The sequence below is a fragment of the Cognataquiflexum rubidum genome (assembly GCF_022538115.1).
GTDB classification, from domain to species: Bacteria; Bacteroidota; Bacteroidia; order Cytophagales; family Cyclobacteriaceae; genus Cognataquiflexum; species Cognataquiflexum rubidum.
Genome location: NZ_JAKZAL010000003.1, coordinates 1 through 57,671 on the forward strand (window position 1 = coordinate 1; position 57,671 = coordinate 57,671).

A 57,671-nucleotide genomic window follows, 5' to 3' on the forward strand; every position below is an offset into this window, starting at 1 on the left:
ATCTTTAACAAATAACGATTGTCACTAGCTGTCACTTTATATTTATTTGGCCACTGGTATCATTGCGGATATACATAATATATAATCAAGCAGACAAAGAAAAAATTGAAAATCTTATAAAAGAATTAAACAAAGAAACTATTGAGAAAAGTGAAATCTTAACTAACCTTCAAAGAACGTTGGAGGAATTAGATACCGCTATGGATAATCCTAACAATACTGTTGATATTACTCCATTTACAAAAAAAATTAGAGACCTTAATAAAGGTGTGAAAATTAATTATTCTCAATTTTCAATGGAGTATCACGGTATGGGAACAAGAAGCTGGTCTTCTTTACTTATTTTGAAAGCTTTTATTTTGCAGAGTATGAATTTATCTAATCAAAATCAAGTCGCTTATTTTCCTGTAATTGCAATTGAAGAGCCTGAATCACATTTACACCCAAACGCGCAAAAGAAACTGTATTCACAGATTGATTCTATCGTAGGTCAAAAAATAGTTGCAACTCATTCAAGTTACATTGCAGGTAGTGCAAATCTGAAAGAAGTAAGAAGTGTCTGTAGGGATTTATTAAATAATACTATAGGAAAATTAATTGAATCAGATTTCGAAAAAGAAGATATAAGAAAAATTTATCGTCAGGTAATTAATACTAGAGGTGAATTATTTTTTTCTAGGTTAGTTATCATGTTTGAGGGTGAAACAGAGGAACAAGCTTTGCCAATAACTATTCAACGCCATTTTAGTAAAAGTCCCATAGAGCTCGGCGTGGATTTTATTGGAGTTGGAGGCTCTGGAAATTACCTTCCTTTTATAAGATTTTTTGAAGCTTTTAACATTCCTTATTTAATATTTAGTGACAATGAAGCTGAAGCTAATGCGACAGTGACAAATCAAATATCAAAATCAAAATTAAATGATATAAATAGGGTTGTTTTCCTTAATCCTAATAATGACTTTGAAAAGGAGCTTTGTGAAAATGGATATATTGAAGAAGTGAAGAGGGCTTATCACCATTTGATTTTATCAGAATGTGAAAATGATAGGCATAAAGAAGCAAAGCAAAGAGAACTAGATCGAATTCCTGATTCCAATTATTATGACCTTATATCAAATATTAAAACTCAATTTGCTCCTTTAATTGGATATGAGTTATATAAATCTGAAAAGCCCTTACCATCAAAAATTATTGAACTTTTTGATAAGGTGAGTTTAATTTTAAATCCTACTTCGAATGACACAGATTAATTTATCACCAAACCAACAAAATATTGTTGGTTTAAATGAAGGGGCTTTCCTGGTCTTAGCAAGTGCAGGAAGCGGAAAAACTAGAGTATTAACTGAAAGAATAAAGCGACTATCTGAAACAATAGATGGAAATATATTAGCTATAACATTTACTAACAAAGCGGCTAACGAAATAAGAGAACGCTTAGGTTCAAGTGAAAAAATAAAGAAAAATGTTTTTGTAGGCACATTTCATAGTTTCTGCCAATCTATACTCGAACTCAGGTTTAAACTTTTGGGATACAATAGAATGCCTCACATATTTGAGGATGATTCAGATAGGATCGAACTGATAAAACAGGCCATAAAATCGGTTCCATACTTTGAAACAATTTATAATGATCTTGAACCAAAGAAGAAAAATGAATATACATTTAACGCTTTACAGTTCATCGCAACAGTTAAAAGAGAAGTATTAACACCAGAAGAATTGGCTGAAAATTCAGAAAATGATGAATATAAATATTTGTTTGAAACCTATCAAGATATATTGAAATCTAATAATGCGATTGATTTTGATGATATTATTAGATTAGTTTATGAACTATTTACCAACAATGAATCAGTTGCAAACCTTTACCGTAAGGCATACACTTTTGTTTGTATTGATGAATGCCAAGATCTAAATAAATTACAGTACTACTTCTTAAAATCTTTCTGCGGAACCGTTATTAGAAATGTAATGATGGTAGGCGATCCTAACCAATCCATATTCGGTTTTAATGGTTCTGCATCATCCTATATGCAAGAAGATTTTGTTGCGGATTTTAATGCTCAAGAAATTACCCTAAATGAAAACTATCGCTGCTCAAAATCGGTAATTGAAGCATCAAACATTTTAATGGGTTTAAAAGTAGAGCCCTTAAACTATGTTATCAATGGAATATTTGAGATATATCCTGCTCAATCTGAATTTGACGAAACGGAATTTGTCCTAAACAAAGTAAGCGAACTAATTAACCTTAAATATCACCAGGATATCGAAGGGGAGATTATCTATGATAAAATATCAATACTTGCCCGAAATAAGTTTGTATTTAAACAAATAGAACAATCATTAATCAACAGCGACATTCCATTTTTCTATAAGTCTGGCAACACAGGCATTAAGTTCAGTTCACCTTCAATGAAAATTTTTGATTTGTTTTTAAGAGTAAAAATAAATCCCCTAGATAAACTTCATCAAAAGCGGCTTGAAGATCTTTTGAAGGTAAATGATATTTATAATTCAAGTGAAATTAATACATCGAAATTCCCCTTTGCTTCTCATATAATGGAGATTGTAAATGAGGCAACGATAGACAGCTTCCATTTAATAATTGAAGCTTTAAGGTCTTTATTCGAAACTACAGATTTAGAGGATGATGAAAAGAAAATGACTATAGATGAGTTAAATGAATTCTCAAATCAACTTATTCAATATAAAAAACAAAATATTAAGCCCACTTTAGAAGGTTTTAAATCAGCAATTGCTCTTGGATTGACCAACAACTTAAGTAGTAAAGAAAAAGGAATTTGTTTAAGTACCGTTCATACAATGAAAGGCCAAGAAAGTGACATAGTTTTTTTGATCGGAATGGATGATGGTACATTTCCTGATTTTAGAGCTGTGAATAAAGGAGATGAAGAATTGCAACAAGAAAAAAATAACATCTATGTTGCATTTACAAGGGCTAGGCGATTTCTCTATGTTTCCTATCCTAAAAAACGATTAATGCCTTGGGGAGACTATAAGTCAAGAACAATTTCTAGATTCTTAAAGCCATTTTTATAAATGAAATTCACTGAAGGAAAATTGGAAAGCTAAATGAGCGAACGCCAAAACATAGAATGGAAACAAAGTTGGCACGATGACTACCTAAAATGGGTATGTGGTTTTGCCAATGCCATTGGCGGCACCATTTATATTGGCAAAGATGATAAAGGCAATGTGGTTGATCTGCCGGATTATCAAAAGTTATTGGAAGATATCCCCAATAAAATCCGCAATACGATGGGCATTATCTGTGACATCAATTTGCAGGAAGAAACCGGAAAGAAATTCATTGAAATAAAGGTAAACCCCTATTCGGTGCCCGTTTCGCTTCGGGGCAGATACTATTATCGCACTGGTAGTACCAAAATGGAATTGACAGGTGTAGAACTCAACGAATTTTTGCTCAAAAAAGCCGGAAAAACTTGGGATGATGTTGTAGAGGAAGGAGCCTCAATAAAAGACATTGATGAAGATAGTATTGCTAAATTCATATCTGATAGTCAAGAAAAGAGTAGAATACCAATCACTAAGGGGCTTTCGGTGCTTCAAATCCTGGAGAAGCTTCAACTTACCGAAGGGAAAAAATTGAAAAGGGCTGCTATTTTACTGTTTGGTAAGCATCCGGGAAAGTTTTATCCCAATGTAGAAGTAAGAATTGGACGTTTTGGCGAAGACGCTACAGATTTGCGGTTTCAAGAAGTAATTGAAGGCAATCTGATTCAGATGTTGGATGAGGTTCAAACACAGCTTCATCATAAATTTTTAATCCGCCCGGTAGACTTTGTTGGGATGCAGCGGGTAGAAAAAGACGCATACCCCTTGGCCGCACTGCGGGAAATGCTGCTCAATGCCCTAGTGCACAGAACTTATATGGGGGCTCATATTCAATTACGGGTATTTGACGATAGGCTGTCTATTTGGAATGAAGGGTTGCTTCCTCATGGCTTGAGTCTGGAAGATTTAAAAAAGGAACACAACTCACGTCCACGTAATCCGAAAATAGCCAAAGCCTGTTTTATGGCCGGTTATATCGAAACTTGGGGTCGAGGTACATTGAAAATTATAAATGCTTGTAAAGAAGCAGGTTTGCCTGAGCCTGAGATCAGGGAGATGAATGGCGGTATCGAAATCACACTGTTCAGTCGTTTGGTAGAAGAAGCTCAAAAGGGAACCCAAAGGGATGTCTCTACCACGCAAGTCACCACGCAAGTCACCACGCAAGTCACCACGCAAGTCACCACGCAAGTCACCACGCAAGTCAGGAATTTGCTTGAGGTGTTTGAAGGTACCCATAACCGTCAGGAACTACAGGAGAAACTTGGTTTGGCTAACAGAGAGCATTTCCGAAAAGCTTATTTACAACCTGCCATTGACCTGGAATTTGTTGCATTAACCATACCCGAAAAGCCCAAAAGCAGCAAACAGCGATACATATTAACAGAAAGAGGGAAAAACGTTTTGAGCCAATGAAATTCACTGAAGGAAAGTTGGAAAGTGCATTTACCGAGTTGTTGGGGATGGAAGGATATCCCCATCATTTGGGCATTACCCTTTCCCGGCCACCTGAGGAGGTCTTGATTGAGGATGATTTGATAAGCTTTCTTTTGGAGCAATACAGCACTCAAGGCATCACGGTGAACGAAACCAAATCCATTGTTCTCCAACTCAAATCCCTTTCCTCCTCCGACCTGTATGAAAGCAACAAAACATTTTTGAGGATGCTTTCGGATGGCTTTATCCTGAAAAGAGAAGACCGCAGCCAAAAGGACATTTATATCCAACTGATTGATTACAGCGGCTTGGATAGCCAACGCCAAGCGGATGCAATTGACCTGATATCCATAGCCGGTGACTTTTTCGAAAAGAATGTAAGCTATGATGATACCACAGCCACGTATCATAAAGACAACAACATCTATAAGTTTGTCACCCAATTTGAAATCTTCGGATCGGAAAAACGCATCCCGGACGGCATTGTGTATGTGAACGGACTACCTCTGGTAGTCATCGAATTTAAAAGTGCTATCCGTGAAGAGGCTACCGTGTACGATGCTTTTAAGCAATTGACAGTCCGATACCGCAGAGACATTCCTGAGCTGTTTAAATACAATGCTTTTTGTGTTCTCAGTGACGGGGCAAATAACAAAGCTGGTTCTTTCTTTGCTCCTTATGAGTTTTTCTATGCCTGGCGTAGGGTTGCCGGATTGGCCAAAGAGGTGGACGGCATCGACAGTATGTACACGTTGGTTCAGGGCATGTTTGATAAGAAGCGTTTTCGGGATATCCTCCGCAACTTTATTTACATCCCTGACAGCTCCAAGAAAAACGAGAAAATTGTCTGTCGCTACCCGCAGTATTATGCAGCTAGGGCATTGTATGACCATATAAAATTGGCGCAAAAACCCCATGGTAACGGAAAGGGAGGGACTTATTTTGGGGCCACTGGTTGCGGAAAGAGTTTCACCATGCTCTATCTCACGCGGTTGCTGATGAAGAGTGAATATTTTGAGAGTCCGACCATTGTGCTGATTACCGACCGCACCGACCTGGATGATCAGCTTGCGGGGCAGTTTACCAATGCCAAGAAATTTATCGGGGACAATACCATCATCAGTGTGGAAAGCAGGGCCAATCTCCGGGAGTTATTGGAAGGGAGGCAAAGCGGTGGCGTTTTTTTAACTACCATCCACAAGTTTACAGAAGATACCTTATTGCTGACAGATCGGACCAATGTAATCTGCATCTCCGATGAAGCGCACCGCAGTCAGGTGAATTTGGACCAAAAAGTAAAAGTAACTGAGAAGGGAGTTACCAAGACTTTTGGTTTCGCCAAGTATTTACACGATTCCTTGCCCAATGCCACTTTTGTAGGTTTCACTGGGACACCCATTGATGCAACCCTTGATGTTTTTGGCAAGGTGGTGGATGCCTACACGATGACAGAATCGGTGAAAGATGAAATCACGGTAAGGATTGTATATGAAGGTCGTGCGGCCAAGGTATTGCTGAACAATTCCAAACTCAAAGAGATTGAGGCTTATTACGCCAAGTGTGCCGAAGTCGGGAGCAATGAAAATCAGATAGAGCAAAGCAAAAAAGAAATGGCGCAGATGTATGCCATCATCGGTGATCCTGCCCGTTTGCAAGCTGTTGCTGAGGATTTTGTAACCCACTATGAAAACAGGGTTTCCGAAGGTTCGACTGTCAAGGGAAAAGCCATGTTTGTCTGCAGCACCCGTGAAATCGCCTATGAGTTGTATAAAAATATCATAGCCTTACGGCCTGAGTGGAATGAGGTATTGGCAGCAGCAGAGGGAGAAGTTCTTAGCGATAAGGACCTGAGGGAACTGAAACCCATCGAGCGCATAAAAATGATCATGACCCGGGGCAAAGATGATGAGGAAGATTTGTACAATTTACTCGGTACCTCCGATCACCGAAAGGAACTGGACAGGCAATTCAAAAATGAAAAGTCCAACTTCAAGATCGCTATCGTAGTGGATATGTGGCTGACAGGATTTGATGTGCCGTTTTTGGATAGCATTTATATTGATAAACCGATTCAGAGGCATAACCTGATTCAGACCATTTCAAGGGTAAACCGCAAGTTTGAAGGAAAAAACAAAGGCTTGGTGGTGGATTACATCGGCATCAAAAAGCAAATGAATCTGGCTTTGAAGCAATACAGTGAAGGCGACAAAGACAACTTTGAGGACATTGCCGAATCCATTATTATCGTCAGAAATCATTTAGACCTTTTGGCTAAACTGCTACACACTTTTGACAGCTCCAAGTATTTCAATGGAACCACCATTCAGCAATTGCATACTTTGAATTTGGCAGCTGAATTTGTGCAAAAGACAAAGGATTTTGAGACACGGTTTATGGGTTTGGTGAAGCGGTTGAAGGCTGCCTATGATATCTGTGCAGGAAGTGAACAATTGAAACAGGCAGAAAGAGACTATACCCATTTCTATCTGGCGGTGAGGTCTATCGTCTTCAAACTGACCAAAGGCAATGCTCCCGATACCGCCCAAATGAATGCCAAGGTGAGGGAAATGATCAAAGATGCCCTCCAAAGTGATGGGGTGGAAGAAATATTCAAACTCGGGGATGAGGAAGAAACCGAGCAGGATATTTTTGATGAAGATTACCTGGCTAAGATTGACAAAATCAAGTTGCCTAATACTAAAATCAAATTGCTACAGCAGCTCCTTGCCAAAGTGATCAAGGAAATGAAAAAGGTAAACCGGGTCAAAGGCATTGACTTCAGCAAAAAAATGCAGGACCTGGTGGACCGATACAATCTCAGGGATGAAGCAGATATTTTGAGAAGTGAGGTTTATGAGGAAATGGCAGAAGCGCTTACCAATATGATTTGGGAAGTTCACAGGGAATTTTCTGCCGGAGATGCTTTGGGAATTGACTTTGAGGAAAAGGCATTTTACGATATCCTGAAGGAATTGTGTGTGAAATATGACTTCAACTATCCTGAGGAAAAACTGATAGAATTGGCTAAGGCAGTGAAAGACCTTGTGGATGGGCAGGCCAAGTTCCCGGATTGGAATAAACGGGACGATATCAAGTCAGCCTTGAAGGTTGGGTTGATTTTGTTGCTGGATGAATTTGGCTATCCCCCTGTAGAGAGAGATGAAGTGTATGTGGAGATTTTTGAGCAGGCGGAGAATTTTAAAAAGAATCAGGGGAGGTAAAGGATGGGAATAACAGAGAATATTCAGATTTTTTCATTCGAAATAGGAGGATGCTCCAACCATTTCGGTAATTAAGATTCTTCTATTTAAAAAATCCGTGACCGAAATAAAACCAACGGCCGGTTTCTTATCCCCGAGCGGCGGTGCATGGGAATTTGATTGAGTATGAAAATCGGGGGAGCACCTTGCACGGGGTAAATAATTTTTCAGTCCGCCGCGGCGGACTGTCGGTCTAAGGGGGAGACATAGGAGGTTCTCCCTCCCATTTCGGTAATGAGGATTTTTCACTTTAGAAAATTCGTGACCGATCCCGATAATAATCGGGACCTAAGAACCCGCCATTTTATCCCGGAGCGGCGGTGCATGGGAATTTATAGAATTTCAGAAGCAGAGTAGCAACATGCCCGGGGCTAGGACTATTTTACTAAACGCCGGGAGTGATTTTTAATTCCACCCCTGTGGGAAGGTTTCAAAAACAATATCATCATATTAATAATCTGATTCCGTTCCAACAAGCAGAAATGGAAAAGAGTTTTTATTTGATGGTGTAAGAAACTTCCTTAAGTGATTCGGACATTTGAACCATCCAAAAAAATTACATAAAGCTAAAGCAGGACTAAGGATGAGCAGGATTTAGATGATGCCTACAGTTGTTGCAGGATCTTCCTCCTTATTTCAATCGGTTTGCCTTGCCTATCATCCTGAAGAAAACACTTGTAATTGAGTTTAAAGCTTAAACTCCCCAATGGACTCAAGGTAATGCCTTTAGAGGATAAGGAACGTTTTGCCATGTAAGTTTCCATTTATCAAATCAAATAAAACTATTATTTTTTTAAAATTTTATGGGGTCATTCTCAGTAAATGACGACTCTTATTATTGAGTAATCCAAGATAACAGAATAAGCTTTGTTCCTCGTATTGTGCGGGGTTCCAAAAAATAATTGAAATGATTTTTAAAAGAAAACAAGATTAGATTTTGATGAAAAAACCATACTTGATTATCATTTTCCTAATGATAAACATTTCATTAGGCTACTGCAAGGAGACTATTTCCATTGCCTATAATACCCGGTTGGAGCAAATAGCATTTGTGGTGGATAACCTCAAAAGTGAGCTTTTTTATCAGGGGAAAAAGATGGAGGTCAGTGACATCAATAATAGTTCGGGTTCAGCTGATCTTGTTGTATTGGTCCAAAGTGATATTCGGACCCAATATGAAGGTAAGGTCCAAGGGGTTGATTTTGAGGGTCTGAATTCGGAAGGCTATCGGTTTAAAAGGCAAGAAGGAACGCTTTTCATCCTTGCAGCTGAACAAAGCGGAGCGGCATACGCACTGCTGGAATTAAAGGAACACTTTCAGTTAAACGGGGAGTTAATTGGTATCACAGATAAAGTTGTCAATCCTGCATTTGAATATCGGATAGTCAAATTCAATCTTCCCTGGTCTCCTTATAGAACCAGTCTGGCGACAGAAGTACATACGCATACCAGTAGGGATATAGCCTTTTGGGAAAAATTTCTGGACATGATGGTTGAAAACCGTTTAAATGTCCTTTCTCTATGGAATAACCATCCTTTTCCATTTATGATCACTTCAACAAATTACCCTAAAGCCACTCCCTTCAACCAAGATGAAATGGCCGAATGGAAGACTTTTTGGAAGACACTTTTTAGGATGGCCAAATTAAGGGGAATACAGACTTTTGTAATCAACTGGAATATTGTGGTATCACCCGAATTTGCAGAAGCTTATGGAGTCAAAGAGTACAATGATCTTTCGGATGTTGTAAAAAACTACACGAAAGAATCTGTGACCCAATTGATCAATGAATATGAGGACCTGACAGGCATCGGAGTCACATTGGCGGATTGGATGGGGAATTTTGGTGAGGAGGAGATGACCCCACAAAAGAGGGAAGACTGGATTGAAGAGACTTTTGTCGCAGGTATGAAAGCTGCTAAAAGGCCTGTCAAATTCATCCACCGATCTGTCCTGGCAGGAGATCCGATTGCCATGAGAGAATTGATAGACAGGGCGGATCTTAAAGAACCGGCTTTGGTGGAAATCAAATTCAATTGGTCCCATGGTCATTCCACCCCCAAGCTAGCCATTACCCATGATTATCATTCAGGAGAACTCGATGAAAGGTTTTGGAACCCTTTACCCAAGAATTACAAAATCCAATGGATGGTAAGAAATGAAGACTTTTTCATTCTAAGGTGGGGGCAGCCTGACTTTATCCGTGCCCATATCAAAGAGAATTCCAAAGAATTTGTAAACGGTTACTTCATTGGTTCTGAGGGATACATTCCTGCAATGGATTATTCGCACAAACCATCTTCTATCAAAACCTGGCAGTATGCTTTTGAAAAACAATGGATGTTTTATAAAACCTGGGGCAGGCTGCTTTTTCAGCCGGATACTCCTGACAGTTATTTTATCAACCAATTTGAATTAAGGTATGGGAAGGGTATGGGACTTCCTCTGTTAGAAGCTTATAAACTGGCAAGTAACATGCCCTTAAGATTGGCATCTTTTTACAGGTCAACCTGGGATTATACACTTTACTCGGAAGGTTTCATCGAAGCAGAACCCTCTTCTCGAACCAAATGGTTTGACAGGTCATCTCCTTTCATATCCATCGATGAACTGATCAACCATGAAACTTTGGATCCTGACATGATCTCCATAGTTGATTATGCTTTGAAATTAAAGAACAATGAAAAAATTGAAAGCCACCAAATAACCCCACTCGCATTGGCCGAAACTTCCGAAAAGGAAAGCAGGAAAGCTTTGGAATTGGTAGTGCCGCTATATGCCCATACAAATGAGTATTCCGGCGCCCTTATATCTGAATTAGACGATATCTCCACCTGGAGTTACTTGGGGATCTATTTTGCGGACAAATTGAGGGCCGGAGTTGCACTGCAGCAATTCAGAAATACCGGAGATCTTGAAAAGAAAAAACTGGCTATTGATCTTTTGGAAAAATGTCTTGGGCATTGGGATCAGGTCATAAAATTCACCAAAGACCGGTATAATCCTACCCCCCATGTCAGTACCCAGAGGTATGGAGAAAACTTCCAAGAATTTTCATGGGAACTCCTTAGGCCTCAGGTCGAGAGAGATATTCAGATTGCAGTGGACTCAAAATCAAATCAATGAAAAATAATGAAATAAGAATCCCGGACGTCTCGGAAGGATCTAAGGAATTTGGTCTGAGCAGAAGAAATTTCATTCAGCTGGGCAGCGTAGTAGCAGGAGGAATGATATTAAGCCCTTCTTTTGCGGCTGCCAATATTTATAACAAATCAAATAAACCGGTTGATCCCCAATGGTACCATAAACCTGTCAGGATCATGCATACAGTTTTACGGGAGATTGATGCGAGGAATTATAATGCTGCCAAAGTAGTGGAATACCTCAAAAAAGGGAGTTACAATACACTTTGCGTAAATGCAGGAGGGATTGTAGATTTTTTCCAAAACCCATTGTCTGCGGGTAATATCAACAAAGAAATGGGGGATAGGGATGTTTTGAGAGAGATTTCTGAAGCCTGTCACAAAGAAGGAATTAAAGTTATCGCAAGAATTGACTTTAGGGGTGTTGAAGAACATATTTACCAAAAATTCCCCGACTGGTTCATCAAGGATATCAATGGAGAACCTGTCAAATTAACCTACACAAAACCCCAGCTTTACGCTTCCTGCTATCTTGGAAAACACAGAAATGACTATGCCAATGACTATGTCAGCTATGTACTCAAAAACTACAAGGTAGATGGTATCTGGCATAACTCACCGGGGTTCAACGGGATTTGCTATTGTAAACCATGCCGGGAGTCATTCCATAAATTTTCAGGTAAATCTCTTCCCGGCAGACAGGCTCCTCCTGAAGAAATCAGTGAATACATGGTTTGGAAAAGGATTGAGGCTGACGGTTATATGAAAAGGATCAAAAATACTGTCAAATCATTCGGAGATGACAAAGTGTATACTGCAGAGATTTTCAGTATTTATGATGTTGGGCAGAACTTAGACTGGGGTTTGGGATTTGATAATGCCAGGGATCATTTCGATATCCTGGTAAGTGTGGCTTTTTTGACCGGTCATGGGGCGGATAAGTATTATTTTGATCTCAACTACGGGACCACAATCATCAAATTTTTGAAATCCATGGTGCCGGATAGAGAGGCAGTGGTGATGTACGGAGGCAATGGAACTTCTCACCGATTGGTGGCTGATCCATCTATAGACCTGAAAATTTGGCTTTGGCAGATTCTATCGGTAGGTGGACGTTTTTGGAACTGTTATTTTACCAATGTTCCAACCTTGAGCCATGACAATAGAAATGCTTATAACGAAACTGAGGCCTACAATTTTGTAAAGGAAAATGAAGTATTGTTGGAGCAGCATATTCCTCATTCCAATATCGGGATTTATTATTCCAATTCCACAAGGGAATCTTACCGAAAAAAAGCTGAGGATGAAGACGCCTACGGCAATGAAATCAGAGGGATTGAAACAGTTTTGATGGAAAATCACATACCCCATGATTTTCTCATTGATGACCATTTTTCGGAAGAAAAATTCCAAAAATACAAACTGATCATCCTTCCCAATGTCAAATGCATCTCCAAGAAGGAGGTCACTCTATTTAAAAAATTTGTGGAAAATGGAGGTAATCTGATCGCAACATATGCTTCCAGTTTATTCGATGAAAAAGGAAATGAACTTGAAAACTATGGGCTGAGTGAAGTTCTTGGTGTCAATTATGCAGGAAAAAGGGTCAATACAAAGAGTGACAATTACCAATTCATTCTGGATAAAGGACATCCTTTGGTATCTGCGGATAGTAGTGAAACAGAATTGTTGTTTAATGCAGCCCATACCACACTCTGTAAGCCGATGCCCAATACCAAAGTGGTATGTACGTGGGTTCCTACCATTCAAAACCAGCCACCGGACAAATCATGGGTTGAGGATTTTTCTACAGAATATCCAACGATCACTGAAAATGAGTATGGGGAGGGAAAAGTGATTTATTTCGCCAACCAGCCCGATTTAATAAGCCATGTGATTGGTCACGCTGATCCAAGAAATCTTCTTGCTAGGGCGATCCAATATCTAGTTGGGAACCAAATACCCTTAGATACCAATGCCCCACCGAGTGTCAATTTAGGCTTGACTACTTCTCTGATCCATCCGGGGCAATACATACTTTCTCTTGTCAATACTACTTCAGGACCGATCCGTCCCATCAGGGCACTGATTCCTGTCCATGATATATGGATCAAGGTCAATTTACCAGGAGAGAAATTATTGGACCATAAGGTACTGAGGTGTCAGGGAGATTGTGTGGTAAACAAATTCGGAGAAGGTTTAGAAATCAAAATCAGCAAACTACAGGACTATTTTTCACTCCATTTTACAATGGGGTAATTTAAAAACAACCCAATTAAATAAGTATTTATTCAAACAAAATTTTACAATGGCTAAGTGGTTGAAAAGAGGAAGAACAGATTCCGAAATACTAAAGGAGCAAACCCATCTCAGTGAAACTGTCAGTGAAATAATCAGAAATGTGGAAGCACAAGGAGACCTAGCTGTCAGAACCTATTCAGAGAAATTTGATTCCTGGAAGCCGGAATCTTTCAGGCTTTCTCCTGATCAAATAGGTAAAATCTTTGACGAGGTAGAGAAAACAGTAATAGAGGATATCAAATTTGCGCAGGAACAGATTCGCAATTTTGCCATTCTGCAGAGGGCATCCATAAGAGACATTGAGGTTGAAACATTACCTGGAGTGATCCTCGGCCACAAAAATATTCCTGTAAACAGTGTGGGTTGTTACATTCCGGGTGGCAGGTATCCAATGGTGGCATCAGCCCATATGAGTATCCTTACAGCCAAAGTCGCCGGTGTCAAGCGTGTGATTGGTTTCACTCCACCAATCAACGGTGAAATCCCAAAAGCAACAGTTGTGGCCATGCATCTGGCAGGAGCTGATGAGATTTACATTCTTGGAGGAGTGCAGGCCATGGCTGCCATGGCTATTGGGACTAAAACCATAGACCCTGTAGATATGATAGTTGGGCCTGGAAATGCCTATGTGGCAGAATCGAAGCGCCAATTGTTTGGAAGGGTAGGGATTGACCTATTGGCAGGGCCTACTGAGGTCTTGTTAATTGCTGATGAAACTGCAGATGCGGAAATGGTAGCCTGCGATATATTGGGACAGGCGGAACATGGTCCTTCTTCCCCGGGAGCTTTGATCACGACCTCTGAAAAACTTGCCAAAGAGACTATTCTTGAAATAGAGAAGCAACTGTTGGTTCTCCCTACTGCTGATATTGCCAGGGTAGCCTGGGAGCAAAATGGGCAGATCATTATAGTAAGCGACTTGGAAGAAGCAGTAATTGAAGCGGATAAATTAGCTTATGAACACGTGGAAGTGCTGACTCAGGATCCTGATTTTTTTCTGGAAAGATTAACAAACTATGGAGCTCTTTTTTTAGGGAAGGAAACAAATGTAGCATACGGTGATAAGGTGATTGGAACCAACCACACCTTACCGACCAATAAAGCAGCAAAATATACCGGCGGGTTATGGGTCGGAAAATTTTTAAAGAATTGTACTTATCAAAAGTGTACCCCTGAAGCAAGTTTGAAAATCGGTGAGTATGCCATGAGGTTATGTGAATTGGAAGGATTTATGGGCCATAAAGAACAGGCCGCTTTGAGGGTAAGGAGGTATGGCAATGTTGGGACACTGTGATAAGAAATTATTTCCTAAGGATGGGTGATTCCGTTTTTTTGGAATAAGGATTACCTCCAAGCTTTTAGTTTTGAGCAAAAATGTATGTTAAACTTTTGTTGGAAATTTCATTATGGATATTGTCATTATTTTATTCTCTCTGTCTTTTTTGATTTTTGTAGCATATAGAGGGTATAGTGTTATTTTATTTGCACCGATTGCTGCCCTTTTAGCAGTTTTTTTAACGGCGCCCGAATTGGTCATGCCTTTCTTTTCAGGTGTTTTTATGGAACGAATGGTTGATTTTATTAAACTGTATTTTGCAGTTTTCCTTTTAGGGGCAATATTCGGTAAAGTCATAGCCATATCAGGATTTGCTAAATCTATCACAGCATTTACCTTAAAAGTATTTGGCAAAAACAATGCAATTCTGGCCATTGTGATGGTTTGTGCGGTCCTTACTTATGGAGGAGTCTCCCTTTTTGTGGTAGCTTTTGCGGTTTACCCCTTTGGTGCTGAGATTTTTAGGTCTGCTGATATCCCTAAGAGATTACTTCCCGCTACCATAGCGCTTGGGGCATTTACCTTCACCATGGATGCCTTTCCGGGTTCTCCACAGATTCAGAATATTATACCAACCTCATTTTTTCAAACAGATTCTTGGGCAGCTCCTTGGCTTGGATTGAGTGGAGGATTATTTATTTTCTTCTCAGGTTTGGTTTATCTGCATTGGAGAAAAAACAAAGCTGTAAAAATTGGGGAAGGTTATGGCGATGACCATATCAATGAACCTGACGATGAAATTCAAGAAACATTACCCAAGCCATTAGTGGCTATTTTACCCTTGGTAATTGTTGGCGTTTTGAATAAAGCGCTGACAGACCTTATCCCAAAGTATTATGGAAGCGTTTTTGATTTTTCAAAATTTGGGATTGGGAATATAGAAAATTTAGAGATCTCCAAATTGACCGCAATCTGGGCAGTTCAGATCAGTCTTGTTTTGGGAATTCTATCTGTGGTCATATTTGCATTTGGCCAGATCAGGAAAAATTTTATTCCGGATTTAAATCTTTCAATCAATGGAGCATTACTCGCCACATTAAACACAGCTTCTGAATATGGATTTGGAGCCGTCATCGCTGCCCTTCCTGGCTTTCAATCGGTTAGTGATCTGATTTCTAAAACCTTTAATAACATATTGATTAATGAGGCAGTAACAGTAACGGTCCTTTCGGGAATTACAGGGTCTGCTTCCGGTGGAATGAGCATTGCATTGGCAGCCATGCATGAAACATATATTTCTGAAGCCCTCAAATTGGGAATTCCAAATGAGGTTCTTCACCGTGTGGCATCTATGGCGAGCGGGGGTATGGATACCCTTCCGCATAACGGGGCAATAATTACATTACTTGTTGTCACAGGCCTTACCCATAAACAAGCGTATGGCGACATTTTCGTGATGACCGGAATCAAGACCGCAGGGGTCTTTTTCATCATTATGTTATACATGGTATTCGGAATTGTCTGATATCAAATAATCGATAAAGTGCCTAGTTCTTACCCATAAAAACGAACCAATGAATCGAGGAAGACGGAATTTTATTTCAAAGGCAATGTGCGGAACACTTATCGCAGGGGCGGCGCCCATTTATTCGGGCCATGAACTTATGGCTGGGGAGAACTTGGTTGATCTCAATCATAAGTATCAGATTCTGGATGAGATTCTTGCAAAACCAGTATTCAGAAGGGAATTATTCCCTGATCCGGTTATTATTGAAAGTATCGGCCTATTAAAATATGGACAAAGCTTTCTTTGTTTAGTCAGAGAAAAAAATGGGGCTACCGGTATTTCAGTTGGCCATTCAGATCTAAAAAATCTATATCCCATTTTTTTGAATAAAGTGCAACCTTTTTTTATCGGAAAAGATGCCCGACTCCTTGATGACATTATAGAGAGGGTATATATCTATAATCTTAATTTCCGACACAATGGTATTTCAATCGGGATACCCATAGCCACCATTGAATTTGCTATTCTTGACATGATGGGTAAAATCTCGGGCAAATCACTTGGAAACCTGATCGGTGATATCCATAATCCCGAAGTTGGGGTTTATATCGCCACAGAATTCAGAGAAAAACCATTAGATGAACATCTTGCTTTGATTCAGGAAACTGTTTCTCAATATGATGTGGATGCTTTGAAGATTAAAGTAGGTTACCAGCATGCCTGGACCAAGGAGCTTTATTACAAAGGTCCAGAGGGGAAAACCGAAAAACTGATACCAAAAGTCAGGGAGATTTATGGTAGCCAAATGGCATTGTATGCCGATGCCAATGGGTATTACAATGTACCGGATGCAATACGGGTTGGGAAAATTCTGGAAGAGTACAAATATGAGTATTTTGAAGAGCCGGTCATGTTTGACCATTTTGAGGATATCAAATCAGTAGCTGACGGCCTGAAGATTCCTATTGCCAATGGGGAACAGGATTATAGTTTTTACAATTTTAGATGGCTCATAGCCAATGACGGGATTGAAATAGTGCAGCCCGATAATTTTTATTTTGGAGGATTTATCAGGTCAATGAAAGTCGCTCAAATGGCACATGCCTTTGGCAAATCCTGTGTTCCGCATATGTCTGGTGTCGGATTGGGTTATCTCTATGACATCCATTTTGTATCTGCTATTCCAAATGCAGGGGAACACCATGAAACCCATGGCTTAAAGAGCATTGTGCCGTTTGAATGCACCACTTCTCCCCTGAAAATAGAAAATGGTAAGATTAAGGTACCGACAGGACCTGGACTTGGGATCACCATTGATCCGGATTTCATAGCAAAGCATCAAGAAGTAAAACTGTAATTGGAGTGACGAAAGAAAATTTTCAAATCATTAAAAATATAAAACTGAAAAATATGAATCAGGAAAGTAAAGATTATCCTGTTGCCCGCATGATTATTGGAAACAATTGGATCCGGAAAAATGAATATGAAAACTCTCCGGTATATAATCCTTCAACCGGGAAAATAATAGGAGTCACGCCGATGGGTACTGCCGAAGACGTCAATGAAGCTGTTAAAGTAGCCCACAAGGCTTTTCAGACCTGGTCCGAGGTGCCATCCCCAAGGAGAGCAGATGTACTATTCAGATATCGAGCCTTATTGGAACAAAACCTTGAATCCATAGCCAGGCTTATCTCAAAAGAAAATGGAAAAACACTTGATGAGGCAAGAGGGGATATCCGGAGAGGTTTCGAAGTTGTGGAATTTGCATGTGGTATTGCTCATTTGCTTAAAGGTGAGAGTCTTTCACAGGTTGCTCCGGAAATTGACGGGGTTACAATCAAAGAACCTCTGGGAGTCTGTGCAGGAATCAGCCCATTTAATTTTCCGGCAATGGTACCTATGTGGATGTTTCCAATTGCTATTGCTTGCGGAAATACCTTTATCTTAAAACCAAGTGAGAAAGTGCCCTTTACAGCAATTAGACTTGCTGAACTATTTTTGGAAGCCGGATTGCCCGAAGGGGTATTCAATGTGGTACATGGGGGCAGGGAAGTCGTGGATGCACTTTGTACACACCCCGGAATTGCTGCGGTAAGTTTTGTGGGTTCTTCGCATATTGCAAAGCATGTTTATACGCTTGCAACTTCCCATGGCAAGAGAGTTCAGGCCGGAGGCGGTGCCAAAAACGTTCAACTTGTAATGCCTGATGCGGATCCTGAAGCCACCATTAGATCCATATCCGGAGCAGCTTTTGGTTGTGCCGGGCAACGGTGTATGGCAGGTTCATTGTTGGTTGGGATTGGGGATATAGCTTCTCCATTAAAAGAAAGATTGATCCATGTTATGGATTCAATGTCAATGGGGGATACTTCCGGCGAAGAGCATGTTGATATGGGTCCGGTGATTGACGGACAGAGCAAGAGTAGGATTTTGAAGGTAATTTCCGAATCGGAAAAAAACGGTGTCAGGATTTTGAGAGATGGCCGAAATGGTTTACCAGAAAATGGATTTTTTGTAGGTCCGACCTTGTTGGACCAAATCAACCCGGAAATGAATTTGTTCAGGGATGAAATATTTGGTCCTGTACTATCCATGTTATCCCCCAAAAACCTGGATGAAGCCATCAGTTGGTTAAACAAGTTGCCGTTTGGAAATGGCGCTACCATCTATACCTCAAACGGTCAAGCAGCCAGACATTTCAGCAGAAAAATCAATTGTGGTATGGTAGGCATTAATGTCGGTGTTCCTGCTCCGATGGCACTTTTCCCTTTTGCGGGATGGAATGATTCATTTTATGGGGACCTCCATGTACAGGGTACAGAGGGGGTGATGTTTTACACAAAACAAAGAGTTGTCCTATCTAGATGGGATAACAATTATCAAAGAATCCAAGGCTGGTAAGATGGAAAATATTATTCAATTCAATGCTCCTGCTACCTCATTGGTAGGTGGAGGAGCGATCAAGAAATTGGCTTTACTTGTTAAAGAGTTTGAGGTCAATAACGTGATGATCGTGACTGATACTTATTTTGTAAAGACTGGTCTGATCAACCTTATTGTTTCAGATTTACAGTCAAATGGAATTAATGCTTCAGTATTTTCCGATGTGAGTCCTGACCCAAGTCTGGAAAACGTATACCATGGCTTGGAAGACTTCATTGCCTCCAAAGCAGAAATGATTGTTGCAGTGGGTGGTGGGAGCCCCATTGATGCGGCCAAAGCAATTTCCGTTTTGGTCCATAATCCACCTCCTCTGAATCAATATATGGGATACCATAAAATCAAAAATCCCGGAGTTCCTGTAATCGCCGTTCCGACAACTTCTGGCACCGGAAGTGAGGCAACAAAAGTAGCTGTGATTTCCGACAACCAACTGGGAGTCAAAATGATGATTTTTGACAAACATCTTATGCCGGCTGCTGCTGTTGTGGATTTTAATCTGGCAAAATCAATGCCTCAGGATCTGACTGCATTTGTTGGCGTTGACACCTTAACCCATGGTATTGAAGCTTTCGTTTCCAAAAAATCTAATGCTTTGTCTGATCCATTGGCAATGTCTTGTATCAACCTTGTAGGTAAACATCTGGCTACAGCCTGGGAAATCCCGGAAGACAACACCGCTCGTGAAGGTATGTCAATTGCAGCTTATCAAGGTGGACTGGCGTTTACCAACAGCAGTGTCTGTTTAGTCCATGGGATGAGTAGGCCTTTGGGGGCAATTTTTCATCTTGCACATGGATTTTCAAATGCCATGCTATTGCCGGCAGTGGTGTCATTTTCACTGGTGGGTGCCTTAGAAAAGTATGCCATTGTTTCCAGAATACTTGGATTTTCACAGAATTCGGATTCTGATGAAGCGGCAGGAGTTAAGCTTGTTGACGGGTTGGAAAAATTAAATAAAAAACTGAGAATCCCAACTCTGGGAACATCAGGAAAAATTGAAAAGGTAAAGTTTGAGAAAAATTTAGAGAAAATGGCATCAGATGCTTTGGCCTCTGGTTCTCCCCAAAACAACCCTATTATCCCGACCATGGATGAAATAATCAGTCTTTACCAAAAGGCTTGGTGATGCATTAAGTTTTTTCACCTTTACACAAAGAATTTGCATTTCTCCAAAACAGGGGATACTCCTGAAAGTTTCGTAATCTTCCAAGTGTATCCCCTAATCATACAAAATCCGAACCAAGTTAAGACCCTCTTATGATAAGGGTAATGTGCTCTTATCCCATTAAGTGATTTCCCTTGTACATGGGTGATATCTCAGGATATCTGGGTTATGGTAAACCAAATCAGATTTGGATTATTTTTTAAGTTATATCTTAAATATTCAGCAATTTGAAAAAAAATAAAATATTATGGGGTCATTTTTTCAAAGTACCTACTCTTAATAACAGAAGCCGAGTAAACCCAATACACCAATGATCAATAACCCAAAACCACCTCAACTAGAAAGTAAAATGGTCAATCTTCTTGGTCATTCGGAGTCCATTAAATTTTATGAAAGTAAATCCGATCTGGAAATCTGGAGGGCTTTTGATAAAGGTGATGAATTCGCTTTCAATTACCTGTACAGAACTTATGTGGTGAGGATGTTTAAGTATGGTTGCCAAATCTGCAGGGACGAGTCACTTATCCAGGATTGTATCCAAAACATATTTATCGACCTAAGAAGAAAAAGAGGAGGGTTAAATGAAGTACTGAGCATCAAATCTTACCTTTTTAAAATCCTTTATAGGGAGATTATCAGGAAATTAAACAGTTCTAAATCTACAATTCATCATGGAAATGATATCATTGAAAACTCATTTTCAATAGAATTCTCCCATGAAATGAAATTGATTCATGAGGAAAATATGGAAGAAAAGAGGGAATTGCTCAGGTCTGCCCTAGAAAAGCTGACCCCAAAGCAAAGACAGGCAATTTTGTTATTGTATGAGGAAGGAATGTCTTATAAAGAGATATCTGTTGCTATGGAATTCAGTGAGGTTAAATCTGCAAGAAAAATAGTTTATCGGGCATTGTCATCTTTAAAAGAAATCCTTGTCCGGAAATAATTAAAAAAAGGAAATACTTGATTTCAGTTTATATGAAATATAAAGACTACGATATTGAAAATTTTATTTCGGACGAGTTTTTTGTTCAGTGGGTCAAAAACCCATCTGAAAACAACAGACACTTTTGGGAAAAATGGTTAGAACAACATCCCGATAAAAGGTTTGTGGTTTATGAGGCGGCAAATTTCATCAGGTCAATCAATTACAATATTAATCCTGACCTTCCTGATAAAGTTTATGTAGACATGTATGAAAATATTCTCAAGTTTGACGAAGCCAAGCCGGTAAATAAAGCGGGAAGAAATTCCGGTGGTTTTTTTTATTTATTCCCTGTTAAAAGTATAGCTGCTTCAATTTTGCTGATGTTCTGCTTATGGATCCAGTACGAGGCGATCAACTTTCGAACCGAAAATGAAGAGGAAATTCAAATTGCAATAATTTCAAAATCCAATCCAGTTGGCCAAAAGTCAATCATTGACCTGCCTGACGGCTCCAGAGTGCATCTAAATTCTGAAAGTGAAATCGAATTCCCTGCTTCGTTTTCCGAAGATAAAAGGTGGGTGACATTAAAGGGGGAGGCATTTTTTGAAATACAAAAAGAGTCCAGGCCTTTTTATGTAGAATCCGGCCTTACCAGCATCCATGTCATGGGTACAACATTCAACGTCAACCAATCCGAAAACGGTTCACTATACGTCGCTCTTGTAACGGGAAAAGTTAGGGTGAATTCAAAAGAGGGTGAAGAGGTGGACCTCGAACCTAAGGAAATGCTGGTAATTGAGCAAAGCGGAACTTATTATAAAACAGGATTTGATCCTCTGGACATTATTGCCTGGAAAGATAAGACACTGGTGTTTAAAAGCGCTTCACTACGTGAGATAAAATCAAAACTGGAAAAATGGTATGGGGTTCAGGTTGAATTCAAAGGAGTATTTGACAATAACTGGACTTATTCAGGGATATACGAAGATGAAATGTTGGAAAATGTACTGAGAGGAATCTGTTTGACCTCCGGTATGAAGTTTTCCATAGAAAATAAAAAAATAACCATTACAAACCCAAAATAATATGAAAAAGATAAACCCTGAAACCGGATAAAAAAAAAGGCAGAACCTGTTCAAAGTAAGAACAAGGACTGCCCCTTAATGCCTCTTTCATTTTAGCGGATGCAGAGGCTTATGTTCAAGTAGTTCTCACTTAAACTTATTCAAAATTATGAAAAATAATGTACTGAGACAACTGATTATGGTGTCAAAAAAAATATTATACGTATTCATCATCCAACTATTCTCATGCACTTTCTTATTGGCTAACAACAGTAAAGCACAGCGCAATTCAATTGACGAAGTCATTGTTTCTTTTAATATAAAAGAAAAACCGCTTCATCAGTTTTTTAAACAAGTAGAATCTAAAACAGAGTATAAATTCACTTATACGGATAACTTGATTGATTTGAATCAACAGGTATCTGTGGTAGGATTAAACCAAACCTTGTATGATGTCTTGGTTTCCATAAGCAATCAGACAAAATTGAATTTTGTTCAAGTGAATGAAAATATTCATGTGAAGGCACAAAAGCCTAATCTCCAAGAGAATTCAGTGCAGATTGAAGTCCTTGCTGATATTATTGTCAAAGGTACTGTTGTGGATGAACAAAACCGACCCATACCAGGAGTAACTATTTTAGTCAAAGGCACTACAATTGGTACTACCACTGATTTGGACGGGGTATATTCTTTGCAGGCCCCAGAAAATGCTGTATTGATTTTCTCTTTCATTGGGTTTACAAGCCAGGAGGTAAATGTTGGCAATAGGTCAGTCATTGACCTTGTTTTAATGGAGGATATTTCATCTCTAGGTGAAGTTGTAGTGGTAGGATATGGTACCGTAGATAGAAAGGACTTAACAGGTTCAATTGCCTCTGTAAGTGGAAGCCAGCTCACAGAAATGAATGGCAGTGCTACAAGAGTGGACGCTGCACTTCAAGGTAAAGTTGCTGGAGTTGACGTTAGGTTAAGAGATGGTGAGCCAGGAAGCGCACCTCAGATTACAATCAGAGGTCTTGGTAGTATCGGTGCAGGTTCTAATCCATTATATGTGGTGGATGGCTTCCCTACCGAGGACATAGGTACCTTAAACATGAATGATGTAGAAAGTATAGACATTTTGAAAGATGCTGCTGCAACTTCGATTTATGGGTCTAGGGGTGCAAATGGAGTTGTGATTGTTACTACTAAGCGGGGAAAAGAAGGAAAGACCAACATAATTTTTGATGCATACTATGGTTTGCAGTCCCCAATGATGCAAAGGGAAATGATGAATGCTAAACAAAGTGCCCAGTATTTTTTTGATGGGATGAAAAATAGAAACATGGATGAGGGACGTGATGTTACCGGTAATCCATTAACCTGGGGAAGACCGGTTGGTCAGGAAGTTATGGACGTCTTAGAAGGTAGAAATACCTATGATGTAAATCCTTTAGATTATGTTCTGAGAAATCCTGCCCCTCAATCTCAGTATTCACTGTCTTCAACCGGGGGTACAGATAAAATCCAGTTTGCAATCAGTGGAGAATACCTTGCACAGGATGGGTTGATAATCGAAAACGATATGGAAAGGATTTCCTTTAGGGCAAATATCGATGCCAAGCTTTCAAATAGGTTAAAAGTAATTTTCAATCTTAACCCTTCCTTTGTACATAGGAATAGGGTTCAAGCTTCAGGCCATGCCTCTGAACCGAATCACTTAAGTATAATCGGGGTAGCCACGACTATGCACAATTACTTTCCACTTTTTGATGAAAATGGAGACTATGAAAAATTCGAAGGATATAGTTCATTGGCCAATTTGGCAAATCCAGTTGCAATAGCACGTGAAATTCAGCAAACAGAAAAACAAGGTAGGATTTTAGGAAATTTGAATTTGATATATGATATAACCAATGACTTGAAATTCAATGTTTTATTAGGTGGGAATCTAAAGAACCAGAGAGATAGTTATTTCCGTCCTGACCTGCCTGTATTTTTTGGAACATCCGTTTTTGGCAGTGATGGGACAACATGGTCGGAAACTTGGGTTTCTGAATATATCTTAAGTTATGATAAAAAATTTGACAAACATTCAATTTCTGCGGTAGGAGGTTTTACTGCCCAGAAGGATAGGGTTGAAGTTAACTATTTAGAAAGTAATTTATATCCTAATAATCTGGTTCAAACATTAAATGCAACCAGTCAAATTACAAATGGATATTCTGAAATCTACGAATGGGCTTTATTATCTTACTTAGCTAGGGCAAGCTATAATTTTGACAGCAAGTATTATATCTCTGCATCTATCAGGACCGATGGTTCATCCAGGTTTGGATCAAATAACAAATGGGGAGTTTTCCCATCAATCGGAGCAACTTGGAGGGTTTCGGATGAGGACTTTATGAAGGATATAAAATTTCTTACTGACTTCAAATTCAGGGCTAGTTATGGAGAAACCGGAAACAACAATATTGGTAATTATGCCCATTTACCTACTGTAACGTATCAAAATTACCCTACAGGTCAAGGTTTTGCCCCTGAATCGTTGGCTAATCCAAACCTGAGATGGGAAAAACAAAGGCAGGCAAATTTTGCAATGGATGCTTTAATAATCAATGGTAGGATTGGTTTCACAGTAGAATATATGAGATCAGTAAGCTCAGATTTGTTGCTAAATGTACCTGTTCCCCAGATCACTGGATTCAGTAATATGCTTCAAAATATAGGAGAGGTAGAAAATAAGGGTTGGGAGTTTGTATTGAATACAGTAAATACAAACGGTAAGTTTAAATGGACTACTGACTTCAATCTTTCAATGTATAAAAATAAAGTATTGCAATTAGGCCCTGAGAATGCACCAATTATCAGTGGTGCACACATTACCCAGGTAGGCCAACCTATTGGGATGTTTTTTGGGTATTTGTTCGATGGGATTTTTATGAACCAGGAAGAAATTAATCAAGGACCCTTATGGAATCCCGGAGGAAACGCCCAATCTCGACCCGGAGATATTAGATATATAGATGTAAGCGGTCCTGAAGGTAAGCCAGATGGAAGAATTGATACCAATGATAAAACCGTTATGGGTTCACCTTATTCAGATTTTTTCTACGGCATGCAAAACCGGTTCAGTTATGGAAACTTTTCTCTGACAGTCAGTTTGACAGGTTCACAGGGTAACCAAATATTGGCTGAAGCTTACCGTTCGAATGCCAATACCAGGGGAAGGATGAAACAGGTTATTAGAAACTGGAATTATTGGCAATCTGAAGAAAACCCTGGCGATGGGGTTACTCCGCGACCAAATGACGGCCCCAAAGGTGGGAATCGTGAGCAATGGAGCCAGTTTCATCTAATGGATGGGTCCTATTTGAGGATCAACAATATCAATTTTGCTTACCAAATTCCAAATACTGTAGTTCAAAGGTATGGGCTTGGTGGTGTCAGGTTGTATTATACAGCATTCAATCCGTTTATTTTCGCAAGTAAAGACTATAATGGATTCAATCCTGATGTAAACAATAGTGGTACAGCCTTAACGCCGGGCGTTGATATAAATGATTACCCAATACCAAAAAGTCATATACTTGGAATTAATATTTCATTTTGATAAACCATTATAAATTAAAACTAATTCGATCATGGAAAATATTAAGCTAGATATAAAAATATTGGTAATGTCTTCGGTTTTGGTAATAGCTTCTATTACTTCTTGCAGTGAAGACTTCATTGATTTAACCCCCCCCTCTTCGGTTACTGTTGATCTCCTTTACAAAACTGAGGCGGATTTTCAACAGGCGTTAATTGGAGTATACACAGGATTAAGAGGACATTATGCGGGATATTGGGAAGTAGGGGATTTGAGGGCAGATGATGTTTGGCAGGAAGCAACCAATCAGACAGCAAGGGTTTTGACAGATAATTTCCAAGGACATACTGCCGCCAATAACCTCTGGTCTAACGGATTTATCATGTTCAATAGGGCAAATTTGCTATTAGAAAAAATTCAGCTAGTGGATATCCCTAATAAGGAAATATATATTGCCGAGACAAAATTTCTCAGAGCATTGGGTTACTTCAACTTAATTAGAGTTTTTGGACCTGTTCCTTTTATCATAGGTTCTCTTAGCCCGGAAGATGCATACAAAACCGGAAGGGCTGAAGTGGACAGAATTTACAATGAATTGATCATACCTGATTTGATTGAAGGTGCCAATACGCTTCCAACTCAATATTCCGGGTCTGATATAGGCAGGGCGACTCAAGGGGCCGCAAAAGCGCTTTTGGGAAAGGTATATTTGACAAGAAAAAATTATGTTGAAGCTGAAAAGATCCTTAGGGAAGTTACTACAATGGGTTATGAATTATTGGATGATTACAACAGTGTATTTGATCATACCAACAAACACCATAAAGAGTATATTTTCGATATAGAATATACATCAGCTCCCAACGCAGCAGGGAACACTATGACTAGTATTTGTTCTGCGAATTGGCCCGTAGTAAGGTCCTTATATGGGATGGTAGGAACACTGCACGATAGCTGTACGCCAAGAATTTCTTTCAGAAATTTATTTGAAGCGGGTGACAAGAGAAGAGATATTTCTGCTGCATTGGGAGTAACAACGGGGGATGGAGTATTCCAACCACTCCCCCCTAGATGGTCAGCAATTACTGGTAAGTACTTATCCGATGTGCCAAGTGCAGACAATGGAAATGCTAATTTCCCTGTCATCAGGTATGCCGATGTTTTGTTAATGCTATCAGAAGCACTCAATGAAAATGGAAAAACCGGTGAAGCCCTTGAATTTTTAAATCAGGTAAGAGCTAGGGCTGGAGTTGCAGCTTTTTCTGGACTTTCCCAAACAGAAACCCGCAATTCAATTGAGTTGGAAAGAAGATTGGAATTGAACATGGAAGGACATAGATGGTTTGACCTGATAAGGTGGGGTAAGGCCTTGCAGGTTTTAACACCACTCGGAATGGAACCTCATATGATTCTTTGGCCACTGCCCCAAAACGAAGTTATCTTAATTAATGACCCTTCAGTTTTACCACAAAACCCTGGGTATGATTGATAATTAAAATTTAAATTTTCCGGCTATGCATTCGGTATTTTGTATTCCTTCGATATAGCATGGCCGGAATCTTTTAAATCTGGACTCACCTTTATTTCAATTCTCACAATTATCCGGCTATTGTAACATGTCCGGTGTTTCAGATATGATATTATGAAAAAATCAATAATGGGATTGTGTATTTATTTGATGATTGGACTTGTTACTGGGTTTTCACAGACTGTTTATATTTTGGTTGATAATGATTTGCCCCAAGCTGGATATGCGACAAAATTATTGAGTGAATCATTATTAAAAAAGGGTTATCAAATTTCAACAAGCAGATCTAAATATGATTATTTATTAAACCTCGATATCAATGCTGTAAAATCAGGAGAAGAATCTTACCGGATTATTCCTGATAATAAAATCATTACCATTAACGGTGGAGATGCCAATGGATTACTTTATGGTTGCCTGTCACTCAAAGAAAAAATCAATACCGGAGTAAAACTAGGAGACATAACTTTTGAAGAGGAGAGTCCTGTGATGGAATTTCGGGGAATCAAGCATAATTTACCTTGGGATGCATACAGGGCAAACCCTGCTCTTGAACAGCATTACGAAGCTGCCAAAGATTTGAATTATTGGAAGGCTTTCTTGGACATGATGGTGGAGAACAGGTTTAATGTTCTTTCTCTTTGGAACCTCCATCCTTTTACATACATGATCCAACCAAAAAACTTTCCAGAAGCCAGTCCATTTTCTGATTCAGAGTTTCAAAATTGGCAAGCCCTCTACCGAGGTATTTTTGCAATGGCAAAAGAAAGAGGAATCGAAACCTATTTGGTCAACTGGAGTATTTTTGTCAGTGAGAAATTTGCCAAAACACACAACGTAGCCTCCGATAATTTCTATCCTAATTTTTATGTAAATGGAGACACCACTGAAATTGTAAAAAGATATACCCGTGAAAGTGTAACCCAGGTTTTGGAAGAATATCCGGACCTTACCGGATTTGCCATTTCCCATGGTGAGGGAATGGGTGGTATGACACCCAAGGAAAGACAAGAATGGATGAATGAGACCATGATTGAAGGAATGCGGCTTGCAAACAGAAAAGTCAAATTTATCCATAGAGTACCTTTTTCCGCAAACCTTGGATCTGGCGGCTCAACAAGCAGGGATACAGAAATCTTGACAAGGGAAGCAATGGAATCCATAGATTATTTTGACGGACCAATTTGGGTAGAGATGAAGTTTAATTGGTCCCATGCGCACTCCACTCCTGATTTGGTCAAAGTCCATGGTGGAAAACTAGGCGATACTTATTTTGTTCCTGAGCCAAAAAATTACAAAATAACATGGATGGCCAGAAATGAAGACTTTTTTACACTTAGGTGGGGAGTCCCAGATTTTATCCGTTCGCATATTTCCAAAAATAACCATTCTTATGTTGGGGGATATTTTGTTGGATCCGAAGGTTATATCCCTGTAAAAGATTATTTTACGTCAACCGACAAACCTGTAAACTGGAAATATGCCTTTCAAAGACAATGGCTTTTCTACAAATTATGGGGAAGATTATTATACAACCCAGATACACCTGACAAAATCTTTCAAGATGAATTTGTTAGAAAATACGGAAATAGTGGTACTGATCTGTTGGAGGCTTATGCGCTTTCGTCATCTACTCAACTAAGATTGGCTTCTGTTTTTGATTCTACATGGGACTTGACTTTATATGGAGAAGGATTCTTGTCTTTGGACAAAGGATCTATGAAATATATTTCTGTGGACCGGTTGATCAACCAAAAAACAATGGATCCAAATTATATTTCGATAAGGGATTTTGTTGCTTCAGGTGCTTCAGCTGGAACAGGCTACCTTATGAAGATTTCCCCTTTGGATTTGGCTGATAGGTTGGAAATGGATTGTATGCGTGCACTAGCATTGGTTGCTGATATTGACACCAGCAAAGATGCTTCATTATTATATGAAGTATCAGATGTTCAGGCTTGGTCAAATTTGGGATTGCACCTAGCAGAAAAGTTAAGAGGAGCAGTCCAACTTGAAACTTTCAGGAAAAATGGAGAAGCGTCATATCAAAACAATGCCGTAAAACATCTGGAGAAAGCTTTGGCATATTGGGATCAGGTGATAGCCATCACCAGACCAATCTACAAGGATATGCCTTTGACACCCTATTTGCATAACAAAAATGCTCTCTTCCATTGGGAACATTTGAGACCTTCGGTGGCAGAGGATATTTCCATTGCCAAAAGTCAGAATCCGGTATCCTTAAACTAAAAAAAACTAAACTAAATTGATATGAAATCAATATTGATAATTTTCATTTTGTCATTTCTTGTCTCTACAAAACCGACTTTTGGCCAGAACATCTACATGTTGTATGACAAATCCTCTGTAGAAACAAATTATGCTGTAGGCAAATTGACACCTGAACTTCAATCCAAAGGATATAAGCTGGTTGCCAGTCCAACAGATTATCAATTTTTGATAAACTTGGAGATCGAATCCTCCAAAATAGGTCCTGAATCTTATGTCATCAAAAAAGAAGATAATAAAATTTCTGTGCTAGGGGGAGATGAAAGAGGTTTGATTTATGGCACACTTTCTTTGGCAGAATCCCTGAGAAACGGTTTTTCTTTACCGGATATTACTTATAAGAGCGAAAAACCTCATTTCCCATTACGGGCCATCAAACACAACACTGCCTGGTATTCTTATCGGCCAAGTTCTGCCCTAGACCTCCATTATGAAACCTTACGGGATGTGAAATATTGGGAAGCTTTCCTGGACATGATGGTGGAAAACAGGTTCAATTCACTTTCAATATGGAATTTGCATCCTTTTGTTTTCATGATTCAGGCAAAAAATTTCCCAGAGGCAAGCCCATTTTCTCCAAAGGAGATGGAGGAATGGAAAACCTTGCACAAATCCATATTTAGGATGGCTAAAGAAAGGGCAATCGAAACTTACATCATTCCTTTTAACATTTTTGTTAGCCATGAATTTGCCAAAGCCCATAATGTAGCACAAAAAAATGTTTACCCCCATTATTACGTACCAGGAGATACTTCTGAAATTGTAAAAAGGTACATGAGAGAAAGTGTGACACAGCTTCTTGTCGAATATCCTGAATTGACAGGGTTTGGACTTACACTTGGTGAGGGAATGGCAGGGATGACTCCCCAACAACGTGAGGACTGGATGTTTGAAACCTATATCGAAGGAATGCGATTAGCTGGCAGACCTGTAAAACTGGTCCATAGGATACCATTCTCCAGTACTACAGAATCTCTTGGGGCAACTAGTGTTGAACTTGAAAAACTCACAAGAAATGCCATAGAAAGAGAGGCTAAACTGGATTTCATAGATGGTCCCATTTGGGCAGACTTAAAATACAACTGGTCGCACGCACATTCCACGCCCAAGTTGGTGAAAGTCCATGGTGGGGAAATGTTTGATACATTCTACAATCCATTACCCGATGGATATAAGGTTACTTATACCGCTAGGAATGAAGATTTTTTTGCATTGAGATGGGGCGTTCCCCAGTTTATCAGGGACCATATCGGACTAAATAGTCAATCCTATGTGGGGGGTTACTTTGTGGGTTCAGAAAGCTATATACCTGCCAAAGATTACTTCACGGCAATCAAGGGACCTGTTGACTGGAAATTTGCCTTTCAGAGACAATGGCTGTTTTACAAATTATGGGGAAGGCTGTTGTATAATCCCCAAACTCCCGACGATGTCTTTGTAGCAACATATAAAAATAAATACGGTGAAGCAGGCCAGAATTTATTGGAAGCAATGGCTTTGGCATCATCTACACAATTAAAATTGGGTTCGCTGTATGACTCAAGGTGGGATTTTACTTTGTACGGGGAAGGCATGATGGCATTGATTGGAGATTCAACAAAGTATATCTCTGCAGACAGGTTGATCAACCAACCAACTCTGGACCCTGATTATGTGTCTGTCAAAGATTACGTGGCCGCAACCAAAGCGGGGAAAGATTTTGCCCCTAAAAAAATCACACCGCCCGTTCTTATCGGTTTATTGGAAAAAGATTGTCTTAAGGCTTTAAAACTTATAGAAAATGTTGATGCCAAAGAGGACAACTCTTTGATGTACGAATTGGCAGATATCAGAATATGGGCAAATCTGGGTCTTCACCTGGCCGAGAAACTGAAGGGCTCAATCGCGCTTCAATCTTATCGAGAGGGCTTAGGCGAACAATATAAAACTGAAGCCATTTCCGCCTTTACCAAGGGACTGGAGTATTGGGACCAAGTTATTTCCATTTCTAGGCCCATTTACAAAGACATGCCTTTGGCACATTACAATGGAAGCAGTCATGACAGAAATGATGACAACCTTTTCCATTGGGCTTTGATCCGGGACGAAGTGGCAAATGATATCGAGTTGGCAAAATCAGCTTCAGTATCTACTCCCAAAAAGTAAATCAATTTCAAAAACTGGTAAACAATTCCAAATGATGCGTATTCCAAAGATTATTATCAGAGAAAATTTAGACCAAACCTATTCGGATATTTATACTGCTGAAGCCTTGCAAGCCATAGCTGTATTGTCTCCTTTCAATAAGCAGGTAAAAAAAATAATGGAATCACGAATTCAAAGAAGGCATTCCAGAAACAGCAATGGATTGAGAATCCAATTTTTAGATCAGGAAGGAACCATTGAGGGAACTGATATTTCGGTCCGAGATGCACGGTCAGGAAATTTTGAAGGAAAGCCGGTCCCTCAGGATTTGCAAAGGCAGTGGATTCAGGGGACAGGACCCTCGGCAAAGCCCAATGCACCTTTACAAAACAGCATTCGAAATGTGGCCTACGCACTGCTTTCAGGTGCCGATGGCTGGATGTTTGACGGTGAAGACGCCTTGGGGCAGACTAACAATATGTCTTTGGATAATCAAAGAAATTTGAAGCTAGCCATCAGCCGGTCTCCTGTCTTTTTTGAGGTTGCAGAAACAGTATCCAAAGAAATAAACAACTGGGCAGAAGGTTTTTTTGGGCATCCCATTATCCACAACTGGGAAGAGCAGCTTGATTTCACCACAGTCATTTTTAGGGCCAGAGGTTTGCATCTGGATGACAGACACATCAAAGATGAGGAAGGTGTAGCCATGGCTGCGTCCATAGTCGACCTGTCTTTGTATGTAGTCAATAACTACGAAGTTTTGCTAAAAAGGGGATCCTCTATCGTCCTTTATCTGCCCAAGATCCAGACTTCCGGGGAAGCAGCATTATGGGACAAAATGATCTCAGCACTTGAGCACCATCTTCAGCTCGAAAATGGCACCATCAGGGTATATGTTCTTATAGAGCAACTTGAAGCCACCTTTCAATTGATGGAAATCAGAGCAGCTTTGGGTAAACACTTTGTTGGGTTTAATACAGGCCGCTGGGATTATATCAATAGCGTCTCAGATGCCATGGCATGGGATCCCGATTTTGTCAATCCCAATATTGAATCCATCACCATGACTTATGGGTACATGAGAAATTATGAGGATAGGGTACGCAGGGCCGTCAATACTCCTGATAAGTCAGGAAATTTTGCTCTTTGGCAAGGTGGCATGGAGCCCAATATTCCTGTGGGTTCTGCCGAGGGCGTTTCGGCAAGTATGAAAAAGGCATTGCAAGGAGGAGAAAGGGAACAAAATGAAGGAGCTAGTGGAAAGTGGGTTGCCCATTGGAAAATGGTCCATATCATCCGGCCCGTTTGGGAAAAAACAGGAAACCAAAACCAACTTGGTAGAAAATTTCCTGCATTGACCTATACCGGGCTAGATGCACAGGGATTGTTGGAGCTTGAAAATGCACCAAGGTCAATAGATGGGGCTAGAAACCTGATTAGTGTTGCCTTACAATATGGGAATGCTTTCGGTCAGGGCATGCAGGCTGCTGCTTTGAAACCGGCCGATTACTTTGGCAATGACAATGTCCTTTACCTCATGGAGGACATGGCAACTGGAGAAATTAGGGTGAGCATTCTTTGGGAGTGGATCCATAAAAATGCAGTCATATCAGAGGATGACCCGCATAGCGGAGCAAAAAATGGGGAGACTTTTACAATTGGACTTTTTGAAAGACTCTTAGAGGAAGAATACCAAAAACTTCTTCTTGCCAATAATAAAGATGTCCATGATGATTCAAAGACTACTACACTGCCTATATCAAAAGAAATTGTGAAGACTTATGTTTTATCCAAAAGCAAATTGCCTTGGTTCATTGATCTTTTGAATATAAATCTCAATAACATGGACCTCAAGGAAGCCAAAGCAAGAATCCAAAAATATACGGAAGCATTCATCAATGATAAAACCAGGATTACTGAAAACCTTGATTTCTAAGATGTCAATTTTCACTACCCTCGGGAGCACCTGAAAATCCCTTAAGACCTGATCCATTTTAATTCCTGATAAACATTAAACCCAATAAGTTATGGCCATTGATTCCTCTATCCTTTCTGAATTGAAGTATAAGCTTAAAGGGGATGTTTTATCAGATCAATATTCTTTGGGCATGTATGCCACGGACGCAAGTATTTACCAGATCAATCCACGGGTAGTCGTAATTCCCAAAGATGAAGAGGATGTAAGGAATGCCATAAAAATTGCAATTAAAAACAACATCAAAATATTACCCAGAGGTGCAGGTACAAGCCTTGCAGGTCAGACTGTGGTTGATGGAATGGTATTGGATTTTTCCAAATACATGAATGGCATCTTGGAATGCAATGTCGACGAACGGTGGGTTAAAGTTCAGCCGGGTGTGGTAAGGGATGTATTGAATGAATATTTAGCTCCATTAGGCCTTCATTTCGCACCTGATCCAGCAACTAGCAGCAGGGCCAATGTAGGCGGTATGGTTGGCAACAATTCATCAGGAACCAAAAGTATTCTCTATGGCAAAACTGTGGACCACGTATTGGAAGCCAAAGTACTCTTGGCAGACGATACGATTCTGAATTTTAAAACACAGTCACCTGAAGTATATAATGAAATCGCCTTAAGGTCAAACAGGGAAGGTGTATTATATCGGAAATTTCAATCATTGATCAATCATCACAGAGAGGAGATAAAGGAAAGGTTCCCCAAAGTGATGAGAAGGGTGGGGGGATATAACCTGGATGAATTTGTCTATACCGACGATTGGAACCTTGCAAAACTGATAACAGGTAGCGAAGGCACATTAGCCACAACTTTGGAATTAAAATTAAATCTGGTTCCATTACCCAAATTCAAGTCTGTGGTTGTGGTTCATTTTGAGGAGCTTTTGGACGCCATCAGTGCGGTCACCCCCATGTTGGAATTTAACCCGTCGGCAATAGAAATCCTTGACCGTACTGTTTTGAATCTTTCTAAAGAGAACCTCACTACCAAGCAGCATTGCCATTTTATAGAGGGGAATCCGGCTGCCATACTCATAGTGGAATTTTACGCTGATTCCTTTGAGGATGTCATGGAAAGACCCGAAAAAATGATCCGAAAATTGGCTGAATTGGGATTAGGCTATGCCTTTCCCCTTTTTCCGGAGGGAAAAGCATATGAGGATGTGTGGATCGTGAGAAAAAAAGGTCTGGGTTTGATGTTGGGAATCAAAGGGGATAAAAAACCGATTCCATTTATTGAGGATGCAGCAATTCCGATCAATGTATTGCCGGAATATATTGACAGGGTTCTCAAAATCTGCGAAAAACACAACACAGAAATATCCATGTATGCCCATGCCAGTGTAGGCGTGATCCATGTCAGACCAATTTTGGACTTAAGGCAACAGCAGGATATTGAAAACCTAAAGAAAATAGCTGATGAAACTTTCGAATTGGTCCTTGAATATGGCGGGTCTTGGAGTGGTGAACATGGAGATGGCCTAGTAAGAAGTGCTTATAATGAAAGATTTTTTGGACCCAACCTTTATCAGGCATTAAAGGATGTAAAACAACTTTTTGATCCTGAAAATCTGATGAATCCGGGTAAGATAGTGGAGGCTCAGTCAATTGAAAATAACCTCAGATATGGCGTTGGTTATGTTGATGCTAGTGCCCAAACTCAATTTAAATACAAAGCGGAAAACAGTTTTAAGGAGTCAGTACATATGTGTACAGGGGTGGGGGAGTGCAGAAAAATCATCGGAGGCACCATGTGTCCCAGTTTCAAAGCCACCCGTGACGAAGAGCATTCGACGAGAGGTCGGGCAAATGCACTCAGATTAGCTATGTCAGGGCAGCTTGACAAAGATGGATTAGGAAGCGAAAGGTTGCGGGAAGCGATGGATCTCTGTCTATCCTGCAAGGCATGTAAATCAGAATGTCCCAGTAATGTGGACATGGCAAAAATGAAAAGTGATGTCAGCCAACTCTATTATGAAAAGCACGGAACAACGCTAAGGGACAGGTTGATTAGGGATTCATCAAAGATGGCAGCAAAATTTTCAGGTCCTTTTGCAGGGATCATCAACAGCATCCAAAAATCCGGGCTGTTTCGATTCATCCTACAAAAAGCTGTTGGCTTTGATAAAAGACGAACTTTACCTTCATATGCCATTCAGCCATTCTATAAATGGTTTTTGAAAAATGGCCATCAACAACCCCATTCCTCCAAAAAGGTGGTTCTTTTTGCAGATACCTACCTCAATTTCCATGAACCGCAGATAGGGATATCTGCCATGGAGCTTCTGAATTCATGCGGATATGAAGTAATTTTAGCCAACGTTGGCTGTTGCCAAAGACCAAAAATATCCCATGGTTTTTTGAAAGAGGCAAAATCAGAAGGAACCAAAACAGTTGAAAACCTTAAAAAATATTTTGATCAGGGATTTAAAGTTGTTGTATGCGAACCGAGTTGCGCATCCGCACTCAATGACGATTTGCCGGATTTAATTGATGACCAAGAGCTTGCAAATGATCTTAAAGCAAACGTAATGATGATCGATGTTTTCCTTGATAAGGAGATCAAGGCTGGAAAAATCGAAATGGATTTTATTACACTTTCACAGGATATGCTGGTTCACAGTCATTGCCATCAAAAAGCTTTATATGGCACAAATTCAGCTAAAAATATTTTTGCCAATACAGATTCACTTATTAAGGAAATCCCTTCAGGTTGCTGCGGAATGGCAGGTTCATTTGGATATGAAACAGAGCATTATGACATATCCAAAAAAATAGGAGAGGAAGTACTTTTTCCTACTATCAATAAAGTTGACAAGCACACATCAGTTATAGCAAACGGTTTCAGCTGCAGGCATCAGATCGCCCATTTCACTCAAAGCAAACCCAAACATTGGGTCGAATCAATAAAGGCTATTCCAAAAAAAAATAACCTTTCAACCTGAACCAAAATCCCATGAGTATTACTGTCTTGTCTTTTCTAGCATTGCTCCCCATCTTGACGGTTGCAATTCTCTTGGTTGGATTTAGAATGCCTGCCAAGTATAGTATGCCAATTGGTTTTTTACTTACTGCTGTAATTGCAAAACTGGCTTGGAAGCTTTCCATACTCGATATCATTGCATCTTCCATCCAGGGATTGTTTATCACTTTCGATATTTTATATATTGTCTTTGGCGCAATTTTCCTCCTGACACTACTTAATTATTCCGGAGCTATCAAAGTTATCAGAAATGGTTTTTCTGGCATCAGCGAGGACAGGAGAGTTCAGGTGGTCATTATAGTCTGGCTGTTTGGTTCCTTCATTGAAGGTGCCGCGGGATTTGGTACGCCAGCTGCTATTGTAGCCCCATTATTATTGGCGATGGGATTTCCGGCTATGGCAGCTGTGATGTTGGGATTGATGGTCCAGAGCACCCCTGTGACATTCGGCGCAGTGGGTACACCTATTTTGGTGGGAGTAAGGGGTGGCCTGGAAAGCCCACAAATGGAAAACCTATTGGCTACTGCTGATATTGGATATGTTGAATACCTTCAGATGGTTACCACCAATTCTGCTATTCTACATGCCCTGGTAGGTACAATCATGCCCTTTTTCATGATCTGTATGATGACAAGGTTTTTTGGTGAAAATAAAAGCTGGAAAGAAGGCTTTGAAATGTTTCCATACGCGATTTTTGGAGGCTTGGCCTTCACAATTCCTTATCTTCTAACAGGGATATTTTTAGGACCCGAATTCCCCTCCATGTTGGGAGCCTTGGTAGGACTAATGATCATCGTTCCTGCCACCAAAAAGGGATTCCTTCTTCCAAATAAAACTTGGGATTTTGCTGAAAGAAGTACCTGGCCAAAATTGTGGTTTGGAAATCTAAAGGTGAACATTAACCAATCAAAAGACAAAGCGAAATTCTCCCTTTTCATTGCATGGTTTCCTTATATATTACTGGCATTGATTCTGGTGATCACCCGAATTCCCCAGCTTCCTGTCAAATCTTTGCTATTGGCATTTGAAATTGGTTATCAAAATATTCTTGGAACCCATATTTCAGCAACCAGTACACCACTTTATTTGCCAGGTACCATCTTGATAGTAGTTGCAGTTGTATCCTTTTTCTTGCATAAAATGGATTGGCGAGATTTTTCAACTTCATTTGTTCAAAGCTCTAAAATGATTTTAGGAGCCGGATTTGTACTGGTATTTACCATTCCAATGGTAAGGATTTATATCAACTCCGGTATAAATCCACAAGAAATCCCCGGCATGCCTATAGTGATGGCAGAATGGGTTGCTTTAAAAGTCGGTATGATTTATCCATTGTTTGCACCTTCAGTCGGTGCATTAGGGGCTTTTATTGCAGGGAGCAACACGGTGAGTAACTTGATGTTCGGATTGTTTCAATTTGGAGTGGCTGAACGGCTATCCATGCCAACCACCATTATGGTAGCCTTACAGGCCGTTGGTGCTGCTGCCGGAAATATGATAGCCATTCATAACATAGTGGCTGCTGCAGCAACAGTTGGTTATTTGGGCAAAGAAGGTTTGATATTAAGATTAACTATACTACCCACACTTTACTATGTTTTGTTGGTTGGCCTTTTGGGTTTAATCTGCTTGCATATTTTGGATCTTCAAAATTTATTATAATCAAAACTAATCGTTTCAAATCTCCTAAGGAATGAAAACTTTCTATAAATATTTATCGGCATTTTTATTATTAGCACTAGTTAACCTATCATGTAGTAAACCAAAGGACAAAGACAATATGAATATGACAGAAGAGGAAATTTCTGATTGGTATAGCCAAAAGAAATGGCTGGGTCAATCCCAACTTGACCCACATCCTAGTATTGAACAAGAAGCTTTCGCCAAATATTATTTTTCAAACCAACAGCTTTGGGACAAAGCTTTTGATTATTTGAATCATACTGATTTTGATAACCTGGAACTAGGAATTCATGAAATCCAAGGAAGGGAATTGTTCGTCATGGTTACGGCATACGACACAAAATTACCGGAAGAGGTTTTTTTTGAAAACCATAAAAACTACACAGACATCCAATATGTGGTCACAGGTCGTGAATATATTGGATTAACTGACATTGAAAGCACAAAGATCCGTACTCCATACGAAGAAGAAAGAGATATTACTTTTTATGAAGTGACAGGCAGTATTAACCTGTCTGCCCATCCAGGTACATTTTTTATCTTTTTCCCTCACAATGTTCATTGTCCTGCCTTAAGAATAGACCAAGCTGAAAAAGTAAAAAAAATTGTCATCAAAGTGAAAAACAAATGAGAGAATTGGATTTTTTGGGTTATGGGTTAGGGAAAATCAGCCTAGTATCTAGGCTGATTTTTTTAGGGTTCAGAAAGGAAAATCTTTAACTGGAAAAAAGTAATCTTCAGGAGGTTGAAGATTTGACTTTTATTGTTCAAGTGTTGTTGGTTTTCTGGCAAGATTCATTCAAATCAAGTGAAACTGTAATGTTACCGCTTATTTGGAGTACAAGTAAAAAAGATAATACTAGATTGATTGTGTAATTTTTGAAACCACTGTTTCTCTGAGACAGTGTTTTTTTGATTTATGTACAAGTGGAGCAATGTCTAGGTGTAGAATGGTTAAGTCGCCGGGACCGAAGAAACTGTCTTTTTAACCCCGAATGGCGGTAAAGGGAAATTGGAAAAAGTATGGGAATCAGGGGAGCAATTTGCACGGGGATACTGATATTTCGCTCCGCCGCGGCGGACTTTTGGTCTACCCCCTGAAATTTTTTGTTTTGAAGAGGAGGTTCTCCCTCCCATTTCGGTAATGGAAACTCTCTATCCTAAGAGATCCGTGACCGAAATGCCCCACCTATTCCATTTTTTACCATGGGCTGCGGTGCATAGAGATTTGTGTAGGTATGAAAATCAGAGAAGCACCTTACCCACGGCTACCAAGATTTCGCCCCGATGGGGCTTACTTTATCAGACACTTTTAGGGAAGGGAGAATCCCTACTAAATGATTGCCGTTGGGTTTAGGATTCCATTACACATCTATCTCAACCAAATTTCTATTGTTTCGACAAAAGTCCCCCTTCAGGGGGATTAGGGGCAAACTCTGCGAACATTGCGATACCTTCGTGTCCATCGCGGTAAAAAAAATCTCCCTTACCATTTCGGTATTGGAGATTCTTCTATTTACAAAATCCGTGACCGAAATGCCTCACCTATTCCATTTTTTACCATGGGCTCCGGTGCAGGGAGATTTGAAACGGTATGGAAATTGGTTTAGCACCTTACCCATGGCTTCTATATTTCGCCCCGATGGGGCTGCTTGTTGTAGACCTTCTGCGTCAATCTGCGATATCTGCGGGAGAAAATTAAACTTACTATTCTCTGTTCCCTCTGTGTGCTTAGTGGTAAATAAAAATCTCCCTTACCATTTCGGTATTGAGGTTTCTCATTCTTATGGGATTCGTAACCGAAATACCCAAGTCACCGCCATTTTGTCCCCGGGTGGCGTTGCATGAAGTTCAGAAGAAAGAAATTAAATTGGAGAAGCACCTTGCCCGGGGTTATTAATATTCAGCCCGCTTCGGGGCTGCTGGTCTACCCTCTGCCCCTTTTTGGGCTTTCTTTCCCTTGAGTGTTGTTTCAAGTCTTTTTATGGAAAAAAAGAAAACCGAACAGGCATATCCAAATAAAAAAAGGGCCTTTTGGCCCTTTTTTTATTGTAACCTGAATCGGATCGGAACCCGCATTTTGACTTTTACTGGCAATCCGCCATTCCGTCCGGGAATCCAATTCTCGGCTTCTTGGATTACCCTGATGGCTTCCTCATCACAACCTGCCCCGATTCCTCTGATTACCTCTACGTCTTCAATTTTGCCGTATTTGTTTACTACAAAAGACACATAGACCGTCCCTTCGACTCCCATGCGTCTTGCCTGAGTCGGGTATTTCATGTTTTTGGATAAGTATGCGTTCCATGATTCCATGCCTCCCGCAGGTTGGGGCATCACTTCCGAAAAGTCAAGCAAGACATCTGCCGGTTCCACCACAGGTGGTCCCTCCAATACAATATCGGGAGTAGCTTCGGTGCCCAAGTCGATGACGATGTCGCCGTCTGGAATGTCAATATTATCAGGGACGATTTCGATGACGGGATTGATGATTTTTGGTGGAGGTGGGGTTTGGAAAGTGAGGGGCACTTCCGGGATATTTTCTTCCCCAAAAAGAATATCGGACTCATCAATAATCCTGTGGTGCATTATTTCTGTTTTCCATTCAAAAGCAAACAGCAGCAAAGACAAACTGATACAAAGACCAATATTGAGGAAATAACCTCTTTTTTGGTCAAGATCTGAAGAAGGGTTTTTCTTGGTTTCCATGGTCTTATATTTTGGTGTCCATGAATTTAAAAAGAGTTGACCACTAATCCGTCAATTTAACTAATTTTACAATATTAAAAGATGTTAAAAAAAATCGACCACAGTCGACGGACGACAGTCCACTGCCGCTGCAATTGGACTTCAATCCAAGTTTAATTTGGATACCGGCAAGAGGGCGTCAATACAAAAAAATAAGGGGCTTGCGGCCCCTTATGTATTTTATCCAAGTTTGAATCTTATCGGAAGTCTCATCCTAACCCTTACCGGGCGACCTCTTTGCTTGCCCGGAGACCATTTTGGAGCTCCTGAGACAACTCTTAGCGCTTCTTCGTCACAACCTCCACCGATACCTCGGAGAAGTTCAACGTCCTGTACAGATCCGTCGGTATTCACAACGAATACCACATATACTGTTCCTTCTATACCCATCCTTCTTGCTTGGGTAGGGTATTTCAGGTTTTTACTGAGGTATTGATTCCATGCTTCCATACCCCCTGGAAATTCCGGGGAATTTTCAACCACGTCAAAAATCTCGTCAGCCTTCTCCACTACAGGAGCATCTGCAATGACTACTTCTTTGATCACTGTTTCTTCCTGTACGTCAACGTCGAAGTTAACTTCTATTTTTTCCTCGATTTCCACTTCATCAGGTATCTCCTGGATGACAGGCTGCTCGATCGGTGGTGGTGGCGGTGGTGGCTGTTCTGTAATCGGAATATCCAACAGTTCTTCAAATTCATCGGTCACGCTACCCAGATCTTTCAAATTCCTATCGTCGTAGGATTTGTATTCAAAAGCAAATAGGCATAACCCGACGCTAATGGCTAATCCAAGATTCAGGAACATTCCTGATTTTTTGGATAAATCCGCTTCTGGCGTCTTTTTAGCTTCCATGGTTGTTGATTTATAAGGTTAATAATTTTTTACAATTAAAGAGATAACAATTTTAGCCATTTATTTTAATTATTACAAGAGTTCAGATTGCCTTGCATAAAATTATTGGACCAATTAGCCTAATTATTTCTCCAATTTGCTGAGGCGCGAATTAAAATTTGGATGCATTGTTTTATAAGCAGATTAAGCATTGGTTTATTTTATTTTGACCGGCATTGACTGTATCAAAACCAATAAGTAAAATGGCTATGCTCCAAACTACTTTATGGGAATTATGCGCCTACGAGTTCGGAATATTCTTCAAAAGACAATAGGTCCGATGGAGCTTCACCTGAGAATCTCACCTTGATCATCCATCCTGATTCGTATGGGGAATCATTTACCAACTCAGGGGAAGATTCCAACTCTTCGTTGAATTCGATGATTTCACCTTCCAAAGGCATAAAAAGATCTGATACAGTTTTCACAGCTTCGACAGTACCAAAAACTTCACCTGCTGCGATGGTTTCACCGACTGTTTCCACTTCGACGTACACGATGTCCCCGAGTTCCCTTTGTGCAAATTCTGTAATGCCGATGACAGCAATGTCATTTTCAATTCTGACCCATTCGTGGTCTTTTGTGTACTTGAGCTCCTTTGGAAAATTCATATCGGTTTTAATTTTAAAGTGTCCAAAAATACAAGGTTTCGACAAATGTAAAAACCTATTGTGCTAAATTAAATCGTAATTGTCCGCCAAAGGCTGTAGAGCTTCTACGGAAGGCAGTAGTGACTCTTGGGTCGTTGATGGTTCTGTCAAAGTAGAGGGTAATATTCAGACTTTTGCTCACAATATACCCAATGGTCGGTCTGATCTGGATATTCAGGTTTCCATTGGTGACCGTGCTTTCTCCTTCGATTTTTCGCTGAACCTGTCTTGTGTCCACGACTTTGGTACTCAATCTAAATTGTAAGTCATTTTCCAAAATCTCCTGTCTTCCTTTGATCTTGAAAGGAATTTTTACTCCTGCTTTGGTGTATCCCAAATCAAATCCAAAATCCCGGCTGGTCTGTTCTGTGACTTGGGCATTCGAGAAATTCAATCCAAGATTCCTCTCGGAATTGTATTCCATGACGATATTGAGACGGTCTTTCGTCAGGAGGTTCACACCTATCAGCGGAGCAAACCGCTCGGAGAGGACCACCTGATTCAATATAAAAATGGGGATATATTCACCAAACTCGTTGGTGAGGTTTGCTCCCGGGATATTCCTGATGCTGTTGTAGAGTTCCAATCCTTTGTTATACAAGAGTGAGTTTGAAAAATTGCTCACATCGTAAGAGGAGGTATAGGCATGGGTCAGGCTGATGCTGGAGAAATATTCCTTCAGAGCAGGTACCTGACTCAGACCTTTGTAATCAACCCTCCAGTTTGGAATCGGGATTTTGGGGAATGGATTCAGATCGATTGTATTGGGATCCCTTCCGGAGTAGGCTGAAAGGAATGACAGGGTCAAGACATCCTGACCATTGATTGAATACTCTCCGCCGGGATTCAGTGCATTGAGTCTGGACTGGATGATATTTCTGTTTTGTTCAAAATCAGTAAAGAGGGGAGAGTTGTTGTTTTGGTCGTCCCTTGCTAAAGTGGTTTTGATAATCGAATACGTGATGCTGTATGCTCCTGATCTGTTTGGACTCAGAGAACCGAATTGTCCCGGATTATCCGGTGAGTTTCTGAAAATTTCGGTATAGTCTCCTGTTTCCCTTTTCTTGGCATCCAAGGTGATGTTGAAATCTTTGAACGGCACTACCAAGCCGGTAATCTGAAGATTTTTGGTCTGGTTTTGTCTAAACAACTGGGTCATTTGTGTACTTGGAGCCATTAGGTTTTGCTCCGCAAGACTCAAGCGGATATTCGGGTCCTGACTTCCAAAAATAAATCCAAAACCCGGATTCATAAAGCTTCTGTCTAATCCCAATAAGCCGGTCTCCGGCATAAATCCCGGCAAAAATGTCCCTTCCACCACTGAATACCTAAAGTTGATATCCTTGATCATGGTGAGGAACTGAATCGTCTTTCTGGTGAAAGGCGTACCAATGGTATCTTCGGCACTTACTGTTGTTCTCCCGGGAATACTTGGCCGCTTGGGAGCATTCAATGCCCTGTATTTGGCACTTTTATTATACAGTTTGACAAAATCAAGTTTACCCACAATAGATCTGTCTCTGGTGTTTTGGATGACATTTCCCAAGGTATCCCGCTGTCCGATGGCACCGGTCAGCCATGAATAAGTGGCGGCATATTTGTAATCCATTCCTATCCAATCCAAAGCACCGATTTTATCCAAAGGCAATTTGTAATTGACATTGACCTGGTGGTTGTAATTGGTTGTTCTGCCAAAGTTTCGGATGTTGTTTCGCAGAGAATCTCTCTTGGTTTCAGAATCGATATCTCCATCAGGCTCGTCGACTACTGCCAATACCCTGCTGAGGTAATCTACCCGCAGGTTTTTGGTGAGGTCCCAATTGAGGTTATAGGTACGGTTGATGAAGAAACTTTTTTGGAAGAATGGATCCACCCCATCGATAGTCAGTTGGTCGTTCCTGTATTGGGTACGCAAAAACCGTCTGTCGACGTCTACTCTGGCTGCAAAGGAAGTCGGGACAAAATTGAAATTCATGTCCCTGATGAGGCTGAATTTCTCGCCACCTGCCCAAGATGAATTTTTGAATGGCTCTAGGACAACAGGTTTTGGCTGGTACACATAGGCAATATTCCCCAGGTAGGTTTCAAAAAGGTAGCTTTCTGTATTGATGTTGCTCTGTCTTACCGAACCATGCGCATAAGAAAAAGAGAAGTTACTCAGGTCGTAGACGCGGGTTTTTTCCTGATTGGGATTTTTATTTTTCCGTACGTTGGTGAATCCGATGTTTCTTCGGGTCATTTGATCCAAAACCTGGTCTGTGTAAATCTGCCTCTCGGATTCGTTCTGGAATTTTTGCAGGGCAAGGTCAAAGAGTACGTCTGGGTTTAGTGGGTCAAACTGAGGTTTGGTGATCGCATTTTCGAAACTGATATACATCGGGATGGATACATTCAATCCTTCCGGTAGGATTTTGTGGAGGTTGACATTGGCGGACACATCATATTGTGTGGCGGAAGTTACCGCTCTCTGAGACAGTCTGGTCTCTAAGCCACCAAAGCCAAAAGTATTATGCCTCACTGAGGTCGATATGGTGGCTACATCGGCAATCTGGGCATTGAGTCTGGCATTGGCAGCCCAACCGGTAGATTGCTTGTATCCGGTCAGCCTCAATTCATTTGCCCAAATACAAATGGACTTGGAAGCACCGCTTCCGGTTCCGGGATTCCTGATTCCTATCATCAAGCCCTGAATCAGATTTAATTCAGGCCGTCCCACGACTGTCACTTTGTATTGCCTGATGTTTTGGGAAAAGGCAAGATTTAAAGGAACCCTGTTGTTATCCCTTTCTATTTTGACTCCCACGATCTCATTGATGGCAATATCGATTTCATTCTCTTGGGGCCAGATCTGGAGTGGATCTCTGGTGCCTTTTGGAGTGATATTGAGGGGAACTTCGATTTCGTAATAGTTGTCTGTGTAATCTGTACCCAATCTCAAAAAGGCAGTCAATTCACCATCCTGGGCATCTTCACTGTCGGCGTGGATAAACATTTTCATCCGCTCAAACTGCACCATGTTCAATGAGTTCGCATTTTTGAAAACAGCACGGGCATCTTTTGCCTGAAGGTCTTCCACGCAAAGTCGGATGGATTGCTCGTTCAAAACCCTTTCTACAGAAGCGAGGTTGTCCCGGTCCCTGACAATGCCCGGGGGCAAAACATAGGGACTTTGGGTGGCGCTTCCCTGTCCGTTGTCTTCAATATTGACCACATCGACACTGAAGTTGGAATTGTCAGGTTCGGGCACTTCAAAGAATCCCCTTTCATACAAAGATTCCAAAAATACCCGCCATTGACTTGCTACCAAGCGGAAGTTTGCCATCCGGAGGACTACAGGTTGCTCAAAATCTGTCAGGTAAGTTCTCATATACCTGATGGACTTGAAGCCGGAGATGTCTCCCTGAACCCTATCGGGAGTCCTTACCGGAATTCTGAATAAATACCAATCGACCCGGTCGCCGCTTTGGCTGGAGGTGACTTTGTCTACAATGTAGTTTTTGCCCACTTCCATTTCCCCTGGTCTGAGGTCAATTTCATATTCGTAGTAGGCTTCCAGTTCATTGACGGTGTTGTCATTATTCAGGTCTTCATTGTCCGGAAGGTTGGACCCTGCAGGTACAAATGACAAGTTGCTGTTATTGGAAATGGGGGTATTCCCATCCATGCCGTTGAATTTCTTATACCTTTCCAGGATTTTGATATTGTTATTGTCAAGTTCGGGACCTAAATAGTATTGGAAATTATCAGCCGAAGGGTCATTTTTGATCGTCTGCAATGCAGGTGGACTTACGTTTAACCTGTCTATAAACCGGCTTCTGAAAAATTCCTCTTCTTCTTCATTCCTTAATCCGTCCATACCCACGTCTTGGTTCACCCTGGATTCGGGTGAATTATCAAAAGCGGGAATCAGGAATTGCTGTTGGGTGATTTTACCCCATTCGGTGACATTGGCATTATCCGGATTTCCGTCTGCAGGGAGGCCATTCTCAAAACCATGACGTCCGTCTTTGATGACATCTTCCGATACCTCCCCTAGGTTGAATATCAATTTTCCACCGGTAGTGTTGTTTTGGTTGAATTTCCCGTCCAAAACCCGTCCGTTTTCCCCTTCAATAAATGGATCAAGCATCCAGAATTCCAAGAACTCAATATTGGTTCTGTCAAAATCGACTTCAGTCGTAATCGGTCTGGTAACACCGCCATAATTCTGTCTTGGATTTGGAAGGAATCCTTCAGTTGTCAGGTTGGGATTGTAATTGTACATTCCTCTTTCACTTGGGAAATAGGCAAGTTCAAAAAGTGGTTCAGGTACCACAATGACATCCCTGTCCCTGTTTTGGAAGATTTCCTGTGGCAATACCCTTCGGACATAATGGTTGATGCGGTCCTCTTGGTTGATATTGGCAGGTACATCCGCGCCCCCTTCTCTATAGAAAATATTGTCAATATTGTACCAAGCTACTTTTGCCCTGCGATAGGCATTGCCCAATCTGTCGGCAGTGATGGGGCTCAAGTCAAATAGATTGTTATCGGTTTTTGGGGTCGCTGCCAGGTGCCAGGTCTGTGCAGCCGATCCGCCAAGACCGTAAGGGGTAATGGCTGTTTCGAAGTCATCGATGTAGTTGGTAGGTTCGCCCAAAACCTGGTTGGAAGTACCCGGGAGAAGCTGCGCAAATTCCCCACTGACCTGAATCAAAGATTTTTCCTTGGTATCGGTAAAGGGAAGGGCATCTGCCAATTTGGTCAAAAAGCGGGATTCATCGCTGAAGTTGGCGTCCAAGCCCCACATACTGTTCCTGAGTGTTTCATTCCCAATGGCAATCCTCGTGATATTCGGACGCTCATTCAGATACAAGAAAGTACCTCCGATATTGAATTTGTCATTGAGGATATAGTCAAGCCTCGTTCCCAACAAACTCCGTGTCTGAAACGAAACCAAATCTGCTTTTTCAAAACTGATAGAGATCCTTTTTCCGGATTGCAGGATCCCTTCATTGATGATATTGACGCGTCCAAAATTATAATCAACTGTAAAATCCACCCCTTCTGCCAAAGGGATATTTCCCGCCATCACGATCACCGAACCGGGTGATATGTTCAATCCAGGCAAAAGTATTTCTGAGGCTGAACCCGCCGTGAGTCTTCCTTTGATAAAAAACTTGTCATATCTGGTGACCAGTTCTGCATCTGCAAGGGTAGTACGGTAAAGGGTGTCAAAAACATATTTATTGGCTAGGTTGGCTTCATTTGGTAAAAACTGACTGCGAAGTGTCTTTCCAAATGGTTCCAAAACAGGAAACACCAAAAGGCCCCGTTCAGGAAAAATGGTAATCCCGGGAATAAAGTCAAAGTTGCCGTCAGGTGCAGGGTCATTTTGGGGGTTGAGGTTGTCCAAGCCTGTCAGCCGGATCAGGGGTCTGTTTTTCACATTTTCACCTTCCAATAGCGTCGGGTTATCAAGTCCTGTCCTGTCATCCCGATAGATCACCTGAAGTTGAAAACCTTCCTGCTGGATTTGGTTGGCATTCAGGTTATAGATGTTTTTCATCATCAGATCCCAAGTCGGTATCTTGATGTTGATCCTTGCGGGCCTCAGCATTTTTAGGAAAATGAGGTCGCTGATGGGTCGGTTTTGATAATCTTCTGACAATTCACCGACCTTATAGACCTGTCCGTTGTAGGTATATTCATAAGAAACCGCCAAGACTTCATCGTTTTGAAGCCTTCTGGAAAGTGAAATGTAGCCAAGTTCGCGGTTGAACTGGTATTCTGTCGGGGCAAGTTTCCTGGCACCGTTGACCTGCTCAAAATCTATTCCCCTCGTAAGACCCAAGTTGGATTCGATGGCGCCCGAACCTGTATCGAATGGTCTGAAAGCTGGGTTTCCGTTGAGCTTATCAAAAAGCAAGTTGGCTTGGTTGAATGCCGGCGCGCCGGGGTTGCCGGTTCCAATGTTTGGGTTTTCAGGTTTGTAAATCCTCGAGCCTTCAGCGAGATCGATGAAAGCCGTAAAATTTCGAAGGGTTTCCGTGTTTTGGGCCCGGTTCATGATGTAAACCTCCACCCTGGTAATGTTGAGCCCTGATAGAATCTGTGGCAGACCTCTCAGCCATTGTTCATAATTGTCCCTGAAGAAGTGTGCCAAGAAAAAGTGGCGGTTTTCATCATAAGAGGATCCCTGCACTTCAAATTGTCTTCCCTGTCCCCCTGCTTCTATGACAAGTTCATCCCGTCTGCCCCGTTGGGTGGAGGCAACACCGGTGACGAATAATTTTCCAAATTGAAGCTGTGTTTTGACACCGAATAGATTCTGGGCTCCTTGAATCAGGCTGTTTTGAACAGGCATGCTTACATTTCCGATTTCGATGGATTTGATGATGTCTTCTTCGAATCCGGTGTATTCTGCCTTAAGTTGGTTTTGGAAATCAAAGGAGTTGTTGGAATCGAAGTTGGCTCCGATCTTTAACTTTTGGCCCAAAGTACCGTTGACGGCCATTTGGATCTGCTGGTTGAAGTTGAAATTCCCGTTTTGTTGCTGTCTGACGGGAATGGAGGGGTTGTCTATTCTCCTGAAAATCGCACCCAAATCCAAGTCCACAAAACCTGTCGGGGTGATATTGATGTCACTCCCGCCAAAAATCCTGTCAAGACTAGGGCTTGTGGTAATGGGCGGAATCAGATTTCTGCCGCTGACGGGACTTTCGCCGTCAAGTCCTTTGGACCTGCTTCTCCAATATTCCTGTCTGACCCTAAATTCCTGAATTTTTGAAAATTCATCAAAATCATATAACTCTCCGGGTTCTGTGTCCGTAGAATCCATCTGATCTTGAATCCTATATCTTGGGATAGAATCCATTTCCACCTGAATATTGGGTTGGATCGGATTCATCTGGTAAAAAGGGGAGTACTTTGGCAGATAACGGTTCTGGGATGGATATAGGGGATTTGTCCTCATATTTTGCCAAAGCAAAAATGAAGGGAGCATTCTCCTTTTATTCAAAGAATCAATTCTGCTTTGAATGCTGTCGGTTGTTGTTTCCTGTGCTTGTATATTTCCAAAAAACAATAAACAATAGACCAGAATCAGAAGACCTATTGGTTTCAAAAGGGGTGTTGCGCTTTTTTTTGAAAAAAATTGCGGATACAAAAGGCAGTCGGGTTTGTGATGATTACGGGTTTTTTAAAGATGCTTTAATTAATTCTTCCAAAGAAATTTCCGGACCGGTTTTTTTCAAAACTGTTGCGATGTTTTTTTCTGCAACCGCCTTGGTAAACCCTAATGTCAGCAAGGCTTGTAACGCCTCTTCTTTTGTTTTATTGTTGGTTTTTGAAAAGGAGGTCGTCGGAATGATCGCGTCTCCAAATGATTCTTTTTTGATCTTGTCCTTCAATTCCAGGATTATTCTCTGGGCTGTTTTCGTCCCCACACCTTTGACATTTTGGATGGTGCGTGCATCCTCATTGACAATGGCACTTTCGAGTTCTTCTGAAGTCAAAGATGATAAGATCATCAAGGCGGTATTGGGGCCGACCCCCGAAATCGAAATGAGGTTCAAGAACAGTTTTTTCTCAGAATCATGGCTGAATCCGTAGAGGGTATGGCCATCTTCTTTGATACTTAAATAAGTGAGGAGCATAATTTGCTCCTCATCTTTGATATTTGAATAGGTCTGAAGTGAAATCCTGACCTGATAGCCTACTCCGGAAATATCGACTATGACAAATGTGGGGTCTTTATAAGTCAGCTTCCCTTTTAGATATGCAATCATGCTTTAATCCTTGGTTTGGGCATCTACCACAGCGATAGCTACCATGTTGATAATATCCCTGATAGAACTTCCAAGCTGTAATATATGAACAGGTTTGTTCATACCCAACAGGACCGGACCGATTGCTTCCGCATTTCCAAGTTCCGAAAGCAACTTATAGGCGATGTTGCCTGAGCTCAAGTCAGGGAAGATCAGGGTGTTTACTTTGTGTCCAATCAATGAGCTGAAGGGATAGGTTTCTTTTTGGATTTCTTCATTCACGGCAACGTTGGCCTGCATTTCCCCTTCGATAACAAGCTCCGGATACCTTGCTTTGGCCATAGCCGTCGCAATGGAAGTTTTGGAGGCCACGTCACCTTTTGCCGAACCGAAATTTGAATAGGAAAGCATGGCGACTTTTGGCTCAATGTTGAAAAACCTGACGCCACTTGCGGTCAATCCTACTATTTCCACCAATTGCTCGGCGGTGGGGTTTACATTGACCGTGGTATCCGAGAAGAAGAATGGCCCTTTGGAGGTATTCATGATGTACATTCCCGCTACCCTGTTGACATCCGGTTTGACACCGATTACCTGCAAGGCAGGAAGGATGGTTTTTGGGTAATCTTTGGTCAGACCTGAAATCAAGGCATCGGCTTCACCGAGCTCGACCATCATGGCACCGTAATAATTTCGGTCTTTCATCAGGCGGATACATTCTGCTGGAGTCAGACCTTTTCTCTTTCTTTTTTCGTAAAGGATATTTCCAAAAAGCTTGAGTTTTTCTTCGTCCATATAAGGATCGATGATGGTCACGCCTGTCAGATCCAAATTATGTTCCTCAATGAGCGAGTCGATTTTTTCTTTATTTCCCAATAAAATGGGAATAGCGACGCGCTCGTCTCTCAAAAGCTGGGAAGCTTTGAGGATTTTGACGTTGTCGGCCTCTGCAAATACCACTCGTTTTGGGTTTTTCTTCGCTCTAGTCACTACTCTGAGCATGAGTCTTTGGTCAATACCAATTCTTTCTTGGAGTTCAAGATTATATGCTTCCCAATCTGTGATCAGCGTTTTGGCGACTCCTGAATCCATGGCTGCTTTGGCTACGGCCGGAGCGATGGTGGTGATCAACCTTGGATCCAATGGCTTTGGAATCAAGTAGGTTTTGCCAAAAGTAATTTTATTGTCGCCGTAGGCCCTATTCACGATATCAGGAACGGATTCTTTGGCCAAAGCGGCAATTGCCATTGAGGCAGCAAGTTTCATTTCTTCATTGATCGAAGTAGCCCTCACGTCGAGTGCCCCACGGAAAATATATGGAAAACCAAGGACGTTATTCACCTGATTGGGATAATCGGATCTTCCTGTTGCCATGATAATATCGTCGCGCGTGGCCATCGCAAGGTCGTAAGCAATCTCGGGATCTGGATTGGCCAAAGCAAAAACAATGGGATGTTTTGCCATGAGCAGGATTTGCTCTGGATGTACAGAATTGGCTGATGACAAACCCAGAAAAACATCTGCACCCGTCATCGCCTCTGTCAGTGTATGCAGATCACGGGATGTGGCAAATTCCTTTTTTGTTTCATTCAAATCCGGATTGTCTTTTCTGATGGGTCCTTTTCTATCACACATGATGATATTCTCAGGTTTTACACCCAATGCCTTATAAAATCTGGTACAAGCAATAGCCGAAGCACCTGCCCCATTTACTACCAATTGAATTTCTTCGATTTTCTTGCCCACTACTTCCAGGGCATTCAACAATGCCGCACCGGAAATAATGGCTGTTCCGTGTTGGTCATCATGCATGACCGGGATATTCATTTCCCTTTTAAGGGTCTGTTCGATTACAAAACACTCAGGAGCTTTGATGTCTTCGAGATTGACACCGCCGAAAGTAGGCTCGAGGGATTTGATGATGTGGATTAGTTTTTCAGGATCAGTTTCTGCGATCTCGATATCAAAAACATCTATTCCTGCAAATTTTTTGAAAAGGACACCTTTTCCTTCCATCACAGGTTTGGATGCTTCAGGTCCTATATTTCCTAATCCAAGTACTGCCGTACCGTTGGAAATGACAGCGACCAAGTTTCCTTTGGCAGTATATTTATAAACATTTTCTTTGTTATCGGCTATTTCCAAGCAAGGTTCTGCCACTCCCGGCGAATAAGCAAGTGCCAGATCCAACTGGCTTGAAAGTGGCTTGGTGGGTACTACTTCGATTTTTCCGGGTTTCCCCTGTGAATGGTAATTGAGAGCGTCTTGTTTTCTGATTTTAATAGCCATAAAGGTTTATTGTTAAAATGTATCAGCTCGCCTGTTCTTTTTCAGCAAGAAGGTCAGTGGCCAATAATATTGTTTCTATTTCTCGGATTGATTCACGATGTGCTTCATTGGGATAATAGACAAATCCCTCCATGTAGTAAAGTTTGCCCTTTTTTGCATCCACTATCACATACGCCAAAAAAGATCCGCCCATACTCAGGTTATTGGTTTTCCATCCTCCCCGTATTTCAATGCTGTAATTATCATTGATCAGAAAATTTTTGAAAATAGGAGATGGGTCCACTTTTTCAATGATGAGATAGGAATTTTGGTTATTGGGATCGCCGTAAATGTGTTTTTTGGCGATTTTATCCCTCAATGCGATGAGAGAGTCCGGGAAAACCTGAAGTTCAGAAGTATAGTCTGTCGCATAGAAAAACAGGCTGATATCGGGTCTTTGCGTGGTAGGGGTAGGCTGTCTCAGCCACAAAAAATCATCCTCAGATTTCACCACTTGATAAGATGCAGGAACATTGATGTCCAAACCCAATTTTTCCGACATTGCATTGGCTTCAGAGCTTTTCCTGGCCATCAATAGTTTTTCCAGTCTCTCCCTTTCTCTCACTTGGAACAAGTTCTGAAGTTTTGTTTTGTTTTTCCTCAGGTTGGCGATTAATTCTTCATCATTGTTTCCGAAAAGGTAAATTACTTCTTGCCCTTGGGCAAACTCATCTTCATTTCTTAACAAATAAAGACTTGGATCATTGGCGGCTTTTTCTTTGGCTTCTTTGGTGAAAATAGCGTTGATATTTTGACTTCCGCTGTTTCTGTCATCAAAGGTGGTAACATATATGATGTTTGTAGAGCCTCTAAACAGTCTTGACATTGCTCTTGGATCCACCTTTCTCACATCAAACATACTTTCACCCCTGATCAAACCTGGGACATCACCCTCAAAAACATCCCTGATGGCATCACCTACTGGACCGTCCCACTTCACTGAATCAATCGCTAAAATGATTTCCCCGATTGCCCCCCTTGCCTTAGGCTTGGTGGAAGAGGATCCTTCGCCTTCCTCACAGCCCCAAAAAGCAAAGGAAGCAATGATGATTATCATTGATAAGGTTGTTGTTTTTAAATTTCCCATAATATATTTTTTATAACAGCTACAATTTAGGAATAAGAATTGCCATGAAAAAATTTTACTAATCAAATAGGTTAACCAATTTTCAATTTTTGGCCAGGTTTGATTTGATTTGAATTGAGGTTGTTGAGTTTTTTGATCTGATCAATGGTTATTCCATTGAATTTCTTCGAAATGATCCAAAGTGAATCACCTGGTTGTACTGTATAAAATTGGGGTGTTTGGGCGGGTGAGGAGGCGACGTTGGCAAGGTTGGAGTCGAAGGAACTTTCTTTTTTGTAAATGGCTAGTTTTTGGCCCACTTTGATGGTATTTGACGGGAGGTTGTTCCAGTTTTTAATGTTGGTGACAGTTGTACCATGCTTTTGAGCAATGGATCCGAGTACGTCACCTGACTTCACCACATAGGTGATTTTGTTTTGGTTTGCAGGGGCTTTGTTTGTTGTGGCTGCCACAACAGCAGGCTTGGGTGTATTCGTGGTGGTGATAGCATTTGCTCTGAGAGCTACAGATTTTTCGGAAGTCAATTTGACTGCATCAGCAAACTGTTCTTTGTTTTCCGTAATGAACACTGCCTTTGATTTTGGCACATTGACAGCCATGGATTGGTTTGATGCAGGAATCATCCGGTTTTGGACAGCGGGATTAAGGTGTTCCAAATCTTCAATGCAGATCCCTGAAACCGCCGCAAGCTGCTCCAAGTCCAATTCTTGGTTGAACCTGATCTTCTCGTAAGCGATGGGGTAGGTGGGTTGTTCGAGGATCAGATTATGGTCCTCAGCGTATCTCATGACATACATCATGGCTTGAAACTGGGGCACATAACTTCTGGTTTCTTTTGGGAGGAAATCATAAACTCCCCAAAAAGTCTTTTTCCCTCCTGATCTTCTGATTGCTTTCCTGACATTGCCGGGGCCACAGTTGTAAGCTGCCAAGGCCAATTCCCAATCGCCAAACATCCTGTAAAGTGCTTTAAGGTATTTGGCTGCAGCATCTGAAGACAATTCCGGATCCATTCGCAGGTCTACGTCATTGTTGTAATCCAATCCGTAACTTTTGCCTGTGGCGGGCATAAACTGCCACAATCCCAACGCGCCAACGCGGGATTTTGCTTTGGGATTGAGTCCGGACTCGATAATAGAGAGGAATTTGATATCCTCAGGCATGTCGTGGTCCAAAAGAGCTTCCTCAAACATCGGGAAATAGATGTCTTTTCTTTGGATAACCATTTTGGTGTATTCCCGATTTCTGACTACAAAGTAGTTGATAAAGGAGAAAATCCTTTCATTCAATTCAAAAGGCATATCCGTTTCCATTGCGCTTATTTTTTTCGCAACCTCATTGTAAGTGAAATCAGGAATATGTTCGAAATGGTAAATTGGAACAATAGTCTCTTCCTCTATTGTCGCATTATTGATCCCGAATAATTCCTGACCGGAAACGAGGTGTTGAAAAAGAAAAATAAGTAGAAAAGTGGGCATTAAGGAGATAGATAGATTTTTCATTGGGCGGGTAATTTTGAGTTAATTACTATTAAGTTCCATCAGATAATTGCCAAAAGCGTATAATTCAGCCTCTTTGAATGAATTTGCCATGATCTGGATACCGATAGGTAAACCCTTACTGTCTGTACCATTCGGAAGGGAAAGTGCCGGCACTCCTGAGACGGAAGCCTGCACAGTGAATAAATCTTCCAAGTACATGGCAACAGGGTCATTGCTATGTTCTCCAAACTTAAACGCCGTTGATGGCGTAGTTGGCATAATAATATAATCAAATTTATTTAAAACCTCTTCAGTATATTCTTTTATTAATCTCCTGACCTTCTGAGCTTTGGTGAAATAAGCATCATAATAGCTTGCGCTGAGCACAAAAGTCCCTAACATGATTCTCCTTTTTACCTCATCTCCAAATCCTTCTGACCTCGTCAGTTTGTACATGCTCTCCAGATTATGGGCATTGGGACTTCTGTGGCCGTATTTTACCCCGTCAAATCTGGATAAGTTTGAGCTTGCCTCGGCAGTAGTCAGGATATAATAAGTGGGAAGGGTATATTTTAATAATGGAAAGTGTACTTCTTCCACCTGATGTCCTTCATCCTTTAATTTTTTCAAAACCGCAAGTGTATTTGCTTTGATCTCAGGCTGAAGGGCTTCTGATTCGATCGTCTCGGTGATGAAGGCAATTTTTGCCCTTTTCCCAAAATGTAAAAGTTCAGAATAGTGGGGGACAGGCTTCTTGGAGGCAGTGCTGTCAAAACTGTCAGTCCCCGCCATGATTTCCATGACGAGTGCATTGTCCCGGACATTGTGAGAAAGTACCCCAATCGTATCAAAAGAAGAGGCATAGGCTATCAAGCCCCAACGCGAAACTCTGGAATAGGTAGGTTTGATGCCGACAAGTCCGGTAAATGCTGCCGGTTGTCTGACGGAACCTCCTGTGTCTGTTCCCAATGAAACGGTACATAGGTTGGCTTGAACAGCCACTGCAGAACCGCCGGATGAACCGCCGGGAACCCGTGTTTCATCTGCTGCATTCAGGACTTTTCCGTGGGCGGAATTTTCATTCGAACTGCCCATTCCGAATTCATCACAGTTGAGTCTGCCGATAATAATGGCATCTTCGTCTATCAATCGCTGAACAGCCGTTGCGGTAAATTGGGATTTGAATCCTTTGAGGATTTTGCTGGAGGCGTTGGATTCGTGGTCTTTGTAGACCAAAACATCTTTGATACCGACCACCATGCCGGCAAGTCTACCGGCTTTTCCGGAAGCGATTTTCTCATCCACCTTGGCAGCCTGTGCCAATGCGGAATCCTTATAAACTTCAACGAAGGCGTTGAGATGCGCCTTCGTTTGGATATTTTGTAGATAATAATTTACAATCGCTTTACAATCGGTTTCCCTATTTTCAAGCGACTTGGTGATGTCGTCAAATGAAAGGAATTTTTCCAAGGTGCTTTACTCTTTGAATCTGATTATTCTTTTTTCTTTTTTTCTTTTAGACCTTCTTCAAGATCGTCCTGAATCTCCTTGGTGGCATCTTTGAACTCTCTGATTCCTCTTCCTAGTCCTCGTGCCAATTCAGGGATTCTTTTGGCTCCAAATAGCAGAAGTATAACGACTATTATCAAAATAATAGAACCTCCGCCCATGTTTTGCAAGAAACCCAATGTAGTCATGATGGTATTGTTTTAGATTTATATGTTACAAAGATATAAGAGTGCCTCTCTTACACAAAGGAAAGATGCTCCCTTATCCTGCTTTTTTTATAAATATACGATTTAATTGTTTTATCTACCCGCTAGCCAAGATGATGGGTCCATGGGCTGCAATCCCTTCCAGGTTTCAAAGTGTACTTCCGCTACTCCTTCCTTGTTGGTGTACACCTGCCCAAGTACTTGCTTGGCCTTTACTTTGTCTCCCGATTTGACCGATACCACTTTCAGCTTGCTGTACATGGTGTAGTATTCGCCATGTTTCACAACGATGGTTCCCCCATATCCCGGAAGGGTAAATATTTTGGTTACCTCTCCGTCAAACACCGCCCTGACGTTGGAATTTGGTGTGGTCTGAATGTCCACTCCGTCATTGTCTTCTGTGATTCCCTTTAAGGTCGGGTGGGGATGGGTTCCGTATCTTTTGGTGACAAATCCCGTCTCCACCGGCCATGGCAGTTTGCCACGGTTACCTGCGAATGAACTCGAAAGGGCTGCCGCCTCCGGTGTCAACGGAATACTGCTACCGGAAGATTTGGTCGCAGTACTGTTTTTCTTTTTTGCATTGGCCTCTGCCAACCTTATTTCTTCCTCAATGATCCTTTTGATCATGCTGTTGAGGTTTTCTTGTTGTTTTTTAGCAGCAGCGATTTTTTTTCTCAAATCCTGTTCTTGCTTCGAAAGGTTGTTGACTATACCCTGCTGTTCCCTTTTTTCTTTGTC

At 41.0% G+C, this 57,671-nt stretch carries 33 protein-coding genes (1 of these 33 running past the window's edge); 21 read left to right on the forward strand and 12 right to left on the reverse strand.

Annotated elements, in window-relative coordinates:
- The first annotated feature begins 62 nt into the window (after positions 1–62).
- From MMU05_RS04280 to hisD, 7 genes are all read left to right on the forward strand, one after another.
- Complete coding sequence (locus MMU05_RS04280; RefSeq protein WP_241140437.1) at positions 63–1,250, forward strand: ATP-dependent nuclease; 1,188 nt, start codon at positions 63–65, stop codon at positions 1,248–1,250.
- Positions 1,237–3,063 carry an ATP-dependent helicase gene (locus MMU05_RS04285; RefSeq protein WP_241140438.1) on the forward strand — a complete coding sequence of 609 codons (1,827 nt, stop codon included), beginning with the start codon at positions 1,237–1,239 and terminating at the stop codon, positions 3,061–3,063. Before MMU05_RS04280 ends, MMU05_RS04285 begins: the two co-directional genes overlap by 14 nt.
- A 33-nt stretch (positions 3,064–3,096) precedes the next feature.
- Positions 3,097–4,515, forward strand: a complete 1,419-nt coding sequence (locus MMU05_RS04290) for an ATP-binding protein (RefSeq protein ID WP_241140439.1) — start codon at positions 3,097–3,099, stop codon at positions 4,513–4,515.
- The gene (locus tag MMU05_RS04295; protein ID WP_241140440.1) at positions 4,512–7,757 is read left to right on the forward strand and encodes a type I restriction endonuclease subunit R; all 3,246 of its coding nucleotides are present in this window, start codon (positions 4,512–4,514) and stop codon (positions 7,755–7,757) included. Before MMU05_RS04290 ends, MMU05_RS04295 begins: the two co-directional genes overlap by 4 nt.
- A 979-nt stretch (positions 7,758–8,736) precedes the next feature.
- On the forward strand, positions 8,737–10,923 hold the full coding sequence (locus MMU05_RS04300; RefSeq protein WP_241140441.1) for a hypothetical protein: 2,187 nt from the start codon (positions 8,737–8,739) through the stop codon (positions 10,921–10,923).
- Positions 10,920–13,199: a beta-galactosidase trimerization domain-containing protein gene (locus MMU05_RS04305; RefSeq protein ID WP_241140442.1), complete on the forward strand. Its 2,280-nt coding sequence runs from the start codon at positions 10,920–10,922 to the stop codon at positions 13,197–13,199. The genes MMU05_RS04300 and MMU05_RS04305 overlap by 4 nt, the downstream gene beginning before the upstream one ends.
- Positions 13,200–13,248: 49 nt before the next feature.
- Positions 13,249–14,535 (forward strand): histidinol dehydrogenase, encoded by a 1,287-nt coding sequence (gene hisD, locus MMU05_RS04310; RefSeq protein WP_241140443.1) that lies wholly within the window; start codon positions 13,249–13,251, stop codon positions 14,533–14,535.
- Between the two features lie 87 nt (positions 14,536–14,622).
- On the opposite strand, the gene MMU05_RS04315 is transcribed toward hisD, so the two are convergent.
- Positions 14,623–14,952, reverse strand: a complete 330-nt coding sequence (locus tag MMU05_RS04315) for a hypothetical protein (RefSeq protein WP_241140444.1) — start codon at positions 14,950–14,952, stop codon at positions 14,623–14,625.
- A 1-nt stretch (position 14,953) separates the two neighbouring features.
- Here MMU05_RS04315 and MMU05_RS04320 point away from each other — a divergent pair, with 1 nt between their 5' ends.
- The 14 genes from MMU05_RS04320 (at position 14,954) to MMU05_RS04385 (ending at position 38,910) form a co-directional block, all read left to right on the forward strand.
- Positions 14,954–16,042: a GntP family permease gene (locus MMU05_RS04320; protein ID WP_241140445.1), complete on the forward strand. Its 1,089-nt coding sequence runs from the start codon at positions 14,954–14,956 to the stop codon at positions 16,040–16,042.
- Between the two features lie 49 nt (positions 16,043–16,091).
- Positions 16,092–17,381, forward strand: coding sequence for a mandelate racemase/muconate lactonizing enzyme family protein (locus MMU05_RS04325; RefSeq protein ID WP_241140446.1), 1,290 nt, complete (start codon positions 16,092–16,094; stop codon positions 17,379–17,381).
- Positions 17,382–17,434: 53 nt separating this feature from the next.
- Positions 17,435–18,925, forward strand: a complete 1,491-nt coding sequence (locus MMU05_RS04330; RefSeq protein ID WP_241140447.1) for a CoA-acylating methylmalonate-semialdehyde dehydrogenase — start codon at positions 17,435–17,437, stop codon at positions 18,923–18,925.
- Position 18,926: 1 nt separating this feature from the next.
- Positions 18,927–20,093, forward strand: coding sequence for an iron-containing alcohol dehydrogenase (locus MMU05_RS04335; protein WP_241140448.1), 1,167 nt, complete (start codon positions 18,927–18,929; stop codon positions 20,091–20,093).
- A 349-nt stretch (positions 20,094–20,442) separates the two neighbouring features.
- The gene (locus tag MMU05_RS04340; RefSeq protein ID WP_241140449.1) at positions 20,443–21,078 is read left to right on the forward strand and encodes an RNA polymerase sigma factor; all 636 of its coding nucleotides are present in this window, start codon (positions 20,443–20,445) and stop codon (positions 21,076–21,078) included.
- Between the two features lie 32 nt (positions 21,079–21,110).
- On the forward strand, positions 21,111–22,145 hold the full coding sequence (locus MMU05_RS04345) for a FecR family protein (protein ID WP_241140450.1): 1,035 nt from the start codon (positions 21,111–21,113) through the stop codon (positions 22,143–22,145).
- Between the two features lie 532 nt (positions 22,146–22,677).
- Positions 22,678–25,716: a SusC/RagA family TonB-linked outer membrane protein gene (locus MMU05_RS04350; RefSeq protein WP_241140451.1), complete on the forward strand. Its 3,039-nt coding sequence runs from the start codon at positions 22,678–22,680 to the stop codon at positions 25,714–25,716.
- A 31-nt stretch (positions 25,717–25,747) separates the two neighbouring features.
- Entirely contained in the window at positions 25,748–27,184 is a 1,437-nt protein-coding gene (locus tag MMU05_RS04355; RefSeq protein ID WP_241140452.1) for a RagB/SusD family nutrient uptake outer membrane protein, read from the forward strand.
- Between the two features lie 153 nt (positions 27,185–27,337).
- Entirely contained in the window at positions 27,338–29,473 is a 2,136-nt protein-coding gene (locus MMU05_RS04360) for a glycoside hydrolase family 20 zincin-like fold domain-containing protein (RefSeq protein WP_241140453.1), read from the forward strand.
- A 21-nt stretch (positions 29,474–29,494) separates the two neighbouring features.
- Positions 29,495–31,657, forward strand: coding sequence for a glycoside hydrolase family 20 zincin-like fold domain-containing protein (locus MMU05_RS04365; protein WP_241140454.1), 2,163 nt, complete (start codon positions 29,495–29,497; stop codon positions 31,655–31,657).
- Positions 31,658–31,688: 31 nt separating this feature from the next.
- Positions 31,689–33,572 (forward strand): malate synthase, encoded by a 1,884-nt coding sequence (locus MMU05_RS04370; RefSeq protein ID WP_241140455.1) that lies wholly within the window; start codon positions 31,689–31,691, stop codon positions 33,570–33,572.
- Positions 33,573–33,663: 91 nt separating this feature from the next.
- Positions 33,664–36,558 carry an FAD-binding and (Fe-S)-binding domain-containing protein gene (locus MMU05_RS04375; RefSeq protein WP_241140456.1) on the forward strand — a complete coding sequence of 965 codons (2,895 nt, stop codon included), beginning with the start codon at positions 33,664–33,666 and terminating at the stop codon, positions 36,556–36,558.
- Between the two features lie 11 nt (positions 36,559–36,569).
- Positions 36,570–38,258, forward strand: a complete 1,689-nt coding sequence (locus tag MMU05_RS04380; RefSeq protein ID WP_241140457.1) for an L-lactate permease — start codon at positions 36,570–36,572, stop codon at positions 38,256–38,258.
- Between the two features lie 31 nt (positions 38,259–38,289).
- Positions 38,290–38,910 (forward strand): NanQ anomerase/TabA/YiaL family protein, encoded by a 621-nt coding sequence (locus MMU05_RS04385; RefSeq protein ID WP_241140458.1) that lies wholly within the window; start codon positions 38,290–38,292, stop codon positions 38,908–38,910.
- Positions 38,911–40,325: 1,415 nt separating this feature from the next.
- On the opposite strand, the gene MMU05_RS04390 is transcribed toward MMU05_RS04385, so the two are convergent.
- The 11 genes from MMU05_RS04390 to MMU05_RS04440 form a co-directional block, all read right to left on the reverse strand.
- Complete coding sequence (locus MMU05_RS04390; protein ID WP_241140459.1) at positions 40,326–40,988, reverse strand: energy transducer TonB; 663 nt, start codon at positions 40,986–40,988, stop codon at positions 40,326–40,328.
- 219 nt (positions 40,989–41,207) lie between these two features.
- Positions 41,208–41,882, reverse strand: coding sequence for an energy transducer TonB (locus tag MMU05_RS04395; protein WP_241140460.1), 675 nt, complete (start codon positions 41,880–41,882; stop codon positions 41,208–41,210).
- Between the two features lie 272 nt (positions 41,883–42,154).
- Positions 42,155–42,532: a glycine cleavage system protein GcvH gene (gene gcvH / locus MMU05_RS04400; RefSeq protein WP_241140461.1), complete on the reverse strand. Its 378-nt coding sequence runs from the start codon at positions 42,530–42,532 to the stop codon at positions 42,155–42,157.
- 55 nt (positions 42,533–42,587) lie between these two features.
- Positions 42,588–49,526, reverse strand: coding sequence for a T9SS outer membrane translocon Sov/SprA (sov, locus tag MMU05_RS04405; protein WP_241140462.1), 6,939 nt, complete (start codon positions 49,524–49,526; stop codon positions 42,588–42,590).
- Positions 49,527–49,740: 214 nt separating this feature from the next.
- Positions 49,741–50,340, reverse strand: a complete 600-nt coding sequence (gene ruvA / locus MMU05_RS04410) for a Holliday junction branch migration protein RuvA (protein ID WP_241140463.1) — start codon at positions 50,338–50,340, stop codon at positions 49,741–49,743.
- A gap of 3 nt (positions 50,341–50,343) precedes the next feature.
- On the reverse strand, positions 50,344–52,608 hold the full coding sequence (locus tag MMU05_RS04415) for an NADP-dependent malic enzyme (RefSeq protein ID WP_241140464.1): 2,265 nt from the start codon (positions 52,606–52,608) through the stop codon (positions 50,344–50,346).
- A gap of 22 nt (positions 52,609–52,630) precedes the next feature.
- Positions 52,631–53,704, reverse strand: coding sequence for a DUF4837 family protein (locus tag MMU05_RS04420; protein WP_241140465.1), 1,074 nt, complete (start codon positions 53,702–53,704; stop codon positions 52,631–52,633).
- Positions 53,705–53,805: 101 nt separating this feature from the next.
- A complete protein-coding gene (locus MMU05_RS04425; protein WP_241140466.1) occupies positions 53,806–55,236 on the reverse strand; it encodes a lytic transglycosylase domain-containing protein in 1,431 nt (476 codons plus the stop codon).
- An 18-nt stretch (positions 55,237–55,254) separates the two neighbouring features.
- Positions 55,255–56,685, reverse strand: a complete 1,431-nt coding sequence (gene gatA, locus MMU05_RS04430) for an Asp-tRNA(Asn)/Glu-tRNA(Gln) amidotransferase subunit GatA (RefSeq protein ID WP_241140467.1) — start codon at positions 56,683–56,685, stop codon at positions 55,255–55,257.
- A 23-nt stretch (positions 56,686–56,708) separates the two neighbouring features.
- Entirely contained in the window at positions 56,709–56,912 is a 204-nt protein-coding gene (gene tatA / locus MMU05_RS04435) for a twin-arginine translocase TatA/TatE family subunit (protein ID WP_113925911.1), read from the reverse strand.
- Between the two features lie 111 nt (positions 56,913–57,023).
- On the reverse strand, positions 57,024–57,671 hold the 3' portion of the coding sequence (locus tag MMU05_RS04440; RefSeq protein WP_241140468.1) for a murein hydrolase activator EnvC family protein. Its footprint extends 597 nt past the window's final position; 648 of the gene's 1,245 nt are visible here — the last part of the coding sequence; its start codon lies off the right edge, out of view; the stop codon is at positions 57,024–57,026.

Coding starts and splice junctions, on each gene's coding strand:
- MMU05_RS04285 (WP_241140438.1), top strand. CDS start 1,237: ATGACACAGATTAATTTATCACCAAACCAACAAAATATTGTTGGTTTA.
- MMU05_RS04290 (WP_241140439.1), top strand. CDS start 3,097: ATGAGCGAACGCCAAAACATAGAATGGAAACAAAGTTGGCACGATGAC.
- MMU05_RS04295 (WP_241140440.1), top strand. CDS start 4,512: ATGAAATTCACTGAAGGAAAGTTGGAAAGTGCATTTACCGAGTTGTTG.
- MMU05_RS04300 (WP_241140441.1), top strand. CDS start 8,737: ATGAAAAAACCATACTTGATTATCATTTTCCTAATGATAAACATTTCA.
- MMU05_RS04305 (WP_241140442.1), top strand. CDS start 10,920: ATGAAAAATAATGAAATAAGAATCCCGGACGTCTCGGAAGGATCTAAG.
- hisD (WP_241140443.1), top strand. CDS start 13,249: ATGGCTAAGTGGTTGAAAAGAGGAAGAACAGATTCCGAAATACTAAAG.
- MMU05_RS04315 (WP_241140444.1), bottom strand. CDS start 14,952: ATGGCCAGAATTGCATTGTTTTTGCCAAATACTTTTAAGGTAAATGCT.
- MMU05_RS04325 (WP_241140446.1), top strand. CDS start 16,092: ATGAATCGAGGAAGACGGAATTTTATTTCAAAGGCAATGTGCGGAACA.
- MMU05_RS04330 (WP_241140447.1), top strand. CDS start 17,435: ATGAATCAGGAAAGTAAAGATTATCCTGTTGCCCGCATGATTATTGGA.
- MMU05_RS04335 (WP_241140448.1), top strand. CDS start 18,927: ATGGAAAATATTATTCAATTCAATGCTCCTGCTACCTCATTGGTAGGT.
- MMU05_RS04340 (WP_241140449.1), top strand. CDS start 20,443: ATGATCAATAACCCAAAACCACCTCAACTAGAAAGTAAAATGGTCAAT.
- MMU05_RS04345 (WP_241140450.1), top strand. CDS start 21,111: ATGAAATATAAAGACTACGATATTGAAAATTTTATTTCGGACGAGTTT.
- MMU05_RS04355 (WP_241140452.1), top strand. CDS start 25,748: ATGGAAAATATTAAGCTAGATATAAAAATATTGGTAATGTCTTCGGTT.
- MMU05_RS04360 (WP_241140453.1), top strand. CDS start 27,338: ATGAAAAAATCAATAATGGGATTGTGTATTTATTTGATGATTGGACTT.
- MMU05_RS04365 (WP_241140454.1), top strand. CDS start 29,495: ATGAAATCAATATTGATAATTTTCATTTTGTCATTTCTTGTCTCTACA.
- MMU05_RS04370 (WP_241140455.1), top strand. CDS start 31,689: ATGATGCGTATTCCAAAGATTATTATCAGAGAAAATTTAGACCAAACC.
- MMU05_RS04375 (WP_241140456.1), top strand. CDS start 33,664: ATGGCCATTGATTCCTCTATCCTTTCTGAATTGAAGTATAAGCTTAAA.
- MMU05_RS04380 (WP_241140457.1), top strand. CDS start 36,570: ATGAGTATTACTGTCTTGTCTTTTCTAGCATTGCTCCCCATCTTGACG.
- MMU05_RS04385 (WP_241140458.1), top strand. CDS start 38,290: ATGAAAACTTTCTATAAATATTTATCGGCATTTTTATTATTAGCACTA.
- MMU05_RS04390 (WP_241140459.1), bottom strand. CDS start 40,988: ATGGAAACCAAGAAAAACCCTTCTTCAGATCTTGACCAAAAAAGAGGT.
- MMU05_RS04395 (WP_241140460.1), bottom strand. CDS start 41,882: ATGGAAGCTAAAAAGACGCCAGAAGCGGATTTATCCAAAAAATCAGGA.
- gcvH (WP_241140461.1), bottom strand. CDS start 42,532: ATGAATTTTCCAAAGGAGCTCAAGTACACAAAAGACCACGAATGGGTC.
- sov (WP_241140462.1), bottom strand. CDS start 49,526: ATGAGGACAAATCCCCTATATCCATCCCAGAACCGTTATCTGCCAAAG.
- ruvA (WP_241140463.1), bottom strand. CDS start 50,340: ATGATTGCATATCTAAAAGGGAAGCTGACTTATAAAGACCCCACATTT.
- MMU05_RS04415 (WP_241140464.1), bottom strand. CDS start 52,608: ATGGCTATTAAAATCAGAAAACAAGACGCTCTCAATTACCATTCACAG.
- MMU05_RS04420 (WP_241140465.1), bottom strand. CDS start 53,704: ATGATAATCATCATTGCTTCCTTTGCTTTTTGGGGCTGTGAGGAAGGC.
- MMU05_RS04425 (WP_241140466.1), bottom strand. CDS start 55,236: ATGAAAAATCTATCTATCTCCTTAATGCCCACTTTTCTACTTATTTTT.
- tatA (WP_113925911.1), bottom strand. CDS start 56,912: ATGACTACATTGGGTTTCTTGCAAAACATGGGCGGAGGTTCTATTATT.